Here is a 50,406-nt window from a genome sequence, read left to right as displayed (position 1 = left end):
CCCCCCCCACCCCCCCCCCCCCCCCCCCCCGCGGGGGGCGGTTTATAAAAAACACCCCCCCCCGGCCCCCCCCCGCCCCCCCCCGGCCGGCCCCCCCCCCCCCCCCCCCGGCCCCGTTTTTTCAATCTCAAAAGTTGCTAGCGAATACGATCGAGGATCGAGACATAATTGGCGACCGCCGCGCCGCCCATGTTGAAGATGCCGCCGAGCTTTGCATCCTTCACCTGGATGCCACCGGCTTCGCCGGCGAGTTGCATGGCGGTCAACACATGCATCGAGACCCCGGTGGCGCCGATTGGATGGCCCTTGGCCTTGAGGCCGCCGGAAGGATTGACCGGCAGCTTGCCGTCCTTGGCGGTGTAGCCTTCGAGCGCCAGCTTTGCGCCTTCGCCCGGCTTGGCGAGGCCCATCGCTTCGTATTCGATCAGTTCGGCAATGGTGAAGCAGTCATGCGTCTCCACGAAGGATAGATCGCCAAGCGTAACGCCGGCCTTCTTGAGCGCGCGCTCCCAAGCCTGTTCGCAGCCTTCAAAGGCAAGGATGTCGCGCTTCGACATCGGCAGGAAATCCTGGACATGCTCGTTGGCCCGGAAGGTGATGGCGCGCCGCATCCTGAGCGCGGTGTCGGTATCGGCGAGTACCAGGGCAGCGGCACCGTCGGAAACCAGAGAGCAATCGGTGCGCTTCAGCGGCCCGGCGACGAACGGGTTCTTTTCGCTTTCCTGGCGACAGAAGTCGAAGCCGAAATCCTTGCGCATCTGCGCATAAGGATTGTCGACGCCGTTCTTGTGGTTCTTGGCGGCGATCATGGCCAGCGCATCGGACTGGTCGCCGTAGCGCTGGAAATAGGCCTGGGCGATCTTGCCGAAGACGCCGGCGAAACCGGCAGGCGTGTCGCCGTCTTCCGGCAGATATGAAGCCTTGAGAAGGTTCTTGCCGATTTCGGGACCGGGTGTGGTGGTCATCTGTTCGGCACCAACCACCAGGACGACACGGGCGGCATTGGCATCGATGGCACGAATGCCTTGACGAACAGCCGCCGAACCGGTCGCGCAGGCATTCTCCACACGAGTGGCCGGCTTGAAACGCAACCGGTCGTCCGCCTGCAACACGAGGCTGGCAGTGAAATCCTGAGCTGAAAAGCCGGCATTGAAATGACCAAGCACGATCTCGTCGACGTCATCGGGTCCGATGCCGGCGTGCTCGAGCGCCTCCGCGGCGACCTTGGTGATCATGCCTTCGAGGGTCTCGCCCTCCAGCTTGCCGAAGCGCGAATGCGCCCAACCAACGATGCTTGCCGTCATGGGAGTTCTCCAAATAGGCCTTACCTTTCCTAGCACATTAGGCTTGGGGCGGTAACTGTTCAATCCTGAACATATAGGCCAGTCGCCAAGAGTTGCGAACATCTTGGTGGAAAAGAGCTCTTCCTCGGCGTCCCACGTCGCAACCGCGAAATTGCATGGCGGGATTTTTATTGATTGACGAGTCAATAAAAAATAACTTGCCTCCCGGGAGAGTTTGACAATGCCGAAAATTGGAATGGAACCGCTGCGTCGCAAGGCGCTGATCGACGCCACGATCTCAGCGATCGGCGAGCGTGGATCGCTCAACGTCACCATGTCGGAGATCGCCGACCGCGCCGGGGTGTCCTCGGCCCTTGCCCATCACTATTTCGGGCCGAAGGAAGAACTGTTGCTCGCCACGATGCGCCACCTCCTGGCCGATCTTGGTGCCGATGCGATTGCAGCCTTGAACAGGGCCGCCACCCCGCGCGAACGCCTTTCCGCGATCGTTGGCGTGAATTTCAACGCCGGCCAGTTCCGCGAAGAAACCGTGCATGCCTGGCTTGCCTTCTATGTCGAAGCGCAGAATTCGCTCCCGCTGAGGCGGCTGCTGCGCGTTTATGCGCGCCGGCTGCATTCCAACCTGATGAGCGGGCTTCTGCCATTGGTTCCTCGCGAGGAGGCCGCACGCATGGCCGAAGCCATCGCTGCCATGATCGACGGCCTCTACATCCGCCGCGCGCTGCGCGACGGCTTGCCCAATCCACTCAGCGCCGGCGCGCTGGTGGAGGATTACATCGACGCCAAGCTGGCACAGGTTCAATGACCCCGAACATCCTGATCATAATGGTCGACCAACTCGCCGGAACATTGTTCCCGGATGGGCCGGCGGATTTCCTGCACGCACCGAACCTGAAGGCGCTCGCAGCACGCTCCGCGCGCTTCCGCAACAACTACACCGCCTCGCCGCTGTGTGCGCCCGGACGTGCCGCCTTCATGAGCGGGCAGCTGCCGTCGCGCAATGGCGTCTACGACAACGCCGCCGAGTTCCCCTCCTCGATCCCGACCTTCGCACACCATCTGCGCGCGGCCGGCTACCACACCGTGCTTTCCGGCAAGATGCATTTCGTCGGACCGGACCAATTGCACGGCTTCGAGGAGCGGCTGACCACAGACATCTATCCTGCCGACTTCGGCTGGACGCCGGATTACCGCAAGCCTGGCGAGCGCATCGACTGGTGGTACCACAATCTCGGTTCGGTCACCGGCGCGGGCGTCGCCGAAATCACCAATCAGATGGAATATGACGACGAAGTCGCCTTTCATGCTCAACAGAAACTCTACGACTTCGCCCGGACCTCGGATGATCCGGAGCGCCGCCCCTGGTGCCTGACGGTATCCTTCACCCACCCGCACGATCCTTACGTCGCGCGACGCCAATATTGGGACCTTTATGAAGACTGCCCGGCGCTCGAACCGGAAACCGGCTTCATTCCGTACGAAAAACAAGACCCGCATTCGCAGCGGCTCTACAAGGCCAGCGACTACGACAGCTTCTCGATCACGCCCGAACACGTCCGTCGCGCCCGGCAGGGTTACTTCGCCAACATCTCATATCTCGACGACAAGGTTGGCGAGCTGCTTTCGGTGCTCGAACGCACCCGCATGGCGGACGATACCATTGTGGTCTTCGCGTCCGATCATGGCGACATGCTGGGCGAACGCGGCCTGTGGTTCAAGATGTGCTTCTATGAGGGTTCGGCCCGCGTACCACTGATGATTGCCGGCAAGGATATTCGTCCAGCCGGCATCGAAACACCGGTTTCGAACCTCGATCTCTGCCCGACGCTGTGCGACCTCGCCGGCATCGACATCAGCGCCATCCTCCCCTGGACTGACGGACAGTCGCTGGTGCGGCTGATCGAGGGCGGGGACCGAAGCGAGCCGGTGCTGATGGAATATGCCGCCGAAGGCTCCTACGCGCCGATGGTGGCAATCCGCGAGGGCCGTTACAAATTCGTGCATTGCGAGATCGACCCGCCGCAGTTGTTCGATCTGCATGAGGATCCCCACGAGCGCATCAATCTGGCGGCCGACCCCCAGCATGCAGCAGTCGCGTCGGCACTCATGGAAAAGGTGCGACTGCGCTGGGACATGCAGGCGTTCGACGCAGCTGTTCGCGAAAGCCAGGCACGACGCTGGGTGGTGTATCCGGCGCTGCGCAACGGCGCCTACTACCCGTGGGAGTTCCAACCGCTGCAGAAGGCATCCGAGCGCTACATGCGCAACCACATGAACCTCGACACGCTCGAAGCGGACAAGCGCTTTCCGAGGGGTGAATAATGCTTGAAGCGGATTTCGTCATCATCGGCTCCGGCTCTGCCGGCTCAGCCATGGCTTACCGCCTGTCGGAGGACGGCAAACATTCGGTGATCGTCATCGAATATGGCGGTTCCGACGCCGGCCCGCTCATCCAAATGCCGTCGGCGCTCTCCATCCCGCTCAACATGCCTCTCTATGACTGGGGTTTCGCTTCTGAACCGGAGCCGCATCTCGGCGGGCGTATCCTCGCCACGCCGCGCGGCAAGGTGATCGGCGGCTCTTCTTCCATCAACGGCATGGTCTATGTGCGCGGCCACGCCCGCGACTTCGATCACTGGGCCGAACAGGGAGCGACCGGCTGGAGCTTCGCGGACGTGCTGCCTTACTTCAAACGCATGGAAGACAGCCATGGCGGCGAGGATGGATGGCGCGGCAAGGGCGGCCCGCTGCATGTGCAGCGCGGCGCCCGCACGAACCCGCTCTACGCCGCCTTCATCGAGGCAGGGCGCCAGGCAGGTTTCGAACTGACCGACGACTACAACGGCGCCAAGCAAGAAGGTTTTGGGCCGATGGAGCAGACCATCCGCAACGGCCAGCGCTGGTCAGCGGCGAACGCCTATCTGAAGCCCGCGCTGAAACGGCAAAATGTGAGTCTCGTCAAAGGTTTCGCGCGGCGTGTGATCATCGAGAATCAACGTGCCGTCGGCGTTGAGATCGAAGCTCGCAAACAGATTCAGGTCGTTAAAGCACGGCGTGAGGTGATCGTTGCAGCATCCTCCATCAACTCGCCCAAGCTGCTGATGCTGTCCGGTATCGGTCCCGCCAAACATCTGGCGGATCACGGCATCCCGGTCGTCGCCGACCGGCCCGGAGTCGGCCAGAACCTACAGGATCACATGGAGCTCTACATCCAGCAGGAAGCGACCCAGCCGATCACGCTGAACGCGATCCTAAACCCTTTCTCCAAAGCGTTGATCGGCGCGCGCTGGATGTTCTTCAAGAGTGGGCTCGGCGCCACCAATCACTTCGAAGCAGCGGCCTTCGTCCGCTCGGCGCCAGGCGTCGACTATCCCGACATTCAGTATCACTTCATCCCAGCGGCCGTGCGTTATGATGGCAAGGCCGTTGCGAAGTCGCACGGATTCCAGGCTCATGTCGGACCGATGCGGTCGAAGTCGCGCGGCTCGATCACCTTGCGCTCGCACGATCCGAACGCCAAGCCGATAATCCGCTTCAACTACATGTCGCATGCCGACGACTGGCGGGACTTCCGCCACTGTATCCGCCTCACCCGGGAGATCTTCGGACAAGCTGCCTTCGATCCGTTCCGCGGTCAGGAAATCTCACCTGGCAGCCATGTGCAGAGCGATGAGGAACTGGACGCCTTCATCCGCTCGCATGCCGAGAGCGCCTATCATCCCTGCGGCACCTGCCGTATTGGTCGCGCCGACGATCTGCATGCGGTGGTCGATCCTGAATGCCGGGTGATCGGCGTCGATGGCCTGCGCGTCGCCGATTCCTCGATTTTCCCGCGCGTCACCAACGGCAACCTCAACGCGCCATCGATCATGACGGGCGAGAAAGCGGCGGATCATATTCTTGGCCGCACCCCGCTTGCACCCTCGAACCAGGAACCCTGGATCAATCCGCGCTGGCAGGTCTCGGACAGATAGAGCATCATCAGCGTCCCGGCCCCAAGAATTCGGAGTATCCCATGCGCGCGCAGCCCAAGGCATCGCATTACATCAATGGCCGTTTCGTCGATGACGAACAGGGCGCGCCACTGCCGGTGATCTATCCGGCGACAGGCGAAACCATCGCCACGCTGCATTCGGCGACGCCCAACATCATCGAGCTTGCCGTCGAGGCGGCCCGTGCCGCGCAGCCCGCCTGGGCCAGGCTCAAGCCGGTGGAGCGCGGCCGCATCCTGCGACGCGCCGCTGACATTCTGCGTGCTCGAAACGCCGAGCTAGCCCGCCTCGAGACGCTGGACACCGGCAAGGCGATCCAGGAGACATTGGTGGCCGATCCCGCGTCTGCTGCGGATGCGCTGGAATATTTCGGCGGCGCGGTGGCCAGCTACACCGGAGATTACATCGATCTCGGCGGTCCCTTTGCCTATACGCGGCGTGAAGCGCTCGGCGTGTGCGTGGGCATCGGTGCCTGGAACTATCCGATTCAAGGCGCGGGCTGGAAATCGGCACCGGCGCTGGCCATGGGCAACGCGATGGTGTTCAAGCCGTCGGAGAACACGCCGCTCTCCGCCTTGGCGCTTGCCGAAATCTACACGGAAGCAGGCTTGCCGGACGGCCTTTTCAACGTCGTGCAGGGCTATGGTGACGTCGGCGGGGCGCTGGCCTCGCACGAGGTGGTCGCCAAGGTCTCGCTGACTGGTTCCGTGCCGACCGGCAAGAAGGTGCTGGCGCTGACCGGCTCCCTGATGAAACACGCCACGATGGAACTCGGCGGCAAGTCACCGCTGATCGTGTTCGACGATGCCGATCTCGAGAACGCCATCGGCGGAGCCATGCTCGGCAATTTCTATTCGACCGGCCAGGTCTGCTCCAACGGCACTCGCGTGTTCGTGCAGAAGGGCCTGCATGACCGTTTTGTCGAACGGCTGGCCGAACGCACCAAGGCCATCCGCATTGGCGATCCGCTCGATCCCGAGACGCAGATGGGGCCGCTGATCAACAAGGCGCAGCACGACAAGGTGATGTCCTATATCGGCATCGGCAAGGCCGAAGGCGCAACGCTGCACTACGGCGGCGGTGAACCGAAACTGCAAGGTTTCGAAAACGGCTTCTTCATCGAGCCGACCATCTTCACCAACGTCACCGACCAGATGCGCATCGCACGTGAAGAGATCTTCGGCCCGGTGATGAGCGTTCTTTCATTCTCTGAAGAAGATGAGGTGATCGACCGCGCCAACGACACCGAATTCGGCTTGTCTGCAGGCGTCTTCACCCGTGACCTGCCCCGCGCGCACCGTGTGATCGCGGAATTGCAGGCTGGCACCTGCTGGATCAACAATTACAACCTGTCGCCGGTCGAGATGCCGTTCGGCGGCTTCAAACAATCGGGTATCGGCCGCGAGAATTCGCTGGCGGCGCTGGCGCTATACTCGCAGGAAAAGTCGGTCTATGTCGAGACCGGCGACGTGGCGAGCCCCTATTAGGCAACCTTGCGAGGTGGCGTCCGGAAGCTGTCAGGCTCCAGCATGAGCAGCGTTCTCGTACCTCTGCCGAATAAGATTCCAACTCGAAAAAGCCATGCGCCGACAAAGCTGATGAAATGCGGGTACAGTGGCACCATTCCCGCTTGCAGGAATAGAAAGCGGCGGCTATAAGCCCGCCGTCTGGTCACGGAGTGTAGCGCAGCCTGGTAGCGCACATCGTTCGGGACGATGGGGTCGCAGGTTCAAATCCTGCCACTCCGACCAGCCTAATCCCTTCCCGATTTCTTGTTCTTCCCGCGACGGCAACGGCTTGCGCCCCAAATTGCGCGCGCAGTTTGCGTGCGGTCTATGGTGGTGCGTCGCACCATGTTGCTTACACCGGACATGCAGCGCACTTCCTTGCTTGCGACGCATCCCCTATCCATTTACGCTCCCCGACGAAGTCTGACATCGAGGGGACGACGGTGAGGCGGCGGGCATTGCTCCTGGCGGGGTTTACTCTGCTGATCAATCCACTACCCGTTGCAGGGGTTTCTCAGGCATTGGCGCAAATGGACTGGCTGACACCGGGACTCGAATCACAGCGCTACGACAACCTCAGGCGACACCCACAGCGGCGGCCGACTTATCGACAGCAACCACGCGGCCAGAAGCCAGCTATCTCGCTGCAGCGCATGCGGCAGCTGATGCGCCAGATCGAACCGGAATACCGCAGGCGCGTGCGCCTCTATGGCCAAGCCAGGGCAGACGAATGGCTGAAGCGAACCGCCTATCGCATTGGCGTCGAGGAGGGACGGCGAGCCAGGCGCAATTTGCAATGAGCTGCGGATGTCCGTCGCTATCGTTCGATATCTTGCTTGCCGCGCTGCGCCAGACCACTCCAACGGATAGCCGACTTCGATCACGTTGCGTTGCCGACGGTCACGAGATGATTGACTGCCCCCGTTCCGCCGCAATGGCCTTTCAGGGCATCAGGTAACGGCGGGATTTTATGGAGAGGACCTCTCGATGCGACTTCACACAACTATTGCCGCTATCCTCATGGCGGTCGCTTTGGCGGGCTGCCAAACCGAACAGCAGCAGCGCGCTGGCACGGGCGCATTGGTCGGTGGTGCCGGTGGCGCACTTGTCGGCCAGGCGATCGGCCGCGATACCAAGAGCACTCTGATCGGCGCGGGCGCAGGCGCCCTTTTGGGCGCGGCCGTTGGCAGCGCCACGACACCCGACCGCCGCGCGCGCCGCGGCGAGGAAATGTGCCGGTACCAGGATCGTTACGGCCGCGTCTACACCGCGCCCTGCGATGAGCGGTACTACAACGGCGACTATTAAGCCTCGGGCTCAGTTACGGCGAGAACGAGAAAGCCCCGGGTCCAGCAGGCTCCGGGGCTTTCTTGTGCATCCGCATTAAACGTTTTTGCGTCAGGCACTGGCCCTGAAGCGGGTCGAATCGATGGCTGCAGCCATCAATGTCTGCGTGTATTTCTCACGCGGGTGATCGAAGATCGCTTCTGTCTGGCCCTCCTCGACGATCTTGCCCTGCTTCATGACGATGATGTAGTCGGCCATCGCCCGCACGACCGCCAAATCGTGGCTGATAAACAGATAAGACAGGTCATGATCGGCTTGCAGCTTGCGCAGCAGCTCCACGATCTGCTTCTGCACGGAGCGGTCGAGCGCCGAAGTCGGTTCATCCAGCACCACCACTTTGGGCTTCAGGATCATGGCGCGTGCGATGGCAATGCGCTGGCGTTGGCCGCCGGAGAATTCGTGCGGATAACGATTGCGCATAACCGGATCGAGGCCGACCTCCTGCAAGGCCTCCATGGCGCGGCGGTCACGTTCCTTCGAAGACAATGAAGGTTCGTGCACCAACAGTCCCTCGGTGATGATCTGGCCGACGGTCATGCGTGGCGACAGCGAACCGAATGGATCCTGGAAAACCAGCTGCAGCTCGCGGCGCAGCGGTCGCATTGCCTGCTTGTCGGCAGCGGAGATATCGCTGTTCCCGAAGCGGATTTGCCCATCGCTCGGCAAGAGCCGCAGCAACGCACGTCCAAGCGTCGATTTTCCGGAACCGGATTCACCGACGATACCGATGGTCTGGTTGCGTTTGAGACGAATGGAGATGTCGTCGACAGCGCGCAGGATAACCGGATCGCCGGCGAGGAGACCGCCACCGATCTTGAAGGTCACTTCGACCTTGCGTCCCTCCAGGAGAATCGGCGCATCCGGCGGCGGCGGCGCCTTGCGGCCCGTTGGCTCGGCTGCCAGCAGCATCTTGGTGTAGGGATGCTGTGGGTTGGCGAAAAGTGCCGTCGCCTCGCCCTCCTCCACCACCTCGCCGGAGCGCATCACATAGACGCGGTCAGCAAAGCGCCGCACGATGCCGAGATCATGCGTGATGAAGACGATGGCCATGCCGAGCTTCTTCTGCAGTTCGGCCAACAACACGAGGATTTGCGCCTGGATGGTGACGTCCAGCGCGGTCGTCGGCTCGTCAGCGATCAGGACGTCCGGATCGTTGGCAAGCGCCATGGCAATCATGACGCGCTGGCGCTGCCCGCCCGACATCTCATGCGGATAGGATTTCAACCGCCGCTCGGGATCGGGGATGTGGACGAGCCGCAGCAGCTTCAACGCTTCTTCGCGTGCGGCGGCGGCACTCAAACCGCGATGACGCCGGATCGGCTCCATCAATTGGTTGCCGATCGTATAAAGTGGATCGAGCGAGGTCATCGGCTCCTGGAAGATCATGCTGATCTTGCGGCCACGGACCTTGTTCAGTTCGGACTTGCGCATGGTGAGCAGGTTCGAGCCCCGATAATCGACTGCGCCGGTCGCTTCGCCATTGGAGGCCAGCAACCCCATAGCGGCCATCATGGTCTGGCTTTTGCCGGAGCCCGATTCACCGACGACGGCGACGGTTTCGCCGGCTTTCACGTTGATGTTGATGCCCTTCACGGCCTCCACCGCACCATCGAGAGTGCGGAAGCGAACCTTGAGGTCGCGAACATCGAGAACGGTTTCTGCAGCAGCCATCTCAACGGTCCTTTGGATCGAGCGCGTCGCGCAGGCCGTCACCGACAAAGTTCAGCGCGAACAGCGTCGAGACAAGGAAGAAGGCGGGGAACAGAAGCAGCCAGTTGGCGGTGCCGATGTTCTTGGCGCCGGCGGAGATGAGCACACCCCAACTGGTCATCGGCTCCTGCACGCCCAAGCCCAGGAACGACAGGAAACTTTCCAGGATGATGACCTGTGGTACCAGCAACGTCATGTAGATGACGACCGGTCCGAGCAGATTGGGAATGACATGGCGCAACAGGATACCCCGCTGGCCAACTCCGAGCGCCTCAGCCGCCTGCACATATTCCTGCCGGCGGATGGATAGCGCCTGACCGCGGACGATGCGAGCCATGTCCAGCCACAGCACAGCACCAACGGCCAGGAACATCAGCACGAAGTTGCGTCCGAAGAACACCACCAGCATGATGACGAAGAAGATGAAGGGCAGCGAATAGAGCACATCCACGATGCGCATCATCACTTCATCGACCTTGCCACCGGCGAAACCGGCAGTGGCGCCGTAAAGCACCCCGATCACGACGGCGACAACACCGGCAAGCAGACCGATGGCCAGCGAGATGCGTCCTGCTACCAGTGTGCGGGACAACAGATCACGACCGATATTGTCGGTGCCGAAGAAGAAATAGGCTTGCCGCACCGTCGTGCCGATGACGAGTTCATTGCCTTCTGGAGACTTGCTCAGGATCTGCGCGCCATCGAACGTGTCAGAACGGTCAAGGTAGCGCAGATAGCGTTCATCGATCGGCTTGGACGACGTCAGGGTTATGGTGAGATTGCCGCCGTCCTGCTTCACGTCCTTGACGTCGACGCGCATGCGCCGGACCACATCGTCCAGCGCAGTCTTGATCATTTCCTCCTTCGGATAGGCGGAGAAACTCGGCGGGGTGCGCACATAATCGGAATAGATCGTCGTGTATTGGTGCGGCACGAACCAGGGTCCGACGATACAGACGAGGCCCATCAAGATGAGGTAGCAGAGGCTGATCATGGCCGCACGATTGGCTTTCAATCGTGCCCAGGCATCGCCCCAGAGCGAACGGCCCACGACGGTCGGAGGAACGGAGGTGGCTGCTATCTCAGTCATAGCGCACCCTCGGATCGACCACGGCGTACAGGATATCGACGATCAGATTGAAGAGGATGGTGAAGATGGCGATCACCACAACCGTGCCCATCACCAGCGTGTAGTCGCGGTTGAGTGCTGCATCGACGAAATAACGGCCAACGCCAGGGATCGAGAAAATGGTCTCGACCACGATGGAGCCCGTGAGCAGCGCCGCCGCTGCCGGGCCGGCATAGGAGACGATGGGCAGCAGTGCGCCGCGCAGGGCATGCTTCACAACCACCGACCAGTCTGAAAGGCCGAGCGCACGTGCCGTTCGGATGTGATGCGAGCGCAAGGATTCGATCATTGAACCGCGCATCAAGCGGGCCACGATGGCGATCTGCGGCAAGGCCAGCGTGAGCACCGGCCCGATCTTGTTGATGAGCGCGCCGTCGCCCCAGCCGCCGATCGGCAACAGTTTCCAGCTCAGTCCGAAGACAAGCTGGATCAACGGCGCGATGACGAAGGTCGGGATGGTAGAGCCGGCGGTTGCAACCGCGATGACGGCATAGTCGGCGCTCTTGTTCTGGTTGAGCGCGGCAACGACACCGAGGATGGATCCCAGGATCAGAGCCAGGATCAGAGCAGAAGCGCCGAGTTGAACCGAGATCGGCAGGCCCTTCCAGAACAGCTCACCGACGGTGAAATCCGGCAGATTGTAACTCGGTCCGAAACTACCGTGCAGCAGGTTGTTGAGATAGTTCAGATATTGTTTCCAGAGCGGATCATTGAGACCGAATTGAGCCTCAAGGTTGGCCTTGATGACGGGGCTCAGTCCGCGTTCCTGGTTGAAGGGGCCACCGGGTGCGACCCGGATCAGGAAGAACGCCAGCGTAACGATCACGAATAGCGTCGGGATGGCGGTCAAAAGCCGCCGGAAGACATAGATCAACATTGTCGCCAGACCTCACCAGCGAGAGAAACCGCCGCCTCCTGTCGGAGACGGCGGTACGCTCAGATTATTGGTCTTTGCTGATGAAGCGCGAGGGGTGCACGTCCATGACGTTGTCTTCGAAACCGTGCAACTTCGGCGAGACGATGTTGTGGAAGCTGTAATAGAGCAGAGGGATCTGACCAACCTCGTCGATCAGGACACGCTCGGCTTCACTGAGCAGCTTCATGCGCTCTTCGGGATTGCCGCCGGCGGCAGCGGCCTTGTTCATGGCTTCTTCAAATTTCGGGCTGTTGTAGCTCGAATAGTTGTTGCCGCTGTCCTTGCGGGTAATGCCGAGGAAGGTTTCCGGATCCTGATAGTCGGCGATCCAGGCGGCGCGGGCGACGTCGTAATCGCCCTTCTGCTCAAGGTAGCCGTAATGGGTCTTGGTGTCGGTGTTGAGCAGCGTCACCTCGATACCGAGCGGCTTGAGCTGCTCCTGGATGGCTACAGCAGTGTTCTTGTGGTTCTCCGAGGTATTGTAGCGGATTTCCATCTTCAACGGATTGCTCGGGCCGTAGCCGAGCTTTTCCAGGACCTTCTTGGCTTCGTCTTCGCGGTCAATCTGTGATTTCTCTGCGAACTTGGCCATCGCTGGCGTGTAGCCTTTGATGCCGGGAGGTACCATCGAATAACCGGGGAACATCGAATTGTTCCAGACCTTCTCAGCCAGGAAGTCGCGGTCGATAGCCTCGGAAATGGCGTTGCGCAGTTCGACATTGTCCCACGGCTTCTTGTCGGTCTTGATCGCGTAATAATAAGTGCCGAGATAAGGTGCGACGCGGATCTGATCGCCGAACTTCGCCTTGAGGTCAGGCAACTGCTCGGTCGGCAGATCATCGTAGCTGTCCATCTCGCCGGCTTCGAAGCGCTTCATTGCCGAGGAACGATCCTCGGTTGGAATGAAGTTGACGACATCGATCTTGACGTTGGCTGCATCGTGGAATTTCGGGTTCTTGACCATCTTGATGTGGTCGTTCGGCACCCATTCAGCCAGCGTGTAGGCACCGTTGGAAACCAGTTTGCCCGGCTTCACCCATTCCGCGCCGAGCTTTTCGATCGACGCCTTGTTAACTGGATAAGCCGCCTGGTGGGTCAGCATTTCCAGGAAATAGGGGGTCGGTGCGTTAAGCTTGACCTCAAGGGTCAGCGGATCGATCGCCTTGATCCCCATCTCTTCAGGCTTGGCCTTGCCCTTGTTGACGTCTTCAGCCTTGACCACCGGATACAGCATCGACGCATATTCCGCGCCGGTGGCTGGATCCTCGAGGCGGCGGAAAGCATAGACGAAATCATCCGCAGTTACCGGGCTGCCGTCCGACCAGACGGCATCCTTGCGCAGCTTGAAAGTATAGGTCTTGCCGTCATCGGAGATCGTCCAGCTCTCGGCAGCGCCCGGAATGAGGTCGGCCTTGGCGTCCTGCATCACAAGGCCTTCGAACAGATCGCGCAGGACATGCGCCTCATAGACCGTGGAAGTCTTGTGCGGGTCGACCGTTTCCGGTTCAGCGGCGCTGCCACGATTATAGACCACTTCGGCGAAGGCCGCCGAATGGAAGGCGCCGCTCGCCAAAGCGAGCGTGGTGGCGAACACAGTCGCCTTCAGCATGGTTTTCAGCATGGAATCAATTCTCCCTTTCTCATGCGAGCCGGCTCTCTTGGGGCTCGCGGGACGTTGACGCCCGCAGGCCGTTCACCGGCCTCTCCTGGGGCGAGCTGCGGTTCCCTCCCCGCAGCAGATGGGCAGACACTAACGCCGCGAATTTTTATTTCAACATGCGCGAAACCTTCCCCAACGTCACGCTCGCGCTATTGCTGTGCAGAGGCGCGGAAACATGAATAAAATCAATTATGTAACCTCTGACTAACCATTACCCCTCTTAACCTTGTACAAGCATCCGCATCGTTTGACACTTGCCTAAAATATTAATGCGCCATTAAGCAACCGCCGGTTACTTTCAAAAGTACTTTTGTAGGCTTTTCTTTTTTAGGCGGGAGAAAGCATGCATAGTATACGAGGAGGCTCAACTTTCATTTTCCATTCGACATTTTCGCGATGGAAAGATGAGAATAAGGGAACATCAGCGGTTGAATTTGCTTTGCTTGCACCGCTGTTTATCCTTTTTTTGCTCGGAATGGTTGCGTATGGCATATATTTCGGTGCTAGCCATTCCGTTCAACAGATCGCAGCGGATGCAGCTCGAACGGCGGTAGCAGGGCTCAACCAGACCGAGCGTCAGTCGCTCGTTACGACTTTTGTGGCCAACAACGCGGCCGGCTATCCGTTTGTCGACGCCACCAAACTCACGGTCGTCGCCAAGGATAGCACCGCTGACGGCAGCCAGTTCGTGGTCTCGGTCACCTACGACGCACGCAACCTGCCGATCTGGAACCTGTTGTCGGGGCTGCCTTTGCCGGGCACCAACATCGCACGTCAGTCCACCATTCGCGTCGGAGGCGTATGATGCACGTACCACCTGGTCTGCGTGATCTGGTTCATCGCTTTCTGCCGGACCGAAGCGCAAATTTCGCTGTCATGACGGCATTGTCCATGCCTGTCGTGCTTGCGTTGATGGCCGTCGCCGTCGACGAAGGCTCCCTCTACACCGAACGGCGCGCGACACAGTCGATTACGGATCTTGCAGCCATCGCGGCGGGCTCCAATCTAACCAATGCCAACCAGGCGGTGCTGAACACGTTGAATGATAATGGTCTGACCGGCGCAACGGTGGTTCAGTCGGGCACGGGCACCCCGACCCCCGGAAACCCGCTGGTGAGTGTCGTGCGAGGCCGGTACACGCCGACTTCGGCTGTCGGCCAGCGCTTCCAGGCCAATGCGCAACCTTATAACGCTGTCTCGGTGTCGGTGCGCAAGGTTGGCACGATGTACTTTGGCGGTGCCTTCATGAGTCCGCCGATCATCAGCAACAACGCCATCGCCTCGGTCACACCCCAGGCTGCGTTCTCCGTCGGCTCGCGGCTAGCCTCAGTAGACACCAGCAAGAGCCCCCTGCTCAATGCTGTGCTCGGCGGTCTTCTCGGCACCAATGTGGCGCTCAACGCAATGGATTACAATTCGCTGCTTAGCGCCGATGTGAACGTTCTGTCATTTTTGGACCAGCTCGCCATCAAGCTCAATCTTACCGGCGTAAGCTATTCCGACGTGCTGGCTTCCAAGGTCACGATCGGTCAGATCCTCAGCGCGTTGGCTGGCGTGCAGGGACTGGACTCGCGCAGCCAACTGGCCCTGCAAACCTTGGCGGCGGGCGCGACCAATGTGATCAAAATTCCGCTCAACGCGCTGGTCGATCTCGGCAATGTCGGGCGCCTTGGCTTGGGGCAACGACCTGCAGGCCTGACTGTCGATGCCGGCTTGTTCAACATGGTCTCTGCGGCAGCTGGCCTGGCCAACGGCAACAAGCAGATCGATCTTGGGGCGGCTGTGAACATTCCAGGCGTGCTGAAGATCAGCATCCTGCTCGCCGTTGGTGAACCACCTCAATCGTCCCCATGGTTCAGAGTGGGGCAGAAAGGGGATGTGGTGCGCACCGCCCAGACACGGCTGAAACTGGTCGTCGAGGTTATCCCAGCCTCCAGCCAACTGACACCGGGCGTTGACATCAAAAAGGATGAACAAGGCAAACCAGGGGTAATTAACTTACCCGTCAACGTTGAGCTGGCTTATGCCGAAGCCACACTCAGCGACATCAGCTGTTCGACCGGGTTACCAGCGAGTCGCGTCGTCACAATCGCCGCGCGTCCCGGCATCGCTGACCTGAAGATCGCACAGACCACAGGAACAAGTTTCGCCGACTTCACACAACCGCAAAGCTTCACCCCTGCCCCGGTTCTCAACGTCGTCATCGACCTGCTGTTGCTGCACCTCAATCTCGTGACGGTGAACGCCTATGCCGATATCGACATCGGCAATACGAGCACGACGAACCTGACATTCAACAACTCGGACATAAGTGCCAAAACGGCCAAAACCGTAAAAACGACGAACTATACCAACTCGGCAACAACCTCGCTTCTCAGCAATCTGCAATTGAGTGCAGCCGTTTTGGGGATAAAACTGGACCTCATCACGGATCTTCTGCTGAACACCATCCGCCCGGCACTGATCCCAGTCCTGCAGAAGATCACCACTCCGCTGGACAACACCATCGCATGGTTGCTTTCGTCCCTCGGCATCGGTCTCGGTGAAGCCGATGTCCGTGTTACCGGCGCGACCTGCGGACAATCGGTTCTCGTGCAGTGAACATTTTTGTTCGCTGCACTGGTTAAGAGGCGGAAGACTCCAAAGTCGTCCGCCCTTTACGATTAGCTCAACCGGGCAAGAAACGCCCCCAACGGTGGCAACTGCAATCCGCCCTCGCCGGCTGGAACCGGGAGTCCAGCGAAATCGAACACCTCGACGATTTCTTCCGATAGCGGCCAAACCGCACCCTCTTGCGCAAAGTTAAAAACGCACAGCAGCCTCTCGCCCTCTGCCTCGCGCAGAAATGCCAGCACATCGCCTTCCGCATCGAGGAAACGGATCGAGCCTGTCGCGAGCACCGGATGCTGCCGGCGCAAGGCCAACACAGCGCAATAGGCGGCAAGCACACTATCCTCTCGGCCGTTTTGAACATCGACTGCCCGTGCACGGTGCTCGTCCGGCACCGGGAGCCACGGCTTCGCGCTGGAAAAACCAGCGTTCTCGGCACCAGCTTCCCAGGGCATCGGCGTGCGGCAGCCATCACGCCCTTTGAAGCCCGGCCAAAAGCGGATGCCGTACGGATCACGCAAATCCTCGAAGGCAAGTTCGGCCTCGGGCAGTCCGAGTTCTTCGCCCTGGTAGAGACAGATCGAACCGCGCAGACACGCAAGCAACCCTATGGCGAATTTCGCCACCGCATCGGCGTCGCTCCCAGGCGATGTCCAACGGCTGACGTGACGAACCACGTCGTGATTGGAAAAAGCCCAGCAAGCCCAGCCCTGTGGTGCGGCGCTCTCAAACGCTTCGACGCAGCCGCGCACATGTGCCGCCGAGAAGGCCTGCCCCAGCAGGTCGAAGGTGTAACACATGTTGAGGCGGTCGTTTCCCGATGTATAGGCCGCCATTGTCTGCAGGGAGCGGCCTTCGTCGCCGACTTCACCGACCACGGCGCGATCGCCGAATTCGTCTATCAAGGTTCGGAAACGTTTCAGGAATTCAAGATTCTCCGGACGCGTCTTGTCGAACAGATGCTCCTGGAAAAGATAGGGATTGGTCTCGTTCAGCGTCCCCGCGAGGCTTGCCGACAATGGCGGGTTGGATCGCAGCCAGCGGTCGTGGACGTAGTAATTCACGGTATCGAGGCGAAAGCCGTCGACGCCACGCTCCAACCAGAACCGCACGCTTTCCAGAAGCGCCTCCTGCACCGTAGGATTGTGGAAGTTGAGATCCGGTTGGGCGGCGAGGAAATTGTGCATGTAGTATTGCCGCCGTGTGGCATCCCATTCCCAAGCCGGACCGCCGAAGACCGAGAGCCAGTTGTTCGGCGGCGAGCCGTCCGGCTTTGCCTCGGCCCAGACGTACCAATCCGCTTTTTCGTTGTCGCGGCTGGAACGGCTTTCCCGGAACCAGGCATGCTGATCGGACGTGTGCGACAGCACCTGATCGATGATCACCTTGAGCCCCAGCCGGTGCGCTTCGGCCAACAGCGCATCGAAATCCTCCAGCGAACCGAAGATAGGATCCACAGCCCGGTAATCGGAGACATCGTAGCCCATATCGGCCATAGGCGATTTGAAGAATGGCGAGAGCCAGACCGCGTCGACGCCGAGCCACGCGACATGGGCAAGCCGCGCCGTGATGCCCTTGAGGTCGCCGCTGCCGTCGCCAGTCGTATCCTGAAAGGAACGGGGATAGATCTGGTAGATGACGCAACCGCGCCACCATTCGTTTCCGGTCATCCGGCCTCTCCTTTATCTGCCCTGCGCTCGATCATGAAAGCCACCGCCCTGCCCTCCACCAGACGCCAGGCTTCGGCGGACGCATCCTGATCAAGAGCATCGAGCCAACGATAGCCGTCGCGGAGCGGCAACACGAATGTCGATGCGCGCCGGTCGCCATTGACCAGAACGGCGAGCCGGCCGGCATCTTCGCCCGCGCCGGCCAAAACCATCATCAATCGGCGTCGGACCGGATCATTCCAGGCAGCTTCATCCATCGGCAGGCCGGTTTCGGTCATCCAGGCGACATCGGGCAAACTCTTGTCATTGCGAGGCTGTCCGGTCAGGAATTCCGTGTCGCTCAACGCAATCAGGCTGCGGCGCAGAGCCGATAGCGCGGCGACATGGTCCTCCAGGGCAAGATCGCACTTTTCCCAATCCAGCCAGGTGAGCTCGTTGTCCTGTGCATAGGCATTGTTGTTGCCGTGCTGGCTGCGGCCGAACTCGTCGCCGGCAGTCAGCATGATCGTGCCGCGCGAGGCAAACAGGGTCGCAAGCAGCGCACGCTGATCGCCGGCACGTCCGGCAACGATACGAGGCTCCGCACTTTCGCCTTCGACACCGAGGTTCCATGACAGGTTCTCGTCATGGCCATCTCGGTTGGCTTCGCCATTCGCCTCGTTGTGCTTTTTCTCGTAACGCACGAGGTCGGCCAGCGTCATGCCATCGTGGGCCGCGATGAAATTAACGCTGCGGCTTTGCTTTTCTCCGATGAAAGCATCGGACGAGCCGGCCAAACGCGTCGCCAACCGTCCGACCATACCGCTGTCGCCGCGCCAGAACCGACGGACGTCGTCGCGATATTTGTCGTTCCATTCCAGAAAGGGCGAGCCAAATCGGCCGAGCTGATAGCCACCCGGGCCAATATCCCATGGCTCGGCGATCAGGATACGGTCCGAGAGGACCGGATCGCTGCGCATTGCAGCAAGCAGTTGCGCGTTTGCGTTGAAACCTTCGCCATCGCGTCCCAGCACGGGCGCAAGGTCGAAGCGGAAACCATCGACACCCGCATGGCTCACGAAATAACGCAAGCTTGCCAGGATCAGATCGCGCACCGCCGGATGGTCGCAGGCAAGCGTATTGCCGGTGCCGGTGTCATTGATCAACCGACCGTCCGGCTCATGACGATAGTAGGCGAGATTGTCCAGGCCACGCAGCGACAGCGTCGGACCGCGCTCGTCGCTCTCGCCGGTGTGGTTGAAGACCAGATCGAGGATCACGCCGATTCCCGCCTGGCGCAGGGCATTCGTCGTCGCCTGCAGGTCGGCCATGCCTCTCGGCGCCAGATGCGGGTCCAGCGCCATGAAGGTGACAGGGTTGTAGCCCCAGGCATTGGTCAGTCCAAGCGGAGGCAAATGGCGCTCATCGATCTTTGCCGTGACCGGCATCAACTCGACCGCGGAAACGCCGATTTTCTTCAGGTGATCGATGACGGCGGGATGGGCGAGCGCACGCAACGTGCCGCGATCCTCTTTCGGCACGTCCGGATGGCGCTTGGAGAAGGCTCGGACCGGCAACTCGTAGATCAGTCCCCCCGGTTGGAAGAGCGGCGGCGCTACCGACGGCGCCGTGGGCAAGGCCGTCACAATCGCTTTCGGCATCAACGGCGCCGTATCGCCACCCTCGCCGCGCCGCGCACCAAGCCTCGCATCATAGACATAAGGGCGATCGACCTCGACGGCATAGGGATCGACCAGCAATTTGTCCGGATCGAACCAAAGGCCGCGTGCAGGATCATAATCGCCATCAGCCCGGTAACCGTAGCGCATACCCACTCCGGCACCCTTCACATACAGCTGGAAAACATCCTTCTCCCCGGGCACCATGGGCAGGCGCTCGATCTCGTGGTCGGCAGCGTCGAAGAGGCAGAGTTCGATCTTGCTGGCTCGACTGGACCAGACCGCAAATTCAATGCCTGATTTGTCGGGCCGTGCTCCGAATGTAACGGGGGCCATGCGCTCCTGCGATGATTTCGATGTTGTCTGCGACTCTCCGGCAGGCAACAATAGCAAGCCTGCCAGATCGCGAAACCACAGGTTTCATCTCGCTTGCCTGTTGAATCCGCGGTTCGAATTCCAAACCAGCAACTGACGAGGAGGAAGTTGTGCCCCACACCATCCGCTTGCATCGTGTTCTGAAAGCTCCGCCCGCAAAGGTCTATCGTGCCTTCGTCGATGCTGACGCCTTGTGTCGTTGGCTGCCACCCTATGGCTTCCTGTGCAACGTCGAACATTTCGATGCCAAGGTTGGCGGCAGCTTCCGGATGGCGTTCAAGAACTACACGACCGGCCACGCGCACTCTTTCGGCGGAGAGTTTCTGGAACTCGAGCCAAACCGGAAGCTTGTCTACACCGATCGCTTCGACGATCCGAACCTGCCGGGAGAGATCAAGGTCACGGTCGAACTCACCGAAGTCTTCTGCGGCACCGACCTCAAGATCGTGCAGGTTGGCGTACCGGAAGCGATCCCTGAGGCTGGCTGCTATTTAGGCTGGCAGGAATCCCTGCTGCAGCTCGCCAATCTGGTCGAACCCAACATCCCCTGACAACAATCCGCCGTGGGAGCGAAGATGTCTCCTCCCACGGCGGGAAACTGCTCAGGTGATCACACTTGGCTCGTCGCGGCCGGTATGACGCTTGATTCCAGCTATTTCATCGGCCGCCGCGATGAGATCGGCCAGCGCCTCCTGTGTGTCGAGGCCATGCTTGGACTGATCCGGCTCGTAGCGCTCGATATAGACACGCAGCGTCGCGCCTGACGTGCCGGTTCCGGAGAGCCGCAATACCACGCGCGAGCCACCCTCGAACAGGATGCGGATGCCCTGCTTCTGGCTGACCGAACCGTCAACCGGATCGTGATAGGAAAAATCGTCGGCCGCAGCGATCTTCAAGCCGCGCACAGTCGTGCCCGCAAGCGAGTCGAGCTTGGCGCGCAGTTCATCGACCAGCGCATTGGCGCGGGCACTGTCGACCTCCTCATAGTCATGCCGCGAATAATAGTTGCGGCCATATTCAGCCCAGTGCTTTGTGACGATCTCCTTGGCGCCTTCTCCGCGCGCAGCCAGGATCGACAACCACAACAGAACGGCCCAGAGGCCGTCTTTCTCGCGCACATGGTTGGAGCCGGTGCCGGCACTTTCCTCACCGCAGATCGTAGCCATGCCGGCATCGAGCAGATTGCCGAAGAACTTCCAGCCGGTCGGCGTCTCATAAATACCGACGCCAAGCTTCTCAGCCACGCGGTCGGCTGCACCACTGGTCGGCATGGAGCGAGCGATGCCCTTGAGACCGTCCTTGTAGCCAGGCGCCAGATGCGCATTGGCTGCCAGCATAGCCACCGAATCCGACGGTGTGACGAAGATGCCTTTGCCGATGATCAGGTTGCGGTCGCCATCGCCGTCGGAGGCCGCGCCAAAGTCCGGCGCATCCGGTCCCATCATCTCGTCATAGAGATGTTTGGCATGAACCAGGTTCGGATCGGGGTGATGGCCGCCGAAGTCCGGCAACGGCTTGAAATTGCGGCAGGTGCCAGCGGCCGCGCCGAGCCGGTTTTCCAGGATTTCCTTGGCGTAAGGGCCGGTCACGGCGTGCATGGCATCGAAGCGCATGCGGAAACCGGATTTGAACAGTTTGCGCAGCGCGTCGAAGTCGAACAGCGCTTCCATCAACTCGGCATAGTCGGCAACGGGGTCGATCACCTCCACAATCATGTCGCCCGCCTTCACCGTACCGATCGTGTCCAGATCGATCGGCGTGATGTCGGCGATCTTGTATTCGGCGATTGCCCTGGTGCGGGCGTAGATCGCGTCGGTCAATTTCTCGGGCGCCGGGCCACCGTTCTCGGCATTGTATTTGATACCGAAGTCCTCGTGCGGGCCGCCGGGATTGTGCGAGGCTGACAGGATGATGCCGCCGAAGGCCTTGTATTTGCGAATAACGTTGGAGGCAGCCGGCGTCGACAGGATTCCCCCTTGTCCGACCATGACCTTGCCGAAGCCGTTGGCTGCGGCAATGGCAATCACTTTTTGCGCCACCTCGCGATTGTAGAAACGGCCGTCGCCCCCAAGCACCAGCGTCTTGCCCCGGAAGCCCTCCAGCGAGTCGAAAATCGACTGGACGAAATTCTCGACATAATTCTCCTGCTGAAACACCGGCACCTTCTTGCGCAGCCCGGAAGTCCCGGGCTTTTGATCGTCAAAGGGCTTGGTGGCGACGGTACGGATCATCGTTCAGGCAACCTTCCTTGCAAGCAGCGAGCGATAGAGCTCGACATATTTCCCGGCACTGCGGTCCCAGGACACATCAGCCTTCATGCCTTGCCGCTGGATCGAGGTCCAGTCGGCAGCGTTGCCGTGCGCCTGCATCAACCGATGAACGGCGTGGAGCAATGCGTCGCCGCTGTTGGCGGCGAACTGGAATCCTGTCGCCACCCCGGCAGCCACCGCCGCCTCGTTGGCGTCGATGATCGTGTCGGCCAGCCCGCCCGTGCGCGCAACCATCGGAACGCAGCCATAGCGCAAACCGTAAAGCTGGGTCAGGCCGCATGGCTCGAAACGAGAAGGAATGATGATGGCATCGCAGCCGCCCTGCATAAGGTGCGACAATGCCTCGTCATAGCCGATGACCGTACCGATGCGGCCGCGATGGCGAGCGGCGGCGGCCAGCAACGCACCTTCGAGACCCGGATCGCCTGAGCCCAGCACGGCAAGCCTGGCACCAGCCGCGACGATCCCATCAGCCATCGCGGCGAGAATATCGATCCCCTTTTGCCAGGTGAGGCGGCTGACCACGCAGATGATCGGGCTGTCGTCCTTGGCGAGGTTGAAGCGCTCTTCGACCGCGGCGCGGTTGGCCGCGCGCTTGGTCAAGGTTTCTGCCGAATAGGTCGACACCAGATGCTGGTCGGTAGCGGGATTCCAGATGTCGACATCGATGCCATTGACGATGCCATGGAGATCGCCCGCCCGCAGATTGATCAGCCCGTCCAGGCCCATGCCGAATTCCGGCACACGGATTTCCTGGGCATAGGTCGGACTGACAGTGGTGATCGCCCATGCGGCTTGCAGACCTGCCTTGAGATAGCCCACGCCGCCATAATATTCGACGCCGTCGAGGCTCATGGCTTCTGCCGGCAAGCCGAGCTCGCCAAAGATCCCGGCACCGAACTGACCCTGGAAGGCGAGATTGTGCACGGTGATGAGCGACGGTGTGCCAACTGCCTTGCCGTAGCGCATGTAAGCCAGCGTCATTGCCGCCTGCCAGTCATGCGCATGCACGATATCGGGCTTGTAGCCGGCGATGCTGCCGCCGGCGATGTCGCCGCCGACACGACTCAAGGCGGCGAAGCGGCGCCAATTGTCCGGCCAGTCGCGACCATTGCTGTCGCCGTAAGGGCCACCGACGCGATCGAAAAGATGCGGCGCGTCGAGCACCAAGAGATCGAGCCCCTCCACCTGCGCGGCCTGGACCGTGGCCTTGCCGCCATACAGCGCCTGATAGGTGGCCGCAGCCTTCTTTTTCTTGAGGGCCTCCATCACAACCGGATAGCCGGGCACGAGAGAGCGCATGGCCACCCCTTTGCCGGCCAGCGCGACGGGCAAGGCCCCGGCGACATCGGCCAACCCGCCGGTCTTGACCAGCGGGAAGATCTCCGGCGTGACGGACAGAACCTGCATGCGTTACGTTCCCAACCTGTCGATCATGTCCTGCGTTATCAGAACAATGCCCCGTTCCGAAACACGGAAGCGCTTGCGGTCGAGTTCCTGGTCTTCACCGACGATCAGCCCTTCAGGGATGTGCACGCCATGGTCGATGACGACATTGGTCAGTCGCGCATTGCGGCCGACATGGCAGTCCGGCAGCATGACGACGTGGTCGAGGCTGGAGTAGGAATTGATTCGTGCGCCGGTGAAGATCAGGCTGCGCTTCAAGGACGCGCCCGACACGATGCAGTCGCCCGACACCAGCGAGGAGACCGCCATGCCGCGCCGCCCCTCGTCGTCGTGCACGAACTTGGCCGGCGGCTTCAGCTCCGCATAAGTCCAGATCGGCCAGTCGCGATCGTAGAGATCGAGTTCGGGCGTGATATCGGTCAGATCGATATTGGCTTCCCAATAGGCGTCGATGGTTCCGACATCGCGCCAATAGGGACTGGCCTCCGCTGTCGAACGCACACAAGATTTGGCGAAACGGTGGGCCACGGCCTTTCCGTGCTGGACGATGTGGGGGATGATGTCCTTGCCGAAGTCGCGGCTGGACTCCGGCTCGGCGGCATCGCGGCGCAACTGCTCCATCAGGAACTTGGTCTTGAAGACGTAGATGCCCATCGAGGCCAGCGCGTAGTCCGGCTTGTCGGGGATGCCGGGCGGATCGGCCGGCTTCTCGATGAAGGAGATGATATTGTCCTTGGTGTCGACATGCATGACCCCGAAGCCGGTCGCTTCCATGCGCGGCACTTCGAGACAGCCCACGGTGACATCCGCGCCAGCATCGACGTGCTGGCGCAGCATCAGTTCGTAATCCATCTTGTAGATGTGGTCGCCAGCGAGGATCACCATGTATTCGGGCCCATAGGCCTCGATGATGTCGATGTTCTGATAGACCGCGTCGGCGGTGCCTTCGTACCACTGCGTTTCCGAGACGCGCTGGCTAGCGGGCAGGATATCGAAACTCTCGTTTCGTTCGGGCCTGAGGAAGTTCCAGCCGCGCTGCAGATGACGGATCAGGGAGTGCGCCTTGTATTGGGTGGCCACACCCAGGCGGCGGATACCGGAGTTCAGGGCGTTTGAAAGCGCGAAGTCGATGATACGGGTCTTGCCACCGAAATAGACCGCAGGTTTCGCGCGCCTGTCGGTCAATTCCTTGAGGCGACTACCGCGTCCGCCGGCCAATACATAAGCCATCGCATCGCGTGCCAGCGGTTGCGACCGTTTGAAATCCGCCATTATCAACCTCCCTGCTTTGCCCTTGAGACCGCAGCTTTCCTCGTTCGCGACCCCGTACCCGAATTTGTCCGCCCGTCGACCTTCCTGCCTTTGGTCGCGGGCACGAATTCCAGCATAAGCGTCGCCAATGGCGGCAACACCATCAGCGCCGCCGCGCGATCGCCTTCAGCATGCGCTTCCACGGCGCCGCCATTGCCCTTGCCGGACCCGCCATAAGAAGCGGCGTCGGTATTCATGATCTCGCGCCAGGTGCCTGCCTCCGGCAAGGGAACGCGGTAATTCTCGCGCGGAACCGGCGTGAAATTCGAAAGGACGGCAACCGGATTGACGCCCGGCGCCTTGCGCAGCCAGGCAAACACCGAATTCTCGGCGTCATCGACAATCAGCCACTCAAACCCCTCCGGCTCGCAATCACGCGCATGCAGCGCCGGCTTCTCGCGATATAGATGGTTCAAATCGCGCACGACGTCGCGCACGCCGCGATGCGGAGCGTGTTGCAGCATGTCCCAGTCGAGCGCGCGGGCCTCGCTCCATTCTCGGCGCTGCGCGAATTCCTGTCCCATGAACAGCAGCTTTTTGCCGGGGTAGCCCCACATGAACGCGTAGTACGCGCGCAGCGTTGCGAATTTCTGCCAATCATCGCCGGCCATCTTGCCGATCAGGGTCGACTTTCCGTGCACCACCTCGTCATGCGAGAGCGGCAGCACGAAATTTTCGGTGAAGGCATACATCAGCCCGAAGGTGATCTGGTTGTGATGGTGCTTGCGGAAGATCGGCTCGCGGGCGAGGTATTCCAGCGTGTCGTTCATGAAACCCATGTTCCACTTGAAGCCGAAACCCAGCCCGCCCTCATGCACCGGATGTGAAACCTTGGGCCAGGAGGTGGATTCCTCAGCAATCGTCATGACGCCGGGATGACTCCCATAGAGCTCCTTGTTCATGCGCTGCAGGAAGGCGACGGCCTCGAGGTTCTCGCGCCCGCCCTTTTCGTTCGGGATCCACTCGCCGGCCTTGCGTGAGTAGTCGAGGTAGAGCATCGAAGCGACGGCATCCACGCGCAGCCCGTCGACATGGTATTTTTCGGCCCAGTAAAGCGCGTTGTTGACGAGGAAGGACAACACCTCGCGCCGGCCAAAATTGTAGATCAGCGTGTTCCAGTCGGGCTGATAGCCCTTGCGTGGGTCGGCATGCTCGTAAAGGGCGGTGCCATCGAACTTGGCGAGGCCGAACTCGTCGGTCGGGAAATGCGCCGGCACCCAGTCGAGGATAACGCCGATGCCGGCCCTATGAGCGCCGTCGACGAACCGCGCGAAACCTTCCGTGTCACCGAAGCGAGCGGTCGGGGCATAGAGGCCGGTGGTCTGATAGCCCCAGGACGGGTCGTAGGGATGCTCCGAGATCGGCAGCAGTTCGATGTGCGTGAAACCGATGTCGATCACATATGGGATTAGCCGCTCCGCCAACTCGTCCCAGGTCAGAAAGCTATCGTCCTCATTGCGCTGCCACGAGCCGGCGTGAACCTCGTAGATCGAAATGGGCTGGCGGCGCGCCTCCGCCTCGCGCCAGAATTTGCGATGAACGGCATCACCCCATTTGTGCGCTGAGGGAGCCGCCGTCACCGAGGCAGTGGCGGGGCGTAGTTCCGAGCGGAAAGCGAAGGGGTCTGCCTTGAGCGGCAGGCGAACGCCTTTTGCCCCGACGATCTCGTATTTGTAGGGCCGCCCCTCGCCGAGGTCGGGAATGAATATCTCCCAAATGCCGCTATCCTGCCGCAGACGCATCGGATGGCGACGGCCATCCCATGCGTTGAAATCGCCGACGATGGAGACCCGTTTTGCATTTGGCGCCCAGACGGCGAAATGCACGCCACCCACCCCCTCATGGTCGATGAGATGCGCACCCAGCTTGTCGAACAGGCGAAGATGCGAGCCTTCCGCCATGTAGTAATCGTCGATCGGCCCGAGGACTGGCCCGAAGGAATAGGGATCTGTGATCCACCACTCGCCACCTGCATTGCGTGCCTGGTATTTGACTGGCTGACGTTTGCTGACTCCGATCGGCCCTTCGAAGAAGCCGGCCTCGCCGCGGCGGGAAAGTTCGCCGATCCCCTTGCCGGCCAGCGTGTGAACGACGACCGTCTCGGCATCGGGAGTGAAACACCGCGCGACGAATCCTTTTCCAGCTTCCTGGACACCCAGGACAGAGAAGGGATTGCCATGCGTACCCGCCACGATCGCCTTGACGTCGGCAGTGGAAGCCGCCCAGTCAGCATTGTCGCTCGTCGCGGTCTCGCGCGGCTTTTTCGTCAAGCGGCACCCCTCCCTGGGTCCACGGCCACGGTCATGGCCTCATGCAATCACATCACACAGGCACGTTCCAGATTTCTTTCGCATATTGGCGGATCGTGCGATCCGATGAGAACCAGCCCATACGAGCAACATTGCGAATGGCCCGAGCGTTCCAGTCGGCGCTGTCATTCCAGACTGCGTCCACCTCGCGCTGCTTGGCAGCGTAGGCATCGAAATCAGCGGCAACCATGAACCAGTCGCTGTCATAAAGACCATTCATCAGATCGCGATAGCGATCCGGATCATGCGGGGAGAACACACCTGACGAGATCGCTGAAATAGCCTGCGCCAATTCCGGCGAGCCTTCGATGACGGCCCGCGGCTGGTAGCCGTTGCGACGACGTTCGGCGACCTCGTCGGCTTTCAGGCCGAAGATGAAGATGTTGTTGTCTCCGACATGCTCCTTCATCTCGACATTGGCGCCGTCGAGCGTACCGATGGTCAGCGCGCCGTTCAGTCCGAACTTCATGTTGCCTGTGCCCGACGCTTCCATGCCGGCAGTCGAGATCTGCTCCGACAGGTCAGCAGCCGGCATCATGATCTCGGCAAGGCTGACATTGTAATTGGGCACGAACACGACCTTCAGCAGTCCGCGCACGGCGGGGTCGCCATTGATGACCTTGGCGACGTCATTGGCCAGTTTTATGATCAGCTTGGCATTGTGATAGCTGGGGGCTGCCTTGCCGCCGAAGAACTTCACGCGGGGCGTCCAGTCCTTCTCCGGATGCGAGCGGATCTGGTCGTAGAGCGCCACAGCTTCCAGGATATTGAGCAATTGGCGCTTGTATTCGTGGATCCGTTTGATCTGGATATCGAAGAGCGCCGACGGATCGAGCCGAATGCCCAGCCGGTCAGCGACCAGCTTGGCGAGCCGCACCTTGTTGGCGCGTTTTACGGCTGCGAACTTCTTGCGGAATGCCGCATCGTCCGCGAAACGATCCAGGTCTCTGATGGCCTCGATGTCGTCGAGGAAACGGCCGCCGATGGCTTCGCGTGTCAGCGCCGTCAGACCGGTATTGCACTGGATCAGCCAACGCCGCGGCGTGATGCCGTTGGTCTTGTTGTTGATGCGGTCCGGATAAAGTTGGTGCAGGTCGGCAAACACCGTCTGCTTCATCAGTTCGGTATGCAGTGCCGATACGCCGTTGATCGAATGCGAACCGACGAAGGCGAGATTGCCCATGCGCACGCGGCGGTCGCCATTTTCCTGAATCAACGAAATGGCAGCGATCTGGTCGCCTGAAAAGCGACCTGTCGAGCGCGCTTCCTGCAACACTTCGGCATTGATGGCGTAGACGATCTGCATGTGCCGCGGCAGCAACCGCTCGAACAGCGGCACTGGCCAGCTTTCCAGCGCCTCCGGCAGCAGCGTGTGGTTGGTGTAGGCGAAGGTTCGCTTGGTGATGTCCCAGGCCTTGGCAAAATCCATGCCGTGGACGTCCATCAGCAGCCGCATCAGTTCCGGCACAGCAACGGCCGGATGGGTGTCGTTGAGATGAATGGCGGCCTTGTCCGGCAAGGAGTCCAGCTCGCCATACTGGCTGAGATGACGCTGCAGGATGTCCTGCAACGAAGCCGTCGAGAAGAAATATTCCTGCCGCAGCCGCAATTCCTGGCCGGCTTTGTGCGAGTCTGCGGGATAGAGCACGCGTGACAGCGCGTCGGCTTTGTTGCTTTCAGCCAGCGCACCGATGTGATCGCCTGCGTTGAACTTGTCGAGCAGGATCGGGTCGACAGGCATGCCGGACCAGAGCCGCAGCGTGTTGACCCGCTTGGCCTTCCACCCGACCACCGGCGTGTCGTAGGCAACCGCGAGCACATGCTCCATCGGCTTCCAGACATGCCGTTCAAGCCGTCCGTCCCTGGCGGTGACGGATTCCACCGATCCGCCGAAACCGACTTCGAAGGAACGCTCGCGACGCTCGAACTCCCATGAGTTGCCGTGATCGAGCCAGGTTTCGGGCAGCTCCACCTGCCAGCCGTCGTGGATCTCCTGGCGGAACATGCCGTTGGCGTAGCGGATGCCATAGCCATGGGCCGGCACATCGACAGTCGCCATCGATTCCATGAAGCAGGCAGCGAGCCGGCCCAGGCCACCATTGCCGAGGGCTGCATCCGGCTCCAACGTCGCGATCTCGTCAAGGTCGACACCCAACGAAGACAGCGCCTGACGCATCGGCTCCATAATGTCGAGATTGGAGAAGGCGTCTCGCATCAGTCGGCCAATCAGGAATTCAAGCGATAGGTAATAGACCCGCTTTTCCTGCTGTTCGTAAGTCTCCTTGGTGGCGCTGATCCAATGGTCGATCACACGATCGCGCACCACTTTGATGGAAGCGGTCAGCCAGTCGTAAGGGGTCGCGACACTAACGTCCTTGCCGACTCGATATTTGAGAGCCATCAGCACTTCGGACGCAAGCGTCTGCGGGTCGGGGTGATCGAGATCAGGCAGCGAAGCACTAGGCGTCTTGGTGCGGGTCATCTTGCCTCTCGCGCGACCGGAGATCGGAGCTCATCCGTCTCCCCGTAAACCGAATTTGCCTTTCAAAAAGCATGCATAGCAGGGCCTTCCAGCCCAGACCAGATAAGGGACCAGAATTTTTCAATCGATTTAGTCTTGCTAATATTTCGCATTGCACCCAGAGTTTATCGCAACGCACTCCGGGTGCAATCGCCAGATCACGCAGCGATCGCGGCTGCTTCCGGCGGGGCCTTTGCCCCGGTCATGAACGCGACTGCATCCGACATCGAATATTCCTTCGGATTGATGACAGTGAGACGTCGGCCGAGCCGGTGAATATGGATGCGGTCCGCCACCTCAAAAACATGCGGCATGTTGTGAGAGATGAGCACGATCGGTAGCCCGCGCCGCTTCACATCGAGGATCAGTTCCAGCACACGGCGGCTTTCCTTGACACCAAGGGCAGCAGTCGGCTCGTCCATGATGACGACGCGGCTGCCGAAAGCCGCGGCACGTGCCACAGCCACGCCCTGGCGCTGACCACCCGACAGTGTCTCGACCGCCTGGCCAATGTTCTGGATGGTCATGAGGCCAAGTTCAGTGAGCTTTTCGCGTGCCCGCTTTTCCATTGCCGCGCGGTCGAGCATGCGGAACCACGAGCCGAGGATTCCCGGCTTGCGAATTTCTCGGCCGAGAAACATGTTGTCGGCGATCGAGAGCGCTGGCGACAGGGCGAGATTCTGGTACACGGTTTCAATGCCGGCGGCGCGCGCCTCCATTGGAGACTTGAACTGCACCGGCTTGCCCTCCAGGAGGATCTCGCCGTCGTCCGGCGTAACAGCACCGGAGATCGCCTTGATCAGCGACGATTTTCCGGCACCGTTGTCGCCGATGACCGCAAGGATCTCGCCTGGATAGAGGTCGAAATCGGCGCTGTTCAGTGCTGTGACGCGGCCGTAGCGCTTGACCAGTCCGCGTGCGGTGAGAATGGGTTCCGTGGTCATCCTGCAACCTTCCTGATCCATTGGTCGATGGCGACGGCGCTGATGATCAGCACGCCAATCAACAGATAGGTCCATTGCGGGTCCGTGCCGATAAGGCGCAGCCCGAGCGAGAAAACACCGACGATCAGCGCCCCGAAAAGCATGCCGAGGATCGATCCGCGTCCACCGAACAGCGAGATGCCGCCAATCACCACCGCTGTGATGGATTCGATATTGGCGAATTGGCCGGCGGTCGGTGAAACGGAACCGATACGGCCGATGAGCAACCAGCCGCCGAGTGCACAGATCAGGCCCGACAGAACATAGACCGATAGCAGCATACGGGTGACGCGCACGCCTGACAGCTCAGCAGCATCCGGATCGTCGCCGATCGCGTAGACATGACGTCCCCAGGCAGTGTGGTTCAAGACGTACCAGAGAATGGCCACCAGCAGCACCATGGCGACGACGCCATAAGTGAAGACCGCATTGCCCATGCGGAAATTGTTGCCGAAGAATTGCAGGATCGGTGCCTGCGTCTCAATATCTTGCGCGCGAATGGTCTCGTTGGCCGAATAAAGGAAGTTCGAGGCCAGAACGATCTGCCACATGCCGAGTGTGACGATGAAAGGCGGTAGCTTCATGTAGGCGACGAGCGCGCCGTTGATCCAGCCGCACAGCGCGCCGACGGCGAAGCCGCACAGGATCGCAATAGAAGGCGGCAGGCCATAGCGGAAGGCGAATTGGCCCATCACCACCGATGACAGCACCATGATGGCGCCGACCGAAAGATCGATGCCCGCAGTCAGGATAACGAGCGTTTGCGCAGCGCCGATGACACCGGTGATGGCGACCTGCTGCAGGATCAGCGTCATCGAGAAGGCGGAGAAGAATTTGCCGCCGATGATCAGACCAAATACCAGCACTGATGCCACCAGCACGATCAATGGCACGGCGGCGGGATTGGAATGCAGGAAATGCTGTATCTTTTCCAGGGTCGACCGTGTGTGCGTGTCGAAGTCCGCCACAGCTGTGTCGGCTCCAGTCAGCACTTTTTCGAATTCCTGCGGTCGCCTGGCATCCGCCGAAGCGTCGGTCATGTCGGCTCCTCCTGATCGGGGACTGGCGTCCCGTCATACAGCTAGAGTGATGATGCCTCGCCGGCGCGCCAATGCCCCCTCTCCGGCCGGAAGACCGCCGGAAGAGAGGGTGCTCCGCCAAGAGAGCACCCGCTCAGGCAATGTCACGCCGTTGTGGGTTCAGATCAACCCCAGCACTTAGCAAGGCCGGTCTTGACGTCGATGGATTCGACGCCGCTGGCCGGCTTGTCGGTGACCAGCGCCACGCCGGTATCGACAAAGCTCTTGCCTTCGGTCGGCTTCGGCTTCTCGCCACTGTCGGCGAACTTCTTGATCGCCTCTACGCCGAGTGACGCCATCAGCAGCGGATATTGCTGCGAGGTGGCACCGATGACGCCGCCCTCGACATTCTTCACACCTGGGCAGCCGCCGTCGACCGATACGATCAGCACGTTCTTTTCCATGCCGACGGCTTTCAAAGCTTCGTAAGCGCCGGCCGCGGCTGGCTCGTTGATGGTGTGGACGACGTTGATGGAAGGATCCTTCTGCAGCAGGTTTTCCATCGCCTTGCGGCCGCCCTCCTCATTGCCGTTGGTGATGTCGTGGCCGACGATGCGCGGGTCATCCTCGTCCCCGATCTTGTTGGCGTCCTTCGGATCGATGCCGAAACCGATCATGAACCCCTGGTCGCGCAGCACGTCGACGGTCGGCTGCGAGGGGGTGAGGTCGAGGAACGCAACCTTGGCATCCTTCGCCTTATCGCCCAGCGTGGCGGCGGCCCACTGGCCGATCAGCTTGCCGGCCAAGAGATTGTCGGTGGCGAAGGTGGCGTCCGCAGCGTCAGCCGGCTCCAGCGGCGTGTCGAGCGCAATCACCAGAATGCCGGCATCGCGCGCCTTCTTGATGGTCGGAACGATTCCTTTGGTGTCGGAAGCGGTGATCAGGATGCCCTTGGCGCCGTCGGCGATGCAGCTTTCGATCGCTGCGACCTGGCTTTCGGTATCGCCGTCGATCTTGCCGGCGTAGGTCTTCAGCGTAACGCCGAGTTCCTTCGCCTTGGCGGTGGCACCTTCCTTCATCTTGACGAAGAACGGATTGGTGTCGGTCTTGGTGATCAGGCACGCGCCGACATCGGCTGCGGAGGCTGGCGCGGCAAAACTTGCAAGCGCCGCAACCGCGGCGCCGAATACGGACGTCTTGAGAACAGAAAATCGCATAGAGGTACTCCTCCCAGAACCAAAATCGCGGCTGCAGAAATGCGCGCCGCCGAGGCGCTCGTCTGCTTTTCCCGGTGAGCACCCCTGACACAAACGAAACACCAATCGTATTTCCGTGTCAATAATTAAATCACTCTTATTTATTATTGACACACTTGCGGAGCCGGCTCATTCTCGGCCAAAAGTCAGACAAGAAATCATGGGAGGGAGGAAGCTGTTGGACGACGGCGTTCAAAAGCACGGTTCGGGCGAGCCGGCCGCCAGCCGTCTCCACCGTGGCACGAACCAGAGTGGCATGCGCGATCACAATGAACGGCTCGTGCTTTCGCTCGTGCGCCAGCATGGCGGCCTCGCGAAATCCGACATCGCCCGCATGACCGGCCTTTCGGCACAGACAGTTTCCGTCATCATGCGCGAGCTTGAGGACGAAGGCCTGCTGCTCCGCCGCGAACCGTTGCGTGGCCGCATTGGCCAGCCTTCCATTCCGATGGCGCTTAACCCGGAGGGTGCCTTCTTCATCGGCCTCAAGATCGGCCGCCGCAGTGCCGAACTGGTGTTGATCGACTTTCTCGGCAAGGTGCGCGCCATGTTGCACCACTCTTACCGTTATCCGGCACCGTCGGAGACCGTGGATTTTGTTGCTGCAGGCGTCGCCAAGCTCAGGTCAGAGCTGACGCCGGCGCAGGACCGGCGTGTCTCCGGCCTGGGCATCGCCGTACCGTTCGAGCTGTGGAGTTGGGCCGATGCAGCCGGCGCGCCGCGCTCGATCATGGAGGAATGGCGCCACCGCGACATCCGCGCCGACATCCAGGCGCTGTGCGACTTTCCCGTTTATCTGCAGAACGATGCGACCGCGGCCTGCGGTGCCGAGCTTGTTTTCGGCAACGCCTTGGACGTCCGCGACTTCGTTTATTTCTACATCGGTGCTTTTGCCGGGGGTGGCATCGTGCTCAACGGCCGTATCTACAGCGGGCCGACCGGCAATGCCGGAGCGCTTGGTTCGATGCCGGTACCGGGACCGGGTGGCAAGCCGATCCAGCTCATCGACGTCGCCTCCATCGCAACGCTGGAAAAGGCGCTTGCGCTGCGAGGCGTGGATGCCCAGCACCTGTGGACCTCGCCCGAGGAGTGGGGTGACATTGGGCCGGAGCTCGACACGTGGCTTGCCGATGCAGCCGGCGCCTTGGCCTACGCCATTGCTTCCGCATCCGCGGTGATCGATTTCGAAGAAGCGGTGATTGACGGCTGGATGCCCGTCGCAATCCGCGCACGGCTGGTGAAGGCCGTCAGCAGCGCGCTGGACAAGGTTGACGCCGAGGGCCTCAAACTGCCGACTGTGCGGGAAGGCACGGTCGGAATCCATGCGCGCGCGCTTGGCGGGGCCAGCCTGCCACTTTCCGACCGCTTCCTCGTCGGTCCAACCTCGACATCCGGAACAATCTGACATGCTGATCGGCATTTCTCCTTTACTCGGGCCCGAACTTCTCGCCCTGCTCCGCGGCATGGGCCACGGCGACGAAATCGCCATCGTCGACGGCAATTATCCGGCAGAAGAACAGGCGACACGCCTGATCCGCGCCGATGGCGTTGACTTGGTGCCGATGCTCGACGCCATTCTTTCCGTTCTTCCGGTGGACGATTTTGTCGAGGAGGCGTTGTTCCGCTCTTCGAAAAAGGGCGATCCGAAGCAGGTCGATCCCGTCCATGGCGAGATCGAGGCGATCTGCGCCAAACGGGCCCCCGGCCGCAAGGTGGTCGCCATGCCCGGTGCCGACTTCTACGCCAGGGTGAAGGCGGCTCACGCCATCGTCCAGACATCCGAACCCCGGCTTTATGCCAACATCATCGTCCGCAAGGGCGTCATCTATCCCGCCGGAGCCTGACCATGATCCTGTGCTGCGGCGAAGCCCTGATCGATATGCTGCCGCGTCAAACGACAGCTGGCGAAGCTGCTTTTGCGCCTTATGTCGGCGGCGCTGTTTTCAACACAGCGGTAGCGCTTGGACGGCTCGACCTTCCTGTCAGCTTTTTCACCGGCCTGTCGACGGATTTTTTCGGTGATATGCTGAAAGCGGCACTGGCGGCCAGCAATGTCCAACTGGATCAGATAAAATTCTCGCCACTTCCAACGACGCTTGCGCTGGTGCGCCTGGTCGACGGACATGCCAGCTATCTGTTTTACGATGAAAACACCGCTGGACGCATGCTCTATGAGGCAGATCACCCTGCCGTTGGGGACGACGTCGAAGCGATGCATTTCTCGTGCATGAGCCTCGTTCCTGAACCTTGTGGATCGACCTACGAAGCGCTGATGCGCCGCGAACACAACAAACGGGTGATGATGTTCGATCCCAACATCCGCAAGGGTTTCATTGCGGACAAGCCAAAGCACCTTGGCCGCATGAAGCGCATGCTGGCGCTGGCCGATATCGTGAAGCTATCGGACGAAGATCTGGACTGGTTCGGCGAGACCGGTTCCCTTCAGGAAATTGCGGCACGCTGGCTTGGCCTCGGCCCAAGCCTGATGGTGGTGACGCAAGGTGCCAAGGGTCTGGTAGCCTTTTCCAGGAACCATATGGTTGCCGTGGCGGCCCCACAAGTGAAGGTTGTCGATACCGTTGGCGCCGGCGACACCATCAATGCTGGCATTCTCGCCTCGCTGCGCGATCAAGGGCTGCTCACCAAGGAGGCCATTGCTGGTCTTTCCGAAAACCAGATCCGTACGGTGCTCGCCTTCAGCGCCAAGGCCGCCGCCATTACCGTTGCCCGTGCCGGCGCCAATCCGCCCTGGCGGCAGGAACTCGTGGAAAGTGCCGCTGTCGCCGGCTAAGGGTCGCAGCCGCAATCACATTATGTTTCGCCGCCGGCGGTACAGTGTGCGACCAACAGCGTGAAAAGTGCTGCAAAAGCCTGACTTTGCGGCTTTTCGCTTCGGGCAAGTTGGCCCCGTCGGTAACGAGGCTTGGCGCTGCCTAAAGCCGCAGCCCTGCCGCAAATCTTTCGCCCGCCGTGCAACTCTGGTACCAGCGGCGCGTTATCAGGCAAAATTCGGGGCCGACATGCAGTTTATCGATCTAGGCGCGCAGCGCGCACGCATCCAAGACAGGCTGAAGGCGGCCATGGACCGCGTCGTCGAGGAGGGCCGCTATATTCTGGGGCCTCAGGTCGCCGAATTCGAAGCCAAGCTGGCCGACTATGTCGGGGTCAAGCATGTCGTGGCCTGCGCCAACGGCACCGACGCGTTGCTGCTGCCGCTCTACGCTTCCGGCGTCGGGCCTGGCGATGCCGTATTCGTACCGAGCTTCACCTTCGCCGCGACCGCCGAAGTGGTTGCATTGGCCAAGGCCGAACCGATTTTCGTCGACGTCGATGCCAAGACCTACAACATCGACATCGAAAGCCTGGAAGCGGCGATCGCCATGGTCAAGGCTGAAGGGCGGCTGAAGCCGAAGGCAATCATTCCGGTCGATCTGTTCGGGCTCGCCGCGGATTACGATGCCATCATGGCGATTGCCAAACGCGAGAACCTGCTTGTCATCGAGGATGCGGCGCAATCCATCGGCGGCACCGCCGACAATGCCAAATGCGGTGCCTTCGGCCATGTTGCAGGCACCTCGTTCTACCCGGCAAAGCCGCTCGGCTGCTATGGGGACGGCGGCGCGATGTTCACCAATGATGCGGCTCTTGCCGAAAAGCTGCGGTCTTTCGCATTCCACGGCAAGGGCGAGACCCAGTACGACAACGTCCATGTTGGCATCAATTCGCGCTTGGACACGCTGCAGGCTGCGATCCTGATCGAAAAGCTTGCGATCCTGGAAGACGAGATGGTCGCCCGCCAGAAAGTGGCGGCGCGTTACGCCGAGAGCCTCGGCGACATCGTCACGGTAGCGCGTAATCTAGACGGCACCCGGTCTGCTTGGGCGCAATACGCCATCGAGACGCCAAAGCGTGATGGGCTGAAGGCGCATCTTCAGGAAAAGGGCATTCCGTCCGTTATCTATTACGTCAAGCCGCTGCACGAGCAGGTTGCCTATCGCCACTTCCCGCGCACGCCGACGGGCCTAGCGGTATCGGAAGGCCTGCCCAAGCGGATCCTCTGCCTGCCGATGCACCCCTATCTAAACGAAGCCGACCAGGATCGGATCATCGAGACGATCCGTAACTATATCGGCTCAAACTCGGCCCAGGCGGCGGAGTAATCGGCTGCCTCACAGCAGGAATATGGTAGAGGCGACAGCAATATAAGCTGTCGCCTTACGCGATAGATTGCTCGGCCCACATCCCTAATGGACGGGGATAGGCCCGCTCTTACCTGCCCTTGGCTATAAAGAACGGATTGGCGAAATCGGCATCGTGCCCCTGGTTTCGCTTGCCATAGGTAAGCGGCGCGCCATCAAGCGTCGAGGTGCTGCCTCCGGCCGCGCGCAGTACGGCGTCGCCCGCCGCCGTATCCCATTCCATGGTGCGGCCAAAGCGCGGATAGATATCGGCCACCGCCTCCGCCAGCAGGCAAAACTTCAACGACGAGCCGATCGAAACGATCTCCGCCGGGCCGAGCGTCGCGATATAATCGTCGGTTTCCGCCGTTCGATGCGAGCGGCTGGCGACGACCGCGAGCGGCGAAGCGGCTGCGCGTGCTGTGATCGCTCTGCGTGCAACCACGCCGAGGCTGGCCTCCACGTCTGCGGCTTCCGCCCTGCCCGGCCGCCCTGAATAAAGCTTTCCCGAGCACGGCGCGAAGACAACCCCAACTTCCGGCACACCATCGCGTACCAGCGCGATGTTGACGGTGAAATCATTGCCACGCTTGACGAACTCTTTCGTGCCGTCGAGCGGATCTATCAGGAAGAAGGTCTTGCCCAGCGAGGCCGGCAGGATGCCGGCGCTGGCCTCTTCTTCCGCCACGCAAGGAATATCCGGATAGATTTCGCGGAGACCGGCCAGAATGATCTGCTCCGCCTCCCGGTCGGCCTCGGTTACCGGTGAGGCATCCGCCTTGGCATCGACCGCGCAGCCTTTATGAAAGATGCGCATGATGGCGCGGCCGGCGGTCAATGACAGGTTTTCGAATACAGCAACCATCGCCGCATCAGCAGCCGCCTCCCCCGGGATCTGATCGGGACTCATTTAAATGCCGCCACCGCTTTCATACTGCGTTTCTGCCTTGTCGCGCTCGGCCAGCCAGTCGTCCAGGATATCGACCATCTCTTCGACGGTTCTGCCGATCGTCTGGAGGCGGATCTCCGGGTTCTCCGGCGGCTCATAAGGAGAATCGACGCCGGTGAAGTTCTTGATCTCGCCGCGCAACGCCCGCGCATAGAGACCCTTCGGATCGCGGCGCGCACATTCCTCGAAGGGTGTATCGACAAACACTTCCACAAACTCGCCGCCAGCCATCAGTTCGCGCGCAAGCCGCCGCTCGGCGCGGAACGGCGAGATAAAGGAAACCAACACGATCAGGCCAGCATCCGTCATAAGCTTCGCCACCTCGGCGACACGGCGGATATTCTCGACGCGGTCGGCATCGGTGAAGCCAAGGTCGCGGTTGAGGCCGTGACGGACATTGTCGCCGTCCAGCAGATAGGTGTGGCGGCCGGTGGCGGCGAGCTTCTTCTCGAGCAGATTGGCAATCGTCGATTTGCCGGAGCCTGAAAGGCCAGTGAACCAGAACACAGCCGGCCGCTGGTGTTTCATGTCTGACCGAGCGCGCTTGTCGATATCGAGCGACTGCCAATGGATATTTTCGGCACGGCGCAGCGCATGCTGGATCATGCCGGCGCCGACAGTCGCATTGGTGATGCGATCGATCAGGATGAAGGCCCCGGTCGAGCGATTTTCAGCAAAGGCATCGAAAGCGATCGGTGTGCGGGTCGAGATGTTGACGACGCCGACCTCGTTCATCTCCAACGACTTCGCCGCTTCTTCTCCGAAATCATTGATGTTGAGCCGATGCTTCAGTTCGGTGACGGTGGCGCTGGCCTCGTCCGTCTCGGTGCGCAGGATGTAGGAGCGGCCTGGCAGCAATGCCTGTTCGTCGAACCACACCAGATTGGCGGCGAACTGATCGGAGACCTGCGGGCGCGCATCCGGCTGTACCAGCATATTGCCGCGCGAGACCTCGACCTCTTCATCCAGAACCAGCGTCACCGCCTGGCCGGCAATCGCCTTTTGAAGGTCGCCGCCATAAGAGACGATGCGCTTGACATGGGCGGAGCGGCCGGACTTTGCCACCACCACCTCGTCGCCGCGCGATATCGAGCCGGAGGCAATGGTGCCGGCAAAGCCGCGGAAATCGAGGTTCGGCCGGTTCACATATTGCACAGGAAAACGGAATGGCTGTTCGGCAGAAGCGCTGCCAACCGGCACTGTTTCCAGATGTTCGATCAAGGTCGGGCCCTGATACCAGGCCAGACGCTCCGAACGCGCCGAGACATTGTCGCCATAGCGCGCCGACATCGGGATCGGCATGATGCTTTCAAAGCCGAGATCGCGCGCAAAATCCCGATACTCGGCAACAATGCGATCAAAGGTGACGCGGTCGAAGCCGACCAGGTCGATCTTGTTCACCGCCAGCACGATGTGACGGATGCCAAGCAGCGAAGCGATGATGGAGTGGCGTCTCGTCTGGCGCAGCACGCCCTGGCGTGCGTCGACCAGCACGATGGCGAGATCGGCTGTGGAGGCGCCCGTCGCCATGTTGCGGGTGTATTGCTCGTGGCCTGGTGTGTCGGCAACAATGAACTTGCGCTTCGGCGTTGCGAAGAAGCGATAGGCAACGTCGATGGTGATGCCCTGCTCGCGTTCGGCTTCGAGACCGTCAACCAGAAGCGCGAAATCGACATCTTCGCCGGTCGTGCCGTGCTTGCGGGAATCGCGCTCGAGCGCTGCGAGTTGATCCTCGAAGATCTGTTTGGTGTCAGAGAGCAGCCGTCCGATCAGCGTCGACTTGCCGTCGTCGACCGACCCGCAGGTGAGGAATCGCAGCAGCGACTTCTTCTCCTGCGCGGCCAGATAGTCGCGCACCTCGTTGCTCGGCTCGAGGGTCTTTGCCGGAACATGGCGCATTCTCAAAAATACCCCTCGCGCTTCTTTTTTTCCATCGAACCGGCTTCGTCGCGATCGATGAGGCGCCCTTGCCGCTCCGACGTTCGCGCCGTCAGCATCTCGCCGACGATGGCTTCCAGCGTATCAGCGCTGGATTCGATGGCACCGGTAAGCGGATAGCAGCCGAGCGTGCGGAAACGCACCAGCCGATTCTCGACCACTTCATCAGGACGCAGCTTCATGCGGTCATCGTCCTTCAGGATCAGCATGCCGTCACGCTCGACCACCGGCCGCTCCTTGGCGAAATAGAGCGGCACGATCGGGATGTCTTCCTGCAGGATGTACTGCCAGATATCGAGCTCGGTCCAGTTGGATAGCGGGAAGACGCGGATCGATTCCCCAGCGGCGATCCGGGTGTTGTAGATGTTCCACATCTCCGGCCGCTGGTTCTTCGGATCCCAGGCATGGCTGGCATTACGAAACGAGAAGATGCGCTCCTTGGCCCGCGACTTCTCCTCATCGCGGCGGGCGCCGCCGAATGCTGCGTCGAAGCCGTATTTATCAAGCGCCTGGCGCAGCCCCACCGTCTTCATGACATGGGTGTGCACGTTCGATCCGTGGTCGAACGGATTGATGTTATCGCGCACGCCGTCTTCATTGACATGCACCAGAAGATCGAAGCCGAGCTTCTCCGCCATCTGGTCGCGGAAGGCGATCATCTCGCGGAACTTCCAGGTGGTGTCGACATGCAGGAACGGAAACGGCGGCTTGGCCGGATAAAAGGCCTTCATCGCCAGATGCATGAGGACCGATGAGTCCTTGCCGACGGAATAAAGCATCACCGGCTTGGAGAAATTGGCCGCAACCTCGCGGAAAATATGGATGGACTCGGCTTCCAACCGCTGGAGGTGGGTGAGTGCCATGGTCATCGCTGAGGTCTCTTATCGCCGCGGTTCCGCCCGATATGGATCAGAACGAACAACCTCTGGCGGATCAGCTGTCGCGGTTCTTAGCCTGGTGCCGAACCAGCCATCTTCTAGCGCCAGAAATAGGCTGAGCCAACATTGGCGAGGCTCTTTGCTCGTCCATCAAGAGATAAATTTTGCACACAAGATGCGATTGCTGGAATTTCATTTGCATTCGGTTCGGCAAGTAGCATCAAGCGCTAAAGTTGCTGATTGCACCGAGATAACAATCAGCATATGGAACGCTAGAAACTTCGCGATAGCCCGCCGAAAGGCTGGCACATAGTCTAAGCTGGACGAGCCATCCGGCTTATAGAACTGAAGGCATAGTGGTCGTCACTCGGGAATCCGAGTGTCCAGACTGCTTTGATTGCGGCCAACACAAAACGGCCTGAATGCGCTTACCGGCGATCGAGGTAACACTGCTTCCTCAACCTGCGTTCCCAGATAGTCAGACAGGCAATGCAAGGTGACGAAGGGAAAATTCTCGGCCCCAGTTTCGAAAATCACGCGAAAGACGATACCTCATACTCGTTTTCATGTTCCTGTGACGCAGGTTCTGCAGGAAGATGTTAGAGCCCCCTTTTGCTGTCGAAGAAAGACCGAACTGCGGACGCTACCAGCTTCACATCATCAGTCGTCATATGCTCACCGATCGGTAGGCTGAGCAGGCTCTCGTCGGCCAAATTGGCGAACATTACCTCCTGACCCTGACCCAGATGGTTGTAGGCGGCGAGCTTTGGTAGCGCGATCGGATAGTGCACACCGGTAGAAATCCCTTGCTCGGCTAGGTAGGCGGCCAACTGATCGCGTTTTTCGGTGCGAACCACGAAGAGATGATAGACTTGAACTGCCCATTCCTGGCGCTTCGGAAGCGTCAGCCCGGCAAGACCGGAAAGTTCTTCAATATAACTATCCGCGACCTCAATCCTTTTGGCCGTCCATTTGTCTAGATGCCTCAACTTGACGGAAAGAATCGCAGCCTGGATGCCATCCAAACGCGAGCTTCGTCCTTCGAACTGATGATCGTACTTGCCAGTGCGACCATGATTGGCAATCATCCTCATCCGTTCCGCCAACGACCGATTATTTGTGACGATTGCGCCAGCATCGCCGTAGGCACCCAGATTCTTACCTGGGAAGAAGCTGAACGTTGCCACATCACCGAAACCGCCGACTTTTTTCCCTTTGTACTTCGCTCCGTGCGCCTGCGCACAATCCTCGATAACACGAAGACCAGCTGAACTCGCCAATTCAAGAATTGGCCCCATCTCGCATGGGTGTCCGTAGAGGTGGACAGGCATCACAGCGCGCGTTGCGGAGGTGAGCTTGGCTCGAATTGTATCAGGGGTAAGCGTGTAGTGTTCTGGTGATATATCAGCAAAGACGACGCGATGGCCATTGCGGGTGACTGCTTCAGAACTCGCTATGAAGCTATTGGCAGGCACAATGATTTCACTGCCGCTAGGAAGGTCAAGCGCCTCGATGGCTATTTCGAGCGCATCCGTGCCGTTGGCTACGCCAATACAGTTCTCAACCCCCGTCCATTCTGCAAATTCCCCTTCGAATGTTCGGATGTAAGGCCCCCCTACAAAGCTGGAAGTAGCGATGACATCGCGGATCGCAGCATCTATCTCGTCCTTGATAGATTCATACTGGAGTTTCAGATCCAGGAACTTGATCATGCGTGACTCCGAATGAATTTGGCGGGATTACCCGCATATACGCCCGGCTCGACGATGTCTTTGACGACCACCGCGCCCGCGCCGATAACGACATTGTCGCATATCGAGACCGGCATGATCGTCGCATTGCTGCCTATCGACACGTTCGATCCGATCATTGTAGATCTCCATTGCGTTCGGTCGCCTCGGGCCGGCCCACCAATGGAAAAAGTGTCATTGACAAACATCACCCCGTGTCCAATGAAGCAATCTTCGCCAATGGTCACAAGCTCGCAGATGAAGCTGTGCGATTGAACCCGAGTTCGTTTACCGACGCGGACATCTTTCTGGATTTCGACAAACGGACCAATGAAAACATCATCGCCCAAAGTGCATCCGTAGATATTTGAAGGCTCGACGACCGTGACATCTCGGCCCATAGAAACATTTAAAATGCCTATTTGCCGGATGCTCATTTGCCGCCAAGCCGAGACAAGTGGTTTCCTTCATCGAGCCGGACCTCCCGACCTGTCTCGACCGACTTATAGATCGCATTGATAAGACGGATGCTCTTTTTTCCTTCCACACCGTCAATCAACGCCTGCCGATTGTGGATGATGCTGTCGACCACGTGCTCATAGAATGCCTGATGCCCGAAGCCATAAACACTTGGTGGATTGACAGAGTATTTTTCCAGAACTTCAGCGTCGCTTGGTTCGTCGTCAGTAAAATTCCACACACGCATCTTGTTAACGGCGAACCCGCCGATTTCGACGGTTCCTTTTTCGCCAAGGATCGAGATCGACCCTTCCAGATCGGTGGGCCGTGCAGCGGTAGTCGCTTCGATCGCGCCGAGGGCCCCCGATTTAAACCTTAAGGTGGCAACGAGTGTGTCTTCCGCCTCGATTTTCGCCAACGCCGTCGTAGACATGGCGTAGACGCTTTCGACATCACCCATCATCCATTCTAGCAAGTCGACATGATGGCTGGCTTGATTCGTCAGGACGCCGCCATCCAGTGCCCATGTTCCACGCCATGGATCTTGATCGTAGTAGCTTTGAGGACGGGCCCAACGGACTCGTACAGTTCCGAGAATCAGCTTGCCGAATCTGTTTCTCTCTAGAGCCTCGCGAAGCTTGAGAACCGGCACATTGAACCGATTTTGCTTCACGACAAATAGCCGGCCTCCATGTTGCTCACATGCGGCGATCATCTGGTCTGCATCGGCGACGGTGAGAGCCATCGGCTTCTCTACGATGATATGTTTGCCGAAGCTGGCGAGATCGATGACGTGACGCGCGTGCAACCCGCTTTCGGACAAGACGACAACTACATCGATCGGCTCGCTGGTCATCATCGTGCGATAATCTGTGAAAGGTATCACGCCGAAACGCGACGCGACCGCAGCAGCCTTCTCCCCATTCGTATCGCAGACCGCCACAAGACGTGCATTTTCGATCTGGCCGAGTCCAAGCAATTCAGTGTGCCGTTTGGCAATGCGGCCACACCCTACGATGGCGAAGTTCAAATCAGACCCCATTTCCGCGTCCAATGTCAAAGTAGTGCAGCCCGGCAGCCTCAAGATCCGCCCTGGCGTAGAGATTTCGCCCGTCGAATACAGCCTTTTCCGTGAGGCTTGCGGCTATCCGATCGAAATCAGGAGTTCTGAATTCCCGGTACTCTGTGACGAGCGCTAAGGCATCCGCGCCAGCAAGCGCCTCGTAAGCAGAGGAGCAAAAGGTGACCAGATCTGTCGATCCAAGCGCCGTTTTTGCCGTATGGACCGCAATGGGATCGTAGGCGCGCACTTGAGCACCAGCGGAAAGCAGCCGCTCGATTAGCGCCAAGCTCGGCGCCTCACGAACATCGTCCGTGTCGGGCTTAAACGCCAGCCCCCAGATTGCGATAGTTTTACCTTTCAATCCTCCGCGGGAGGCAAAGAAGGACGCGATCTTTTCGAAGAGAATCGTCTTTTGTTGATTATTCACCGTGTCCACCGCGGCAAGAATCGACATGTCAATTCCGAGGCTGCGCCCTGCACTGACGAGAGCACGAACGTCTTTCGGGAAGCAACTTCCACCATAGCCGGCCCCAGCGTACAGAAAATGTCGGCCAATACGAGAGTCCTCGCCGATACCTCGCCGGACATCTTCGATGTTACCTCCGGCAGCCTCAGCGAAGCGGCTCAATTCGTTCATGAAGCTGATGCGTGTCGCGAGCATCGCATTTGACGCGTATTTTGTCAGTTCGGCGCTTCTGGGAGACATGACTAGAAGCTTGTCATGATTTCGGCTCAAAGGAGCGTAGATGCGGCGCATTATTTCTACCGCCCAAGCATCGTCGCTGCCGATCACAATGCGATCCGGCCGCATGAAATCCTGTATGGCGTTGCCTTCTCTGAGGAACTCCGGATTGCTGACCACAGCAAACTGGACATCCGTCCGTTGCCGCGACGCTAATTCGCCTTCCACGATCTCTTTGACCATATGTGCTGTCCCAACGGGGACCGTTGATTTGATGACGATGATCGATTTTTTCACCAGATGTCGGCCGACCCCGGCTGCTGCCGCACGAATAAACGAAAGATCTGCAGCGCCATTCTTTGCTTGCGGCGTCCCCACTGCGACAAAAATAATATCCGCGTGTGCCACACCCTCTTCATACTTCGACGTAAACCGTAAGCGACCGACCTTGACCATCTCTGCCACATTGCTGTCGAGTCCTGGCTCATAAATAGGCAGGACTGCCTGGCGCAGTTTTTCTATTTTAAGTTCGTCGAGGTCGAGGCAGATAACATCATTGCCCAGAACAGAGAGGCATGTACCGGCCACTAAGCCAACATAACCACTTCCTAATACCGTTATTCGCATACAGCCTGCTCGTTCGATCGCCAGACACGTTGAGCGGAGTCAGTTATGTCAGATTTGACACCGCCGCGCCGCAATAACCCATATGGAGCCATGTCACAAGGAGGGGCGAAAAGCGATCGCCCCCATCCGACGAAACCCGTTTTCCGTAAGACATCCGATCTAGGTGACATCTGCTTCCGGTCTCTTTATCCTCACCCATCCTAGGTGCAGCGCACAAATGTGGTGGCTCCGCTCAGCCGCGGACATTTATTTGCCCGGAGCAAAAAATGTCAGACCAACTCAGCTATGATCGGACAACCGACGTTCCGAAAATCGTCGGATGTAATACACGAAACATCGAATATCGGTGGTCGATTTTCGAAAATGTGGCGTCCGACCTAAAAAAGCCCAGCAGAATTCTCGATTTCGGCGCAGGATCCCTTCGAGAAACTTACTATTTTGCCGAACGCGGACATCAAGTGACTTCAGTTGACCTTGATGTTTCACGTATGAAAATCTTTGCGTCGAAGTACGATTGGTCGCGTGCAGCATTCCAACCGGAGCTGACTGTCAACATTCCTTCCGACAGATCATTTGATTTGATAACAGCATTCGACGTCATCGAACATATCGCTAATCTGAATGATGTACTGCCAGCTTTTCACAAAGCCCTAGGCACAGAGGGCATGGTATTCTGTACAGTTCCTAACAAGCGGACACTTCTTGAAGCAGTGAACAAGCGAATGCTCGCCCGAGGACGCGTCTACGCGCCCGGCGAGGCACACCTTCAGTTTAAGTCTCCAAGCGAATGGGATGCTACGTTCCGTTCGTATGGATTTGATATCGAGAAGCATGAAATGGCGATCGGCGCACTTGCCAACAACTGGTATTGGTCCGTCTACCTCGGATCCCGCGTTTGCGACCGGCTGCTTCCATCTCTTGGACAAGCAATGCGTTGGTTTGTCAACCCGTCAATCATGCGCGGATTTGACCAGATGGACAAGAGACTGGGAGCAGGCCTTTCCAACCTGTATGGCTGGAACCTCATAATCTTGCGAAAGGCTCGTTAACAGCAGTCCTAGGCGACACTACCAACCAGATATCAGCCGATAGAATCGGCTTCTGATCCTATACATAAATGGATTGACCAGAAGGAGTGCGCGAAGCTTGTCCCTTATAGATGCGCCGCTAGCCAAAATACCAATTATGCTCCCCCTGCTTCGCGCCTCTTCACAAGCTGCTCGAGCCTCTAGGCGATGACGGGCCTCTGAAGCCATCTCAGTTCCTCGGCGATCTAAGAAGACACGGTAGGCGCTCATGCGGATCCCAATGCGTTTGTGGAAAGTCGTGAAGTCAGAGAGGTAGTTGATACTGTTGCCTTCGTGGACACGCCAGAAACACCCTATGACAGGCGTATGTATGACATGAAAGGAGAGATAGATAATTGCGATCTCAATCCAGGTATCTTCATTTGGAAACTGTTCGGGGACTGGAAAGACCTCTTTAACAGCCCGCCGATCCATCAGGTAAGATTGGCCTGACATAACGCCCTTTAAAGGATCCTTTGGAACTATAATCCCGTCTTGGGACTTTACCTCCGAAATTTGCTGGATGCGGCAGAGTCCGACCACCGGACGCTCGCTGTTCACATCGCTAATTCCGCGCCAACGCGCTGCTAGGCTCCCTTCCGGCATCACATCATCGCCGGCGAATAGACACACCCAGTCACCTCTCGCCATCGCTACACCGAAGTTGAACGCCGAGACCTTTCCCTTTTTCGGGTTTTTTACGACTTTCAGTCGCGTAGATCGACTCTCGATTTCGCTGAGTATCGAATAGGTTTCATCAGTCGAATTGTCATCTACAACGATCAGTTCAAATTCGAGTCCTTCTTGCGCCAAAATGCTTTCGACGGCCGCTCGAATCCAGCGCTGCTCGTTATACGCAGCCAGAACAACCGATACATCAGTCATGCGAAATTTTCCGTGATATTGAACTGGTGCTTACCCGGGACTATCCCCTTAAGCTGAACAGCGTCGCGAGCGCAACATTGGCAGCAAATCCAGCAAGAATCCACGACAGCACTATCGGCGTTGAGCGAACAAATTCTCGCCGAAGCGAACGAATTCCATTGCTTGCTATGGCAAGCACCACAACAAGATAGACAGCGTAGAAAAGCAAACCGGACAATGCATAGACTTCACCCACAAGCGACGGCGCGGTCAAGAATGCCGCTAAAACGGCCCCTATTCTCACTATGAAGCCAAACAACTGCAGGACGAATGCCGTGCTCTGATGAGAGGTGACGAGCAGAGAGGTCGACAATGGACTGGAAAGAAACTGCATTATAAACCACGGCGTCATCCAAGAGACTAGTTCGCCGGCGCGCGTCCATTCGGTTCCGAAAATTAAACTAAACGTCACCGGTGCGACAAAACCCGCGAAGGCCAGCGGCCCAACGCCGCTGCGCAAAAGGCGGCTAAAAATCTGGTCAGTGAACTCTCCCAGCCGATTGGCTCGAAACTGTGCCGGGGCTTCCGCAAAGTAAACGTTGGCGACAGCCGATCCCACGAGCGCCATAGGTGCTTGCATGACCTGCATAGCGAGCATGATGAAGCCCGACTCTGGACCGTTGGCGAAGATGGAAATAAACACGATCGGAACAAAGATAGATGCACTGTTCAAAAGCGCTTCAGGCGCAGAGAATATCGGGAATCTTCGCTGAGCAATAAATACGTTAACCATCATCGAGCGGGATACTGTTGACAGCAAGGAAGTGTCTCGTCGAAGAAATCTCACGCTAAGTCCCACGGAACCTACGAGCCAGTTCGCAGCGACACCCAGCAAAAGTCCGGTCGGCGCAAATTGACTCATTCCGAGAATTATCTGCGTTGCTGCGGATGAGGATGTCTGCAAGACACGGTTGCTTGCGATTGTCGAAAACTGACCTCTGCGAACGAACCAATACTGCAAGCTACTATAAACCCCCATAGAACACACCATGACTGGCACGAGCCAAAGATATGGAGCGTAGTCTGATCGATGGAAAAGCTGGGCTATTTGTCCAGACATCATGACGGCCAAGACGGCTAAAAGCAGCGTCGTTACAACTGTCCAAAAAATCGCTAGAGCCAGACAGTTGACAGCTTCACGATCATCTCGGGGGATCGGAATTGCTATGTCAAAACGCAAACAGGCTGCAGCCGAAATAATCGAGCTGGCGCTTGTTACAAATGCGAGGATCGCGAAATCCGCAGGCCTATAAAGTCGCGTAGCGATAGGCAATGTTGCCATCGTTATCAAATGCGCAGCGGCGGTCCCTCCAACCAAAATACCAACGGATCTGAAAAATCTATCCGAAATTAATCCAGCGAACCAACGACCTAGAAGCTTCATTGGTTCATCCCTACCTAAATTCCCGCAAGTCCTCAGATTAGGGGGAAACACACGCCACCCGACTTCGTTCGGACCGTCCATGTCACCGGATCCACCGTCCCTCTCTACCACCTAGATGGCTGCGCAGAGGTGAGGACCCACTGAATTACGATCTAGCGTATCAGCCCGAAAACCGGAATCGATTTTTGGAAAGAACGATATCTCGATATCCGAGCTCACGTCCCCGCGCCTTCCTCTACATTCTGGGCAACGGGTTCAACAACAACATATTGCTGACTATCAACTTGCGAACAAAAATACTGGGCGTCCTTATGAGTGATGAAGCAACGCCTTCCAAAGGCGAAGCGCCCCCCCCGGAACGACGTCAAGTTCGTCAACCCTGAATGCTGGAATGAGGAGCCCGCTCCTTATAGCCATCAAGATCGACTACAGCGCAACCAGCTAGAGCGTTTCATGGGTTAACGGAATCTATTGGGATTCCCGACTTGTGTGTTTTGTGATTCAAGATGCTGGCTGGATTGGAGGCCAGCATCCGATGGTTCGACCTCTTTCCAATGATCTCCGTGAGCGGGTTGTGGCAGCGGTTTTGAGTGGTGAGAGCCGCCGGTCAGCCGCGGAACGGTTCGGCATTTCTGTATCGGCGGCTGTGAAGTTGCTGCAGCGCCATCGGGCGACGGGATCGGTGTCACCGGGCAAAATGGGTGGACACCGCAAGCGGGTACTGGAGCCGCACCGGGCTTTCATCGTGGAGCGGATCAACCAGACCTCTGAGCTGACCCTGCATCGGTTGAAGGACGAGTTGGCTGCCCGCGGCGTGACGGTCTCACACAATGCGGTCTGGATGTTCTTGAGACGCGAAGGCTTGAGCTTCAAAAAAAACATTGTTCGCCCTTGAGCAGGCACGCGCCGATATTGCTCGCAGGCGTCAACGGTGGCGCTCCTGGCAGAGTAGCCTGGACCCGAGGCGCCTGGTCTTCATCGACGAGACCTGGATCAAGACCAACATGGCTCCGCTGCGCGGTTGGGGGCCGAAGGGTAAGCGGTTACGCGGCTTGGCTCCGCACGGCCACTGGCGCACGCTGACCTTCCTCGGCGCGCTGCGCTGGGATCGGCTGGCAGCTCCTTGCGTTTTCGACGGACCCATCAACGGCCAATGCTTCCGCGCTTATGTCGAGCAGCAACTCATCACCGTGCTGAAGCCTGGCGATATTGTCGTCATGGACAATCTCGGAAGTCATAAGTCGGCGGCCATCAGACAGATGATCAAGGCTGCCGGTGCCAGGCTTTGGTACTTGCCGCCCTATTCCCCAGACCTCAATCCGATCGAGCAGGCCTTTGCCAAGATCAAACACTGGATGCGCCAAGCTCAGAAGCGCACCATCGAGGACACTTGGCGCCACATTGGCTACCTCGTCGAAACCATCGAGGCAGCCGAAGGCAAAAACTACTTCGCAAATGCCGGATACGCTTCCGTCAAAATATGAAACGCTCTAGCTGTTTGATCCCAGGCTTTGATGGTTCATCATTGTCGTCCGAATCAAAGGATGCGCTATGGGCCAGGTTCTGCATGGG

Annotated in this window: 38 protein-coding genes, 1 tRNA gene and 1 pseudogene; 16 read left to right on the top strand and 24 right to left on the bottom strand. The window is 59.4% G+C overall.

Going from position 1 to position 50,406, the window contains the following annotated elements; genetic code table 11:
* Positions 1–137: 137 nt before the first annotated feature.
* Positions 138–1,304 (bottom strand): acetyl-CoA acetyltransferase, encoded by a 1,167-nt coding sequence (locus tag L4923_RS24395; protein WP_239369704.1) that lies wholly within the window; start codon positions 1,302–1,304, stop codon positions 138–140.
* Positions 1,305–1,524: 220 nt separating this feature from the next.
* On the opposite strand from L4923_RS24395, the gene betI reads away from it, so the two are divergent.
* The 7 genes from betI to L4923_RS24360 all read left to right on the top strand — a co-directional run bounded on the left by betI (position 1,525) and on the right by L4923_RS24360 (position 8,112).
* Positions 1,525–2,109 (top strand): choline-binding transcriptional repressor BetI, encoded by a 585-nt coding sequence (gene betI / locus L4923_RS24390; protein ID WP_239369703.1) that lies wholly within the window; start codon positions 1,525–1,527, stop codon positions 2,107–2,109.
* Positions 2,106–3,626: a choline-sulfatase gene (gene betC / locus L4923_RS24385; protein WP_239369702.1), complete on the top strand. Its 1,521-nt coding sequence runs from the start codon at positions 2,106–2,108 to the stop codon at positions 3,624–3,626. Before betI ends, betC begins: the two co-directional genes overlap by 4 nt.
* Positions 3,626–5,278, top strand: coding sequence for a choline dehydrogenase (gene betA, locus L4923_RS24380; protein ID WP_239369701.1), 1,653 nt, complete (start codon positions 3,626–3,628; stop codon positions 5,276–5,278). Before betC ends, betA begins: the two co-directional genes overlap by 1 nt.
* A 41-nt stretch (positions 5,279–5,319) precedes the next feature.
* On the top strand, positions 5,320–6,783 hold the full coding sequence (gene betB, locus L4923_RS24375) for a betaine-aldehyde dehydrogenase (protein ID WP_239369700.1): 1,464 nt from the start codon (positions 5,320–5,322) through the stop codon (positions 6,781–6,783).
* A gap of 187 nt (positions 6,784–6,970) precedes the next feature.
* A tRNA-Pro gene (locus tag L4923_RS24370) sits at positions 6,971–7,047 on the top strand.
* A 200-nt stretch (positions 7,048–7,247) separates the two neighbouring features.
* Positions 7,248–7,604: a hypothetical protein gene (locus L4923_RS24365; protein ID WP_239369699.1), complete on the top strand. Its 357-nt coding sequence runs from the start codon at positions 7,248–7,250 to the stop codon at positions 7,602–7,604.
* 187 nt (positions 7,605–7,791) lie between these two features.
* Positions 7,792–8,112 (top strand): YMGG-like glycine zipper-containing protein, encoded by a 321-nt coding sequence (locus L4923_RS24360; protein WP_239369698.1) that lies wholly within the window; start codon positions 7,792–7,794, stop codon positions 8,110–8,112.
* Between the two features lie 90 nt (positions 8,113–8,202).
* Here the strand turns inward: L4923_RS24360 and L4923_RS24355 are convergent, their stop codons facing one another.
* From L4923_RS24355 to L4923_RS24340, 4 genes are all read right to left on the bottom strand, one after another.
* The gene (locus tag L4923_RS24355) at positions 8,203–9,822 is read right to left on the bottom strand and encodes an ABC transporter ATP-binding protein (protein WP_239369697.1); all 1,620 of its coding nucleotides are present in this window, start codon (positions 9,820–9,822) and stop codon (positions 8,203–8,205) included.
* 1 nt (position 9,823) lies between these two features.
* Positions 9,824–10,951: an ABC transporter permease gene (locus tag L4923_RS24350; RefSeq protein ID WP_239369696.1), complete on the bottom strand. Its 1,128-nt coding sequence runs from the start codon at positions 10,949–10,951 to the stop codon at positions 9,824–9,826.
* Positions 10,944–11,867 (bottom strand): ABC transporter permease subunit, encoded by a 924-nt coding sequence (locus L4923_RS24345; protein WP_239369695.1) that lies wholly within the window; start codon positions 11,865–11,867, stop codon positions 10,944–10,946. Before L4923_RS24345 ends, L4923_RS24350 begins: the two co-directional genes overlap by 8 nt.
* Before the next feature lie 64 nt (positions 11,868–11,931).
* Complete coding sequence (locus L4923_RS24340) at positions 11,932–13,527, bottom strand: peptide ABC transporter substrate-binding protein (RefSeq protein WP_239369694.1); 1,596 nt, start codon at positions 13,525–13,527, stop codon at positions 11,932–11,934.
* A gap of 382 nt (positions 13,528–13,909) precedes the next feature.
* On the opposite strand from L4923_RS24340, the gene L4923_RS24335 reads away from it, so the two are divergent.
* Both L4923_RS24335 and L4923_RS24330 read left to right on the top strand, forming a co-directional pair.
* Complete coding sequence (locus L4923_RS24335) at positions 13,910–14,371, top strand: TadE family protein (protein WP_239369693.1); 462 nt, start codon at positions 13,910–13,912, stop codon at positions 14,369–14,371.
* On the top strand, positions 14,368–16,167 hold the full coding sequence (locus L4923_RS24330; protein WP_239369692.1) for a pilus assembly protein TadG-related protein: 1,800 nt from the start codon (positions 14,368–14,370) through the stop codon (positions 16,165–16,167). Before L4923_RS24335 ends, L4923_RS24330 begins: the two co-directional genes overlap by 4 nt.
* A gap of 62 nt (positions 16,168–16,229) precedes the next feature.
* Here L4923_RS24330 and bglA read toward each other — a convergent pair whose 3' ends face one another.
* On the bottom strand, positions 16,230–17,846 hold the full coding sequence (gene bglA / locus L4923_RS24325; protein ID WP_239369691.1) for a beta-galactosidase BglA: 1,617 nt from the start codon (positions 17,844–17,846) through the stop codon (positions 16,230–16,232).
* Positions 17,843–19,840, bottom strand: a complete 1,998-nt coding sequence (gene glgX / locus L4923_RS24320; protein ID WP_239369690.1) for a glycogen debranching protein GlgX — start codon at positions 19,838–19,840, stop codon at positions 17,843–17,845. Before glgX ends, bglA begins: the two co-directional genes overlap by 4 nt.
* A gap of 149 nt (positions 19,841–19,989) precedes the next feature.
* On the opposite strand from glgX, the gene L4923_RS24315 reads away from it, so the two are divergent.
* Positions 19,990–20,430, top strand: a complete 441-nt coding sequence (locus L4923_RS24315; protein WP_239369689.1) for an SRPBCC family protein — start codon at positions 19,990–19,992, stop codon at positions 20,428–20,430.
* 51 nt (positions 20,431–20,481) lie between these two features.
* Here L4923_RS24315 and L4923_RS24310 read toward each other — a convergent pair whose 3' ends face one another.
* From L4923_RS24310 to L4923_RS24275, 8 genes and pseudogenes are all read right to left on the bottom strand, one after another.
* Positions 20,482–22,110, bottom strand: coding sequence for an alpha-D-glucose phosphate-specific phosphoglucomutase (locus L4923_RS24310; protein ID WP_239369688.1), 1,629 nt, complete (start codon positions 22,108–22,110; stop codon positions 20,482–20,484).
* Between the two features lie 3 nt (positions 22,111–22,113).
* Positions 22,114–23,559, bottom strand: coding sequence for a glycogen synthase GlgA (glgA, locus tag L4923_RS24305; protein WP_239369687.1), 1,446 nt, complete (start codon positions 23,557–23,559; stop codon positions 22,114–22,116).
* A gap of 3 nt (positions 23,560–23,562) precedes the next feature.
* A complete protein-coding gene (gene glgC / locus L4923_RS24300) occupies positions 23,563–24,828 on the bottom strand; it encodes a glucose-1-phosphate adenylyltransferase (RefSeq protein ID WP_239369686.1) in 1,266 nt (421 codons plus the stop codon).
* Positions 24,829–24,935: 107 nt separating this feature from the next.
* Positions 24,936–27,137, bottom strand: a pseudogene (gene glgB, locus L4923_RS24295) (1,4-alpha-glucan branching protein GlgB); the annotation flags it as partial.
* A 52-nt stretch (positions 27,138–27,189) separates the two neighbouring features.
* Entirely contained in the window at positions 27,190–29,658 is a 2,469-nt protein-coding gene (locus L4923_RS24290) for a glycogen/starch/alpha-glucan phosphorylase (protein ID WP_239369685.1), read from the bottom strand.
* A 197-nt stretch (positions 29,659–29,855) separates the two neighbouring features.
* Positions 29,856–30,641 (bottom strand): ATP-binding cassette domain-containing protein, encoded by a 786-nt coding sequence (locus tag L4923_RS24285; protein ID WP_239369684.1) that lies wholly within the window; start codon positions 30,639–30,641, stop codon positions 29,856–29,858.
* Positions 30,638–31,720: an ABC transporter permease gene (locus tag L4923_RS24280; protein WP_239369683.1), complete on the bottom strand. Its 1,083-nt coding sequence runs from the start codon at positions 31,718–31,720 to the stop codon at positions 30,638–30,640. Before L4923_RS24280 ends, L4923_RS24285 begins: the two co-directional genes overlap by 4 nt.
* A 164-nt stretch (positions 31,721–31,884) precedes the next feature.
* The gene (locus L4923_RS24275; RefSeq protein ID WP_239369682.1) at positions 31,885–32,916 is read right to left on the bottom strand and encodes a sugar ABC transporter substrate-binding protein; all 1,032 of its coding nucleotides are present in this window, start codon (positions 32,914–32,916) and stop codon (positions 31,885–31,887) included.
* A gap of 295 nt (positions 32,917–33,211) precedes the next feature.
* Between L4923_RS24275 and L4923_RS24270 the strand changes: the two genes are divergently transcribed.
* The 4 genes from L4923_RS24270 (at position 33,212) to L4923_RS24255 (ending at position 37,115) form a co-directional block, all read left to right on the top strand.
* On the top strand, positions 33,212–34,360 hold the full coding sequence (locus L4923_RS24270) for an ROK family transcriptional regulator (protein ID WP_425531003.1): 1,149 nt from the start codon (positions 33,212–33,214) through the stop codon (positions 34,358–34,360).
* A 1-nt stretch (position 34,361) separates the two neighbouring features.
* Positions 34,362–34,799, top strand: coding sequence for an RbsD/FucU family protein (locus L4923_RS24265; protein ID WP_239369680.1), 438 nt, complete (start codon positions 34,362–34,364; stop codon positions 34,797–34,799).
* 2 nt (positions 34,800–34,801) lie between these two features.
* Entirely contained in the window at positions 34,802–35,746 is a 945-nt protein-coding gene (locus tag L4923_RS24260) for a carbohydrate kinase family protein (protein ID WP_239369679.1), read from the top strand.
* A gap of 229 nt (positions 35,747–35,975) precedes the next feature.
* Entirely contained in the window at positions 35,976–37,115 is a 1,140-nt protein-coding gene (locus L4923_RS24255; protein ID WP_239369678.1) for a DegT/DnrJ/EryC1/StrS family aminotransferase, read from the top strand.
* 109 nt (positions 37,116–37,224) lie between these two features.
* Here L4923_RS24255 and cysQ read toward each other — a convergent pair whose 3' ends face one another.
* From cysQ to L4923_RS24220, 7 genes are all read right to left on the bottom strand, one after another.
* On the bottom strand, positions 37,225–37,998 hold the full coding sequence (gene cysQ / locus L4923_RS24250; RefSeq protein WP_239369705.1) for a 3'(2'),5'-bisphosphate nucleotidase CysQ: 774 nt from the start codon (positions 37,996–37,998) through the stop codon (positions 37,225–37,227).
* A gap of 45 nt (positions 37,999–38,043) precedes the next feature.
* Positions 38,044–39,981, bottom strand: a complete 1,938-nt coding sequence (cysN, locus tag L4923_RS24245; protein WP_239369677.1) for a sulfate adenylyltransferase subunit CysN — start codon at positions 39,979–39,981, stop codon at positions 38,044–38,046.
* 2 nt (positions 39,982–39,983) lie between these two features.
* Positions 39,984–40,889, bottom strand: a complete 906-nt coding sequence (cysD, locus tag L4923_RS24240; protein ID WP_239369676.1) for a sulfate adenylyltransferase subunit CysD — start codon at positions 40,887–40,889, stop codon at positions 39,984–39,986.
* Between the two features lie 608 nt (positions 40,890–41,497).
* Positions 41,498–42,610 carry a DegT/DnrJ/EryC1/StrS family aminotransferase gene (locus L4923_RS24235; protein WP_239369675.1) on the bottom strand — a complete coding sequence of 371 codons (1,113 nt, stop codon included), beginning with the start codon at positions 42,608–42,610 and terminating at the stop codon, positions 41,498–41,500.
* Positions 42,607–43,065, bottom strand: coding sequence for an acyltransferase (locus L4923_RS24230; protein WP_239369674.1), 459 nt, complete (start codon positions 43,063–43,065; stop codon positions 42,607–42,609). Before L4923_RS24230 ends, L4923_RS24235 begins: the two co-directional genes overlap by 4 nt.
* The gene (locus L4923_RS24225) at positions 43,062–44,117 is read right to left on the bottom strand and encodes a Gfo/Idh/MocA family protein (protein WP_239369673.1); all 1,056 of its coding nucleotides are present in this window, start codon (positions 44,115–44,117) and stop codon (positions 43,062–43,064) included. The genes L4923_RS24230 and L4923_RS24225 overlap by 4 nt, the downstream gene beginning before the upstream one ends.
* Position 44,118: 1 nt before the next feature.
* On the bottom strand, positions 44,119–45,459 hold the full coding sequence (locus tag L4923_RS24220; protein ID WP_239369672.1) for a UDP-glucose dehydrogenase family protein: 1,341 nt from the start codon (positions 45,457–45,459) through the stop codon (positions 44,119–44,121).
* A 266-nt stretch (positions 45,460–45,725) separates the two neighbouring features.
* On the opposite strand from L4923_RS24220, the gene L4923_RS24215 reads away from it, so the two are divergent.
* Positions 45,726–46,508 carry a class I SAM-dependent methyltransferase gene (locus L4923_RS24215; protein WP_239369671.1) on the top strand — a complete coding sequence of 261 codons (783 nt, stop codon included), beginning with the start codon at positions 45,726–45,728 and terminating at the stop codon, positions 46,506–46,508.
* An 18-nt stretch (positions 46,509–46,526) separates the two neighbouring features.
* On the opposite strand, the gene L4923_RS24210 is transcribed toward L4923_RS24215, so the two are convergent.
* Both L4923_RS24210 and L4923_RS24205 read right to left on the bottom strand, forming a co-directional pair.
* Positions 46,527–47,411, bottom strand: coding sequence for a glycosyltransferase family 2 protein (locus tag L4923_RS24210; protein ID WP_239369670.1), 885 nt, complete (start codon positions 47,409–47,411; stop codon positions 46,527–46,529).
* Between the two features lie 40 nt (positions 47,412–47,451).
* Positions 47,452–48,834, bottom strand: coding sequence for a lipopolysaccharide biosynthesis protein (locus L4923_RS24205; protein ID WP_239369669.1), 1,383 nt, complete (start codon positions 48,832–48,834; stop codon positions 47,452–47,454).
* Positions 48,835–49,369: 535 nt separating this feature from the next.
* On the opposite strand from L4923_RS24205, the gene L4923_RS24200 reads away from it, so the two are divergent.
* A protein-coding gene (locus L4923_RS24200; RefSeq protein WP_239369668.1) for an IS630 family transposase occupies positions 49,370–50,318 on the top strand; the annotation gives its coding sequence in 2 pieces (ribosomal slippage) (positions 49,370–49,705 and positions 49,707–50,318; 948 coding nt in all).
* The last annotated feature ends 88 nt before the right edge of the window (positions 50,319–50,406 follow it).

Source organism: Terribium retamae (assembly GCF_022347545.1).
Taxonomy (GTDB): domain Bacteria; phylum Pseudomonadota; class Alphaproteobacteria; order Rhizobiales; family Rhizobiaceae; genus Mesorhizobium; species Mesorhizobium retamae.
Note: the sequence above shows the minus strand (reverse complement) of the source record. Positions and strands in the feature narration are given on the sequence as shown.

Coding starts and splice junctions, on each gene's coding strand:
- L4923_RS24395 (WP_239369704.1), bottom strand. CDS start 1,304: ATGACGGCAAGCATCGTTGGTTGGGCGCATTCGCGCTTCGGCAAGCTG.
- betI (WP_239369703.1), top strand. CDS start 1,525: ATGCCGAAAATTGGAATGGAACCGCTGCGTCGCAAGGCGCTGATCGAC.
- betC (WP_239369702.1), top strand. CDS start 2,106: ATGACCCCGAACATCCTGATCATAATGGTCGACCAACTCGCCGGAACA.
- betA (WP_239369701.1), top strand. CDS start 3,626: ATGCTTGAAGCGGATTTCGTCATCATCGGCTCCGGCTCTGCCGGCTCA.
- betB (WP_239369700.1), top strand. CDS start 5,320: ATGCGCGCGCAGCCCAAGGCATCGCATTACATCAATGGCCGTTTCGTC.
- L4923_RS24360 (WP_239369698.1), top strand. CDS start 7,792: ATGCGACTTCACACAACTATTGCCGCTATCCTCATGGCGGTCGCTTTG.
- L4923_RS24355 (WP_239369697.1), bottom strand. CDS start 9,822: ATGGCTGCTGCAGAAACCGTTCTCGATGTTCGCGACCTCAAGGTTCGC.
- L4923_RS24350 (WP_239369696.1), bottom strand. CDS start 10,951: ATGACTGAGATAGCAGCCACCTCCGTTCCTCCGACCGTCGTGGGCCGT.
- L4923_RS24345 (WP_239369695.1), bottom strand. CDS start 11,867: ATGTTGATCTATGTCTTCCGGCGGCTTTTGACCGCCATCCCGACGCTA.
- L4923_RS24340 (WP_239369694.1), bottom strand. CDS start 13,527: ATGCTGAAAACCATGCTGAAGGCGACTGTGTTCGCCACCACGCTCGCT.
- L4923_RS24335 (WP_239369693.1), top strand. CDS start 13,910: ATGCATAGTATACGAGGAGGCTCAACTTTCATTTTCCATTCGACATTT.
- L4923_RS24330 (WP_239369692.1), top strand. CDS start 14,368: ATGATGCACGTACCACCTGGTCTGCGTGATCTGGTTCATCGCTTTCTG.
- bglA (WP_239369691.1), bottom strand. CDS start 17,846: ATGACCGGAAACGAATGGTGGCGCGGTTGCGTCATCTACCAGATCTAT.
- glgX (WP_239369690.1), bottom strand. CDS start 19,840: ATGGCCCCCGTTACATTCGGAGCACGGCCCGACAAATCAGGCATTGAA.
- L4923_RS24310 (WP_239369688.1), bottom strand. CDS start 22,110: ATGATCCGTACCGTCGCCACCAAGCCCTTTGACGATCAAAAGCCCGGG.
- glgA (WP_239369687.1), bottom strand. CDS start 23,559: ATGCAGGTTCTGTCCGTCACGCCGGAGATCTTCCCGCTGGTCAAGACC.
- glgC (WP_239369686.1), bottom strand. CDS start 24,828: ATGGCGGATTTCAAACGGTCGCAACCGCTGGCACGCGATGCGATGGCT.
- L4923_RS24290 (WP_239369685.1), bottom strand. CDS start 29,658: ATGACCCGCACCAAGACGCCTAGTGCTTCGCTGCCTGATCTCGATCAC.
- L4923_RS24285 (WP_239369684.1), bottom strand. CDS start 30,641: ATGACCACGGAACCCATTCTCACCGCACGCGGACTGGTCAAGCGCTAC.
- L4923_RS24280 (WP_239369683.1), bottom strand. CDS start 31,720: ATGACCGACGCTTCGGCGGATGCCAGGCGACCGCAGGAATTCGAAAAA.
- L4923_RS24275 (WP_239369682.1), bottom strand. CDS start 32,916: ATGCGATTTTCTGTTCTCAAGACGTCCGTATTCGGCGCCGCGGTTGCG.
- L4923_RS24270 (WP_425531003.1), top strand. CDS start 33,212: ATGCGCGATCACAATGAACGGCTCGTGCTTTCGCTCGTGCGCCAGCAT.
- L4923_RS24265 (WP_239369680.1), top strand. CDS start 34,362: ATGCTGATCGGCATTTCTCCTTTACTCGGGCCCGAACTTCTCGCCCTG.
- L4923_RS24260 (WP_239369679.1), top strand. CDS start 34,802: ATGATCCTGTGCTGCGGCGAAGCCCTGATCGATATGCTGCCGCGTCAA.
- L4923_RS24255 (WP_239369678.1), top strand. CDS start 35,976: ATGCAGTTTATCGATCTAGGCGCGCAGCGCGCACGCATCCAAGACAGG.
- cysQ (WP_239369705.1), bottom strand. CDS start 37,998: ATGGTTGCTGTATTCGAAAACCTGTCATTGACCGCCGGCCGCGCCATC.
- cysN (WP_239369677.1), bottom strand. CDS start 39,981: ATGCGCCATGTTCCGGCAAAGACCCTCGAGCCGAGCAACGAGGTGCGC.
- cysD (WP_239369676.1), bottom strand. CDS start 40,889: ATGACCATGGCACTCACCCACCTCCAGCGGTTGGAAGCCGAGTCCATC.
- L4923_RS24235 (WP_239369675.1), bottom strand. CDS start 42,610: ATGATCAAGTTCCTGGATCTGAAACTCCAGTATGAATCTATCAAGGAC.
- L4923_RS24230 (WP_239369674.1), bottom strand. CDS start 43,065: ATGAGCATCCGGCAAATAGGCATTTTAAATGTTTCTATGGGCCGAGAT.
- L4923_RS24220 (WP_239369672.1), bottom strand. CDS start 45,459: ATGCGAATAACGGTATTAGGAAGTGGTTATGTTGGCTTAGTGGCCGGT.
- L4923_RS24215 (WP_239369671.1), top strand. CDS start 45,726: ATGTCAGACCAACTCAGCTATGATCGGACAACCGACGTTCCGAAAATC.
- L4923_RS24210 (WP_239369670.1), bottom strand. CDS start 47,411: ATGACTGATGTATCGGTTGTTCTGGCTGCGTATAACGAGCAGCGCTGG.
- L4923_RS24205 (WP_239369669.1), bottom strand. CDS start 48,834: ATGAAGCTTCTAGGTCGTTGGTTCGCTGGATTAATTTCGGATAGATTT.